Raw genomic sequence first — 57,671 nt, 5'->3', positions numbered from 1 at the left:
GCCACACGTTCTACACTCTCGAGAAGGGCATGAGCTACGTCGAGCAGATCGGCTTCCACGAGGTGATCGAGCGCGGCGTCCGGTCCGTCGGGGACCTGCCCGCGGATCTGTTCTACGCCGGCTTCTCCGTGGGCGTGCTCCCCGCACAGAAGCTGGCGCAGACCCGGACCGGCGCGCGGGGAGCGCTGCTGTACTACGCGTGCGTTCCGGTCTCGGAGTTCAGTCCCGCCTGGCCGCAGGGCGTACCGGTCCAGGTGCACGGCATGGATGCCGACCCGTTCTTCGCCGGCGAGGGCGACATCGACGCGGCACGGGCACTCGTCGCCTCGGCCGACCAGGCTGAACTGTTCCTCTACCCCGGCGACCAGCACTACTTCGCCGACGACACGCTCGCGTCCTACGTCCCCGAGGCAGCCGCCCTGCTGCTCGACCGCACACTGGCGTTTCTTGAGCGATGAGATCGCGGTCCTGGTGACAGTCCTGCGGACAAGACCCGAGGGTCCCCGGACGGACGGCTCCCGACACGAAATCCCGCCTGCCGCCTGAACACCGTCCGACCCCGCGACGTACTAAGGGCACTAGCAGTCAATGCCCACGCGGCGCCCCTGGGCGCTTCGCACGACGAGGTGGCCGCCGGAAGTGCGGGCCCGCCGTGCTCGGACGATCGGGAAGACGAACATGGGAACTCTGGCGCTCAGTTGGGCCGTGGCCGTGATCGCCGCCCTGGTGGCCGCCGTCAGCGCGGTCCGGGTGGCCACCACGAGCGGCGAGGCCCGGTACGCGGCGGGCGGCGACCTGCTGATGGGGCTGTGCATGGCGGCCATGGCCCTGCCGGCGACGGTCGGCTGGTACGCGGGTCACGGCATGTGGTGGGCCGCGGCGTTCGGCCTGCTCGGACTCGGGGGCGTGGTCATGGCGGTCAAGCACACCCGCACGGGCGGGTGGGGGCACGGCCGCCACTGGGTGCACCTCATCGTCGGCAGCGCCGGCATGGTGATCATGACTCTCGCCATGACGAGCACGTCGTCCGGACCGGTACTGGCCCTGGGCGGCTCCTCCATGGCGCACATGCCGGGCATGGCGAACATGGCGAGCCCGACCGGCACGCACGGGATGGCCGGCATGGAGTCCATGGCGGGGATGGACGGCATGGAGGGGATGGGCTCGATGCCGGGGATGAACATGCCGGGCATGGCGAACTCCGCTGCCGACGCGGGTTCGTCGGCCGGGTCCGGTTCCCTGTGGCGGTTCGTGATCTTGGCACTCGCCGTGTACTTCCTGCTGTCCGTCGGCGCGTCCCTGTGGGCCAGGGTCCGCGGCACCGGCGAGCGGGGACGGGCCGGCACGGGCTTCAGCTGGGGCCGCTGGCTGCTCGCCATGCCGGACACGGTGCTCGTCTTCCTTGCGTCGCTGACGATCTCGGTGTGGGACAGGAGCAGGGTGGCGCAGCGGTCGGGGCGCGGCCGGCGCCGCAAGCTCGGAGCCGCCCCGGACGCGGCGCTGGCCGCCCACATCGGCATGGGCGGGACCATGTCCGCGATGCTGCTGATGATGGCGGCGTGACAGCCGGCCTTCCCTGATCAGCGCACGTCACTTCCCGGTGTCCGACGCGGGCCGCGGGGCGTAGTAGGCCAGGAACATGTCCACGCCGCCGGTGATGAGGCGGTCGGCCAGGTCGTCGTCGATGTGGGTGCCGTACGAGCTGAAGACCATGTGGGGGAAGACCAACAGCGCGTAGAGCTGGATGATCGCGGCCTCCAGGTCAGGGATGACCAGTCGGCCCTGGTCGGCGAGCGTGCGCAGGGCGCCCGCGACGGCCGGATGGTGACCCTCCGGACCGCGCTCCTGCCACGCCCGCCCCAGCTCGGGGAAGCGGTGCTGTTCAGCGACGACGAGGTTGCGCAGGGCGGTGACGTCCTTGTTGGTCCTGACGGCGTGCGCCCAGGCGCGGGCGGCGTCGAGCAGGGCCGCGCGCAGGTCCTCCGCCTCGGGCAGCGCTTCGATCGCGGTCGAGGAGGCGTGGCCGAGTGGTTCGTCGAGCGCGCTCGTGATGACCGCGGTGAACAGCGCCTCCTTGCTCCCGAAGTGGTTGTAGACCGTCACCTTCGACACGCCCGCCTCGGCGGCGATGGAGTCCATGCCGACACCGAACCCGTCCCGCAGAAAGAGCTCGCGCGCCGCCCGGACGATGGCCTGCCGTTTCAGCTCGGCGCGAGGCCCGCTCGGGGGTTGCTTGACGCTGTCCACGTTCATGCGCCGATCCTAGCAATACCTGAACTGAACAGTTGAGTTCACATGTACTGGACCGTACAGTTCAGTCGCGGGCACGGAGCCGCCGTACCCGCCCCCTGCCGACAAGGACGCGTCATGACTCACTCCGCAAGCCACACGCACCCCGCGACGGAGCACCACCACCCTCCGGCCGATCCGCGCCGCTGGGCGGCCCTCGCCCTCATCTGCGTCGCCCAGTTCATGCTGATCCTCGACGTCACCGTGGTGAACGTCGCCCTGCCGGACATGGCCGCCGACCTCGCCCTGGACCGTGCGACGCTGACCTGGGCGGTCACCGCGTACACGCTGTGCTTCGGCGGGCTGATGCTGCTCGGCGGACGCCTCGCGGACGCCCTCGGCGCCCGCCGCACGCTCCTCGCCGGGCTCGCCGTCTTCACCGCCGCCTCCCTGGTCACCGGGCTCGCCGGAAGCGCGACGACGCTGCTGAGCGGGCGCGTCGCCCAGGGAGTGGGCGCCGCCCTGCTCTCCCCCGCGGCTCTGTCCATCGTCACCACCACCTTCCACGGCACCGAGCGCAACAAGGCACTGGGGGTATGGGCCGTGATCGGCGGCTCGGGGTCGGCTGCCGGAGTCCTGATCGGCGGCGCGCTGACCGACGGACCGGGCTGGCAGTGGGTTTTCTTCGTCAACGTCCCGATCGGCCTCGCCGTCCTCGCCGTCCTGCCGGCGTTCGTCCCCGCCCGCGCCCCGCGACCGGCCCGGCTCGACGTACCCGGCGCGCTGCTGGTCACCACGGCCACCGGCTCGCTCATCTACGGCCTGGTGGAGGCCGGTGACTCCGGCTGGGGCGACTGGGCCACAGTGCTGCCGCTGGCGGCTGCCGTGCTGTTGTACGGGTGCTTCGCCGCGGTCGAACGAGCGAGCCGGGCTCCGCTGATGGATCTGCGGATGTTCGCCCGGCGCCCGGTCCTCGCGGGCGCGTTCCTGATGCTGATCGCCACCGCGCTGCTGATCGCGTACTTCTTCCTCGGCTCGGTGTATCTCCAGCACGTCCGTGGCTTCAGCCCGCTGAAGACCGGGCTGCTGTTCCTGCCCGTCGCCGTGGCCACCGGCTTGGGCGCGCACCTCGGCTCCCGTCTCGTCGGCCGGATCGGGAGCCGCGCCGTGGCCGTGTCCGGCATGGCGATCGCCGCCGCGGGATCGCTGCCGCTGACCCGGCTGTCCGCGGAGGGCAGCGTGTTCACGGGCCTGCTGCCCGGCTTCGCCGTGGCCTCCGTCGGCCTCGGCACGGTCTTCGTCACCGCCACGACCACCGCCCTCGGCATGGTGGAACACCACGAGGCCGGCCTCGCCTCCGGGGTCGTCAACACCTTCCACGAAGTGGGTGGTTCGATCGGCGTGGCGGTCGTCTCCACGGTGGCCGCCGCCGGAATCGAGGCAGGCTCGGTCGGCGGCTTCACGGACGCCTTCACCGTCTGCGCCCTCGCGGCGGCGGTCAGCGCTGTCGCGGCCCTGGGACTCGTACCGCGCGGCAAGCCACAGCCGACCGGCGGCCCGCACGTGCACTGACGCGTCGGAAGAGCCGTACGGCAGCCGTGAAGGCGGCACCTGCGGGCACTTCCGGGCTGGGCGGGAGCTTTCCGTGGAGCCTGAGGCCAACCGGGTGTGCCATCGGCGTCCGGGAAGCCGACCAGAAGTCGGGGGTGAGGCAGGGACCCGTCGATGGGTTACGCAGGAGGTGGTGCGGCCTGTGGAGGGTCTGTGGCCGCGGGCTGTTCGCGTTGTCGAACCGCCGCTGCCGCCAAGGTCGTTCCACCGCGCCCCCTCGCACGTTACCGTTCGGTAGACGACGCGCTCCCGGAGGTTCCCCGCATGACGCTCGACCGTTCCCCAGGCCTGGCGGAGTCCGCCCGTGCGCTGGCCGCCCGGGAGGTGACCGCCCGGGAGCTCGTGGAGCAGGCCCTGGCGCGGATCGAGGCCTCGCAGGAGTCCCTGAACGCCTTCCGGATCGTACGGACCCGGGCGGCGCTCGCCGAGGCCGAGGCCGCGGACGGGGAGCTGGCCGCGGGGATCCGCAAGCCGTTGCTCGGGGTGCCGGTGGCCGTCAAGGACGACATGGACGTGGCGGGCGAGCCGACCGCGTTCGGCTGTCGGGGTGAGTTCCCGGCGGTCGCGCGGGACGGCGAGGCGGTACGGCGGTTGCGCGCGGCCGGGGCCGTGATCGTCGGCAAGACCAACACCTGCGAGTTCGGCCAGTGGCCGTTCACCGAGGGGCCCGCCTTCGGCGCGACCCGTAATCCGTGGAGCCCCGAGCACACGCCCGGCGGTTCGTCGGGCGGTTCGGCCGCGGCCGTCGCCGCGGGGCTGGTACCCGCCGCGCTCGGTTCGGACGGGGCCGGCTCGGTGCGGATTCCCGCCGCCTGGACCCACCTGATCGGCATCAAACCGCAGCGCGGCCGTGTCTCCACCTGGCCGCGCGGCGAGTCCTTCCAGGGCATCACCGTCAACGGCACGCTCGCCCGTACGGTCGCCGACGCGGCCCTGCTGCTGGACGCGGCGAGCGGCAACCACGACCTCGATCCGCACCGGCCGCCCGCCGTCAACGCCTTCGAGGCCGTCGGCCGCGACCCGGGCCGACTGCGCATCGCGCTCTCCCTGAAGCCGCCGTTCACCGCCGCGCCCGCCCGGCTCCTGCCGGAGGTGCGCGCACGGGTCGTCCAACTCGCCGAGCAGCTGAGCGGGTTGGGGCACCACGTGGAGGAGGCCGATCCGCCGTACGGTCAGATCGGGCTGACCTTCGTGCCCCGCGCCACCGCCGGCATCGCCGAACGCGTGCGCGAGGCGCCCTTCCCCACGCTCCTCGACCGGCGCACCCTGGGCGCCGCCCGGCTGGGCGGACTGCTCGGCGGGGTACCGCTGCGGGCGGCCCGGCGCGCGGAGGCGGTGCTGCACCGTCGTATCGGCGGGTTCTTCACGTCGTACGACGTGGTCCTCGCGCCGACCACGGCCGCTCCGCCACCGCGCATCGGCGCCCTGGCGAACCTGGGGGGCCTGGCCACCGACCGCGCGATGATCGCGGCCTGTCCCTACGCCTGGCCGTGGAACGTGCTGGGCTGGCCCGGCGTCAACGTGCCCGCCGGTTTCGTCACTGGCGGTCTGCCGGTGGGCGCCCAGTTGCTCGGACCGGCGAACAGCGAGCCGCTGCTGCTCTCGCTCGCCGCGCAACTGGAGACGGAACTGCGCTGGCACGAAACCTGGCCGCCGCAGCCGGTCGCCTCGGAATCGGCGGTGGCGCAGGGACATTAGGCCCGTACCCTGTGGCCATGGACGACGCGTCGATGGTCGGGCTCATGGGACGGGTCACCGGGACGGTCGGGCCCGGGCTCGTCGGCGAGGTGATCGTCCGCGTGCGCGGCGGCGCCGAGCACTTCCTCGCCTACCCCGCCGCCGGCTCGGACCGCATCGAGCGGGGCACGGTGGTGATGGTGGTGGAGTACCTGCCGCCCAGGACGGTCTACGTGACGGCGGCGTACGAGGCTTGAGCCCTCCGGTGTACGCCAGTTGAGCCGGCCGCGGCGCAGGTGAGAGCCGTCCGCGTCAAGGTTTCGACAAGGAAGTGCCGGCGTCTTCACCCGGGGCTCGCGCAGGCGCACACTCCCTTTCGTTCGGTGCCGAAAGGGCACCATGCAAAGGGGGCGTATGCCGATGGTTGTCGGCGTCGTTGCGGGGGCGGCCGTACTCGCCGTTCTCGTTCTGATCGGTCTGTTCAAGATGATGTGGCGAGTGGCCGAACCGAATGAGGCTCTGGTCATCTCCGGTTCCAAGCACCGGACGGAGGGCCTTGAGGAGGGGATGGGCTTCCGTATCGTCACCGGGCGGGGCACGTTGGTACTGCCCGGTGTGCAGGCGGTGCGCAAGATGTCGCTCGACCTGAACGAGACCGAACTGCATGTGGACTGCGTGACCCACCAGGGCATACCGCTCAAGGTGCGGGGCGTGGTCATCTTCAAGGTGGGCGACGACTTCGTGTCGATCGCCAACGCGGCCCGTCGTTTCCTCGACCAGCAGAAGCTGATGTCGGAGCGGGTGCACAACGTCTTCGCCGGTCATCTGCGGTCCATCGTGGGCGGGTTGACGGTCGAGGACATGATCCGTGACCGGGAGAAGCTCACCGGGCAGACCCGGGCGGCCTGCGGTACGGAGATGGAGAAGCTGGGTCTGATCGTGGACTCGCTGCAGATCCACGAGATCGAGGACCCGACCGGGTACATCCAGAACCTGGCGATGCCGCACGCGGCGGCCGTGCAGCGGGACGCGCGGATCGCGCAGGCGGAGGCGAACCGGCTGGCGACCGAGGCCGAACAGCAGTCGTACGCCCGGATGGCCGAGGCCACCCGGGACAGCGAGATCCTCCAGGCCGGCTACCAGGCCGAGCGCGACAAGGCGGGCGCCAAGTCCCGGCAGGCGGGTCCACTGGCGGATGCCGCCGCGCGCCAGGAGGTCGTCGTCCAGGAGACGCGGGTGGCGGAGCTGGAAGCCCAGCGCCGGGAGCAGCAGCTCCAGGCGGACGTCCGCAAGCCGGCGGACGCGCAGGCCTACGAGAAGCGGACGCTGGCCGAGGCGGAGCGCGACGCGCGGATCTCGGCGGCCCAGGCCAAGGCGAAGGAGACGGAACTGGCGTCCGCCGCCGAGGCGACCCGGGTCAAGGCGGCCGCGGCCGCCGAGGCCGAGGCGACGAAGGCACGCGGTACGGCGATGGCGGCGGCCACCCGGGCCACCGGTGAGGCCGAGGCGGCCGCGGCACAGGCCAGGGGTCTCGCGGAGGCCGAGGCGACCAAGGCGCAGGGGCTCGCCGAGGCGGAGGCCATCAAGGCCCGGGCCGCCGCGCTCGCCGAGAACCAGGAGGCGGTCGTCGCCCAGCAACTCGCCGAGAACTGGCCGGAGATCGTGAAGGCGGGCGCGTCCGCGTTCGCCAGCGTCGACAACATGGTGGTGCTCAACGGCGCCGACGGCATGGCGGACATGCTCGCCAAGGCGCTCACCATGGGCGGTACCGGGCTGGGTCTGGCCCGTCAGCTGCTGGCCTCGATGAACCAGAACGGGCAGCACACGAACGGGACGTCGGCTCTGAACGGATCCGCGCCGCCGCCCGCCCAACGGGTGCCGGTGGACACCGACAAGGGGTGAGACGGACGACCTCCGGCCGGGGGCGAGGCGAACGGTCCGGGGCACAGGCTCTAACGTGACCCCGTGACTGCCTTCACCGATGAGAACCTCCCCGGCCGGTCCGGCCCCTCCGCCACCACCGAGGCCGACCCCCGCGAGGTGGGCCGGGTGCGCACGGAGTACTCGCCCGCGCACGACGGGGACCCGGATCCCGGCGAGATCGTCTGGACCTGGGTCCCCTTCGAGGAGAACGACGGCCGGGGCAAGGACCGCCCGGTGCTGGTCGTCGCCCGCGAGGCCGGCGGCACCTTCCTCGCCGTCCAGCTGTCGAGCAAGCGCCACGACGCCGGGCGGGCGGGTGGGGGAAGGGGTGCCCGCGAGTGGGTGCCGATCGGCAGCGGCCCCTGGGACGTCTCGGGCCGGGACTCGTGGGTCGACGTGGACCGCGTCCTGCGCCTGCACGAGGCCGGCATGCGCCGCGAGGCCTGCGCCCTGGACCGCATGCGGTTCAACCTGGTCCGCCACCGCCTGCGGGAGCGCTACGGCTGGACCTGACCGCGCAGGTGCCCGGCGACCCGGCACCCCTCCGCGCGGCACCCCTCCACCCGGCACCCCTCCGCCCGGCACGCCTGTCCCGGCCGACCCGGGCGGAGGCCACTCTCCCCGCCCGGGCGGACGCCACGCTCCCCGCCCGGGCGGACGCCACGCTCCCCGCCCGAGCGGACGCCACGCTCCCCGCCCGAGCGGACGCCACGATCCCCGCCTGAGCGGACGCCACGCTCCCCGCCCGACGAGGGACCGCCCCGCTCCCCCGCCCCACCGCGCGGACCCCGCGACCGGCGGTGGCTGGCCCGAACCGACGGCCCACCGCAGGTGACAGGCTCCCGCTACCGCTGGAGCTGACGCCCCGGAAACGCCCGTGCGAAGGCCTCCCGGACGACGTTCCCCGCCGTGCGGTCGAGGATCCCGAAGACCACGTGCTCGAAGACGCCGGCGAAGCGGCCCTCCGGGCCGAGGAGGGTGCGGAAGGCGGCCGCGACCTGGGCGGGGTCGTTCCGGAACACTCCGCAGCCCCAGGCTCCCAGGACCAGGCGCCGGTAGCCGTGGGCGGCGGCGGTCTCCAGTACTCGCTCGGCCCGGGACGCCAGGGCCCGCGGCAGCTCGGTCGCTCGCTGCGGGGCCGTGCGCAGCACCACACCGGCGTTCGGTGCGGCCGAGGTGAGGAACCCGGCGGTGTACGGCTCGTCCAGGAGGCGGCCGCGGTCGTCGCGGAAGACGGGCACGGCCGGCGAGTGGATGACCCGGTCGGTGTAGAACGGGTCGCGGTGGGAGCGGTGGTGGTCGTAGAACTCCCGGACCCCGACCAGGCAGGCGTACAGCGCCGAGGAGCGGCACAGGGCCTCCTCCTGGGCCTGGGCGCCGTTGAGGAAGCCGCCGCCGGGATTGCGGGCCGAGGCGAAGTTCAGGACGGCCACCGGTCCGGTGACGCGGTGGGCCGCCTCCAGGCTGCTCTCGCCCGTGACCTCGAACAACGTGTCCGCCGACGGGAGCGCCGGTACGTCCACCGGCCCCGGCCCGTACATCCGCGTACCGGCCCGGGCCGCCTCGACGGACACGGCGACGGACACCTCGTGCCCGGCCGGGGCACGGTAGGTACCGGCCGCCACGATCGCTTGTGTCTCTCGCGCGATGCCGCGCAGGCGCGCGCTCATGGCGCCACCCCCGTGTGCGCCATGACCGCGTGCCGCGCGGCCTCCCCCGTCGTGCTCATGCACGCATCCTGAGCGATTCTGGTCAGGTGCCGCAATGAGTTTTCCTGGCCCTGGGACGCCCGGAAAACTCCCTGAAAACACGACGGAAACGGAGATCACCGGCCCCTGATCGCGACGATGTGCCCTCTTGTGCAGGTCGGCATGAGGGTCTTGGGTGGGACGGGTGCTGCCGGCCCGGCCCGTCAGAACCCGGGGCGGCAGCATGGTGGAATCTCAGGAGGATCCCGACATGTCCGATTCGACAAGTGACTGTACGGAGCCCTACACGGCAGTCACAGAAGCCGAGGTGGAGGCCCTCGTCCGGGGCATCTGCTTCAAGACCGGTCCGCCCCGCAGGCTCGGGGTGGAAGTGGAATGGATCGTCCAGGAACTGCACGCACCGCAGCTCCCGGTGACGACCCGACGACTCGAAGCGGCCTACGCCGCACTGCGGACCGTGTCCCTGAGCTCGGCGCTCACCGTCGAGCCCGGCGGCCAGCTGGAGTTGAGCTCGCCGCCCGCCGCCTCCCTGATGGAGTGCATCGGGACCGTCTCCGCCGACCTGGACGCCGTCCGCGCGGTGCTGGCCAGGGACGGTCTGGGGCTCGTCGGCGTCGGCCAGGATCCCTGGCATCCGCCGCGCAGGTTCCTGCGGGAACCGCGCTACGACGCCATGGAGACCTGTCTCGACCGCACCGGTCCGGCCGGCCGCGCCATGATGTGCACCTCGGCCTCCGTCCAAGTGTGTCTGGACGCCGGGCACGAGGAGCCCGGCCCGCTCGGGCTCGGGCGGCGCTGGTGGCTGGCGCACCAGCTGGGTCCGGTCCTGGTGGCCGCGTTCGCCAACTCCCCGCTGGCCGCGGCGGAGCCCACCGGCTGGCTCTCCACCCGACAGCTGCTGTGGATGGAGATCGGCCCCGACCGGGCGGGCGCACCTCCGCTGGGTATGGACCCGCGCGCCGCGTGGGCCGGGCACGTCCTGGACGCCCCGGTGATGTGCGTACGGCAGGACAGCGGCCCGTGGGACGTGCCCGAGGGGCTGACGTTCCGGGAGTGGACCCGTTCGCGGGCGCCCAGGCCGCCGACCCGGGAGGATCTCGACTACCACGTCACCACGCTGTTCCCGCCGGTCAGACCGCGCGGCCATCTGGAACTGCGCATGATCGACGCACAGCCGGGCGACGACGGGTGGATCGTGCCGCTCGCCGTCACGGCGGCCCTCTTCGACGATCCGGAGGCCGCCGAGACCGCCTACCGGATCGTGAAGCCGCTGGCCGAACGGGGCCTGTCGCTGCCCGCGCCGCACAATCCGCTGTGGCTCGACGCGGCCCGGCAGGGGTTGGGCGACTCCGAACTGCACGAGACGGCCGTGGCCTGCTTCGCGACGGCCCTGGACGCCCTGCCCCGGCTCGGTGCCACCACCGAGGTGACGGACGCCGTCCGCGGGTACCGGGACCGCTATGTCGTCCCGGGCCGCTGCCCCGCCGACGACCTGCTCGACCACCTGCGCGCCACGGACGGCCGCGCTCATGGGAAGGACATCCGCACATGACCGACCCCGCCCTCGACGACGCCGTCGATGCCGAGGAGTTCCGGGACCGGGCCCTCACCACCCTCGTCACCGCACGGGAGCGCACCACGCTTCTCACCAGCTGTGTCGAGGAGCCCGACCTGACCGCGCAGCACTCGCCGCTGATGTCGCCGCTGGTGTGGGACCTCGCCCACATAGGCAACCAGGAGGAGCAGTGGCTGCTGCGGACCGTCGCCGGGCAGGAGGCGATACGGCCCGAGATCGACAGCATCTACGACGCCTTCGAGCACCCGCGCTCCGAACGGCCCTCCCTGCCCTTGCTCGCGCCGCGCGAGGCCCGCTCGTACGCGGCGGACGTACGCGGCCGGGTGATGGACGTGCTGGAGCGGACGGCGTTCCACGGGACGCGGCTCACCGAGGCGGGTTTCGCCTTCGGGATGATCGCGCAGCACGAACAGCAGCATGACGAGACGATGCTGATCACCCATCAGCTTCGAAAAGGGCCGCAGGCACTGACCGCCCCCGACCCGGACCCGGCCCCGCTGTTCACCGGTCCGGCCGAAGTGCTCGTCCCTGGCGGCCCGTTCACCATGGGCACCTCCACCGAGCCGTGGGCGCTGGACAACGAACGCCCGGCGCACCGGCGGGAGGTGGCGCCGTTCTTCATCGACACGACGCCGGTGACGAACGCCGCGTACCAGGCGTTCATCGAGGACGGCGGCTACGAGGACGAACGCTGGTGGGAACCCGCGGGCTGGGCACACATCCGGCAGCACTCCATCCACGCGCCGCTGTTCTGGCGCCGGGACGGCAAGCAGTGGCTGCGGCGCCGCTTCGGCGTGACCGAGGTGGTGCCGCCGAACGAGCCGGTGCTGCACGTGTGCTGGTACGAGGCCGACGCGTACGCCCGCTGGGCCGGGCGCCGGCTGCCCACCGAGGCCGAGTGGGAGAAGGCGGCCCGCCACGACCCCGCCGGGGACCGCTCGACGCGCTACCCCTGGGGCGACGCGGACCCGGCGCCCGAGCACGCCAACCTGGGCCAGCGGCACCTGCGCCCGGCACCCGCGGGGAGCTACCCGAAGGGTGAATCGCCGCTCGGAGTGCGGCAGTTGATCGGCGACGTGTGGGAGTGGACGGCGAGCGACTTCCTGCCGTACCCGGGCTTCACGGCGTTCCCGTACAAGGAGTACTCGGAGGTCTTCTTCGGTCCCGACAGCAAGGTGCTGCGCGGCGGTTCGTTCGCGGTGGACGCGGTGGCCTGCCGGGGAACGTTCCGCAACTGGGACTACCCGATCCGGCGGCAGATCTTCTCCGGGTTCCGCACGGCCCGCTCGGCGGCCCTCTGATGTGCCGTCACCTGGCATACGTGGGCCCGCCGGAGCCGCTCGGCCGGATCCTGGTCGAGCCGCCGCACAGCCTCTACCGCCAGTCGTGGGCGCCGCGACGGCAACGGCACGGGACCGTCAACGCCGATGGTTTCGGGGTGGGCTGGTACGCCGACGGTGATCCCGTGCCGGCCCGGTACCGCCGGGCCGGGCCCATCTGGGCCGACCAGTCCCTCACCGACCTCGCCCGGGTCGTACGCTCGCGCGCCGTGCTCGCCGCCGTACGGGACGCCACCCTGGCGGGTGCGGACGCGGAGGCGGCGGCAGCGCCGTTCGCCGCGGACACCTGGCTGTTCAGCCACAACGGCGCGGTCCCGGGCTGGCCGGGATCGCTGGCCCACCTGGTGGCGGGCCTGCCCGCCACCGACGTGCTGTCGCTGGAGGCCCGCAACGACTCGGCGCTGGTGTGGGCCCTCGTCCTCGCCCGGCTCAGGGGTGGCGACGAGGAGGGCCAGGCGCTGGCCGACACGGTCCTGGAGGTCGCCGCCGCGGCCCCCGCCGCCCGCCTCAACCTGCTCCTCACCAACGGCGAGACCATCACCGCGACCGCCTGGGGCGACACCCTCTGGTACCTCTCGGAGCCCGGCCGCCGCACGGTCGTGGCCTCCGAGCCCTACGACGACGATCCGCGCTGGCAGGAGGTCCCCGACCGCACCCTGCTCGCGGCGAGCCGCACCGACGTACTGCTCACCCCGCTCAAGGAACCGAGCGACGCACTGGCACCCGCCCCCGCTCCCGACTCCGCCCGCGCGGGGGCATCCGTACCTCCGAAGGAGCCCAGCACGTGAGTCCGTTCCTTCTCACCCGCACCCTGCCCGAGGACGCCACGGAGCCCGCCCTGCGCGCCGACGTCCTCAAGGGCCTGGCCCACACCCCCAAGACCCTCCCGCCGAAGTGGTTCTACGACGCCCACAGCAGCGACCTGTTCGAGCAGATCACCGAGCTGCCCGAGTACTACCCGACGCGCGCCGAACGGGAGATCCTCATCGCCCGCAGCGGCGAGATCGCGGCGGCGACCGGTGCCCGCACCCTGGTGGAACTGGGCTCCGGCTCCTCGGAGAAGACCCGTCATCTCATCGAGGCGCTCACCGGCCTGCACACCTACGTCCCCGTCGACGTCAGCGACAGCGCGCTCACCCAGGCGGGACACGCGCTGATCGCCGACTTCACCGCACGGCTGACGCTGCCGGACACGCCCGGCCCGCGGCTGGTGGCCTTCCTCGGCGGCACGATCGGCAACCTGCTGCCGGTCGAGCGGGCCGCGTTCCTGGCCTCCGTCCGCGCCCTGCTCTCCCCGGGTGACGCCCTGCTGCTCGGCACGGACCTGGTCAAGGACGAGAACGTCCTGGTCCGGGCGTACGACGACGCGGCCGGGGTGACGGCCGCGCTATGTGGGTCGTTCATCCTGTCCGTTGTCCGCACCGCAAGGCCCACTCGCGTGCCCAAGCCCAGGCAGAGCAGCCGGATCAGCAAGGGAAGAACTCGGCCTGCTTCCCGGCCCCGTCGGTCATCCCGGGCGCCCAGCGGCCGGGTGATGGGGAGGGTGCCCGCTGCTGCCGGCGTTGCGCGCTCGACAAGGAAACTGCGATCCCGGCACTCCGCCGATGTGGCGTCGACCGAAGAGAGGCACGCATGAACGACAACCGGGCCTATGGCTACACCGACACTCTCGAGGCCGAGCACTACGCCAAGGCACTGCGCGCCGACATCAGCGACGGACTGACCCGCACCCCGAAGTCCACGGCGCCCACGTGGTTCTACGACGCCCGGGGCAGCGAGCTCTTCGAGGAGATCACCCAGCTCCCGGAATACCCCCTGTGGCGGGCGGAGCTGGGACTGCTCCAACTCCATGCCCAGGACATCGCCGTGCGGACCGGAGCCCGCAGCCTTGTCGAGCTCGGGTCCGGGAGCTCAACGAAGTCCAAGCTGATCATCGAGGCACTGGGGCCGAGCGGTCTGCACTACGTCCCTGTCGACGTCAGCGCGGACGCCCTCCATCAGGCCAGCGCCCAACTCGTCCAGGACTACCCGGGGATCCGTCTGCACGCCCTCCGCGCCGACTTCACGGCTTCCCTCGTCCTACCGACGCTGCCCGAGGACGGCCCACGCCTCATCGCCTTCCTCGGCAGCACGCTCGGGAATTTCCGACGCCCGGCCCGTGGACCGTTCCTCCGCGGGCTCCGAGACGCCCTCCGCCCCGAAGACTTCCTTCTCATCGGCGCTGACCTGGTCAAAACCGAGCAGGAAATGATCGTCGCCTATGATGACGCTCAAGGCGTCACGGCTGAGTTCGACAAACATCTGTTGCACGTCTTGAACCGCGAGTTGAACGCCGACTTTGACCCGGATGCCTTCGACCACGTATCGGTGTGGAACGGCACGGAAAGCCACATCGAAATGCGGCTGCGCAGCCGAGCCGAACAGCTCGTCAAGATTCGAGACCTTGACCTGGCAGTGCACTTCGCACACGGAGAAGAATGGATCACCGAGCGAAGCGCGAAATTCACCCAGGACGGACTCCAGGAAGAAATGACTGAAGCGGGCCTCCGTACGAATCAGCTCTGGGCCGACACCAACGCCGGCTTTGCACTCATTCTCGCCACCGCTTGCTGAACAAGCCGGTGCGCGATTCTCGATGAGTCCAGATCGCTGCTCTGCTGAGGGCACGGCAGAGCAGCGACGGCTGGTAAACGGCGCGTGCTCGCGACCCCGACTTCAACGGTCACACCCCGGCAGGATCCTGCCATTCGATGGCTGATGATCGACACATGGCGCAGTGTCACACCGCCAACTACGCACAAGTGCGGCAACCCGTTGTCGAAATCTTCTTCGAACACGTCACCAGAGGGTCACCCATACGGGGATTCCCGGGACAACGGAGCAGGCCTTCGGATGATCCTTAAATCGGATCCGATCCTTTCCCGGCCCCTGGTTTACGGCGGTGGCTCCTCTGTGCGTGATTGCCGCACGAAAGGTGTTGCCCATGCCTGCGCTCTTCTCTGACGGCAGCGAACCACCCCAGCCTCCCGCCTTGTCTCCGTCGGAAGTTGCTTTCCGGGCCGCTGACGGCCGCACGCACATCTTTCGCGTTGACGGTGCCGTTCGCCGGCGAGGACGGTCGCACAAAGGAGTACGACTTCACTCGGCTGCCGTTGCCGCGTTTGCACAGGAACCTCGCGGCCGCGTTCGCGGCCCGGACGTGGCCGACCGGCACCCTGCGGACCAAGTCCAGCGCCAACAGCGCCTACCAGGCCATCCGCCGTCTGCTCGCCTTCCTCGAGTCCCTCCACACACAGCCCACTACAGTCGGGGAACTGACGCCCCGACACCTGGAGCGCTACCGCCTCAACCGCTTGAAGACCGTGAAGGTCGGCCCCGTGGGCACTTGCATTGACCACGAGCGTTGTTAACAGTGGGCGGCGGAGACGTGATCAAGGCTGGAGGCGCGTTATGGGCAAGGGGGAGCCAGCCGGAGCCGTGTGGTCGCCCACTGTCTCATCCGGTGGACGCCGCTTCATCGCACAATCTCTCCTCGGAAGGTTCAACCTGCACGAGGGCGCCTGAGCGCGATCAGGCATGCGGCGCACCACCGTCCGCTGCCAGGCGCGTGAGCCACTCACGCAGCAGGCGCTGCTCGGCGTCGCTCAGGACATCGGCGTCGTCGGGGAGGGCGGCGCGCAGCGCGCGGGCCGCCGCGGCGGGGCCGCTCTCCGCCGCGGGCACCGTCGGTTCGGCGCGGGTGACGGCGGCGACCATGGCCTCGCGGAGGACGGTCAGCAGCGCCGGATTGCGGCGTTCTGCCGGGGTGGAGTGCCAGGTGACGACCGCGCCTTGGCCGGTGGCCTGGATGATCTGGGCGGCCAGCTCCTCGTCGACCCGCAGCCATCCCCCGGCCGCCAGCCGGCGCACCCGGCCGTGGAGGATCTCCAAGCCCGCGCGGTGTGCCATGTCCGCCCCCCGGCCGGTGGCCCCGACCATCACCGCGAACAGTTCGGGGCGGGAGACCCCGAACTCCACCACCATGTCCCAGCCGCGGCGCAGGTCCTCCACCGCGTCCTGCGGTTCGGGATCGAGCAGCGCGCGCTTGCTCTGCAGGAACTGCGCGTAGCCGTGCTCCGCGACGGCCTCAAGGAGCCCCTCCTTGTCGCCGAACAGGCGGTAGATCGCCGGCGGCTGCATGCCGGCCGCGGCGGCGACCGCGCGGGTGCTCACCGCGTCCGCACCGCCGCTCTCCAGTAGCTCGACGGCCGCCTCGACGATGCGGCGACGGGGGCTGTCGGTGGTGTCGCGGATAGCCATGAGACCGATGATATCGAGGATTTGCTTCCATCGATATTCCAGTGTTAGCGTCAAAGTGATTCCACTGGAAACAGCGTCGGGAGAACCCAATGATCATCGTGACCGGAGCCGCCGGGAAGCTCGGCCGTCGCACCGTCGAACACCTCCTGGAGCGTGTTCCCGCCGACCGCGTCGGCGTCAGCGTCCGCGATCCCCGCAAGGCCCAGGACTTCGCCGACCGCGGCGTACGCGTCCGGCAGGGCAGCTTCGACGATCCCGCCTCGCTCGTGCACTCCTTCGAGGGGGCCGAGCAGCTGCTCCTCGTCTCCCTCGACCGCGTGGGCGAGGAGTGCGTCACCGGCCATCGCACCGCCATCGACGCCGCCGTGAAGGCCCGTGTCGGCCGCATCCTCTACACCAGCCAGATGGGTGCCGCCCACGACTCCCGCTTCCAGGCCTGCCGCGACCACGCCCGGACCGAGGATCTGCTGCGCGCCACCGGCCTACCTTGGACCGCGCTGCGCAACGGCTTCTACGCGGCCAGCGCCTTGCAGTTCCTGGAGTCCGCCCGCCACACCGGCGACATCGCCCTGCCCGCCGACGGCCCCGTCGCCTGGACCGGACACGACGACCTCGCCGACGCCACCGCCGCGATCCTCGCCGAGGGGGGGGCGCTTCGACGGACCCACCCCGCCGCTCACCGGCCCGGCGGCACTCGACTTCGACACCGTCGCCGAGATCGCGTCCCAGGCCACCGGACGGCCCTTCACCCGCACCGTCGTCCCCGACGGCACCTTCCGCGAGCAGGCCCTGGCGCACGGCGCCCCGGCCCCGATCGCCGACCTGATGCTGAGCATCTTCGCCGCGGCACGGAATGGCGAGTTCACCGCCGTCGACTCGACGCTCGCCGAGCTGACCGGACGCGAGCCCGCCACCTTCCGCACCCAACTGGAGCGTGCCTGGGCCGAATAGATCCAGTGGGGCGCGCAGACGGCCCCGGCCTGACTCGCCGCCCACAAAAGGCTCGCCCTCTATCGCCCGAGGGCGTCGATCATCAGATCGGCGGCCCCGGGCACAAACTCAGACTTCCCATCAGATTCCGCACCGTCCCAGAGGTTCCCCGTGCCCCACCCCCATGCCCGGCTGACCCTCCACGGCAGGCGGCTCCTCGTCGACCGGGTCCGCGCCGGCAGGCCCATCGCCCACGTCGCCGAAGAAATGGGCATCTCCCGCACCACAGCCCACAAATGGGTCCGGCGCTGGCGAGCCGAAGGCGATCCGGGGTTGTATGACCGTTCCAGTCGCCCCCTGACGACACCGCACCGAACCCCTGCCGATGTCGAGAATCGCATCTGCGAGCTACGGCGCGACCGCAAGCTCGGTCCTGCACGGATCGGCCCGGTCCTGGGCGTACCCAGCTCGCCGGTCCACCGCGTCCTGACCCGCTACGGCCTGAACCGGCTGCGCCGGATGGACCGGCCCACCGGTCAGATCATCCGACGCTACGAACGATCACATCCCGGCGAACTGGTCCACGTCGACATCAAGAAGCTCGGCAACATTCCAGACGGCGGCGGACATCGGATCATGCCCCGCCGGCAGGCCGCGGGCAATCGGCAGGCCACAACCGACGTGCGTAGGGGCGGCAGCCCCGTGATCGGCTACAGCTTCGTTCACACAGCCGTCGACGATCACTCCCGGCTCGCGTACAGCGAGGTTCTGACCGACGAACGCAAAGAGACCGCGGCCTCCTTCTGGCAGCGCGCGAATACCTTCTTCGCCGAGCACGGCATCACCGTCAAGCGCGTCCTCACCGCCAACGGCTCCTGCTACAGATCCAGCCTGTTCGGCCAGACTCTCAGCGCCACCGGCATCGTCCATAAGCGCACGCGCCCCTATCGCCCGCAGACGAACGGCAAGGTGGAGCGCCTAAATCGCACCCTGCTCGACGAATGGGCATACGTGCGCCCGTACTCCAGCAACGCTGAACGCACCGAAGCCCGGACGGACTTCCTCCACACCTACAACTACCACCGGTGCCACACCGCACTCGACGGCCAACCACCCATCAGCCGCGTCAACAATCCTGCGGGTCAATACATCTAGAGGACCCCACGATGGCCCCGTACCTCCGATGCCGGCTCGCACAACGACGGGACGAGGTCGCACAGTTCCTCGCTGACAACGACATCCCCCAGGAGGCCCACGGTGGCGCGGCCAGCGATCACGGATGACGAAGTCCGTACTGCTATGCGCATCGTCCTGCGCGAGGCGTCCGACGCCGACCGGCATGCGACCATCACCGCCGTGGAAAGACGCCTGGGCATCGCCCACCCGACCTTTTACCGCAACTTCCCGCACTTGATCACCTGGTTCCGGCAACAACGCGCCGCTTCACAGCGAACCGAAGAAGAACGAGCCGTTCCTACCAGCAGGCCTCCGACAGATGAGATCGCGGACCTCCGTCGGGAGAACAGGAACCTTCGAGCCACAGTAAACGGTGTACGCAGAGGCGCTCCGACAACTCACTCTTGTTCATTCCGCTGTCGGTTGTGAGGAGTGGTTGCTGCCACGCGAGGCTCATGTGCTCGCCGGCCTCCGCCCGCGCCGTCGCGACGAGCGCCGCGTAGGGCCCTGCGACCTACGATTCCTCGATCTGGAGCCAAGCCTGGTGGAAAGCCATGTGGGCCAGGAGGCTGCTCACCTCGTCCGTGAGTTGCTGCCGCACGGCAGCTGATGATTCGGGACGGCGCCGCATGCGGTACGGCATCTCCAAGTACTCTTCAACTGCTGTCAGGGCTTCTGTGAGGTCTGCCCGGCGCTCCTCACATCCCGGCCATACCACCGCCGGTAAGACCCGGAGCCAGCGCCGGGACCCAGAAGACTGCGACGGCCAGGACGATCGAGGCGATCCCCACGGCACGGGCCACCAAGCGACCGACCGGAGCGAGTTTCTCGGCGGTGATCACGGCGGCCAGGACCACCATGGCCCACAGGTTCATCACACCGAACGCCGCCAGCAGCACCATCAGCGACCAGCAGCAGCCCAGGCAGAAGGCCCCGTGGTGGGTTCCGGCACGCAGATCGCGCGAGGCCCCCGGGTACGAGGCGTAGCGCAGCATCAGGCCGATCGGCGAACGGCACCTCGCCAGACAACGGTCTTTGAGAGGCGTGAGCTGGTAGACGCCGCTGACCGCGAACACGGCCGCGGCCACTGCTGTCCCCGCTGCGGGCGGGAGGCGCTCCGCCCGGCCAAGGCCGACAGCCAGCGCATACGCAGGCAACCCGGCCGCGGCCCAGACGAGCAGGTAGGCGACCGTGAAAACGACCATGCGCGATATCCGGTGCACGGTGATGGTGCGTGCGTACAAAGCGGCGACGGGTGCCGTGGCGGGCAGCATCATCGCAGTCATCATCAGCGTCCACACGGCCAGGAAGGCGGCTGGGCCCAGGCCCATGGTGCCGGGCATCGTCGGCATGCCGCCCCAGCGCGTGACCATCCAGACCCAGGCGGCGGCCGCCACGACCAGCAGCAGCCCGGTGGGGGCCGCCCGGACGCGGACGGTAACTCGCCCACCGGTCATCCGGACCATGTGAAGGGCGCCGAGTGACCGTTGCCGCCGGTGAAGTCCCAGGACCGACCGTACACGCCGTCGCCCGTCGCCCGGGTGGACCGGGCGATCGTCAGTGTGCTGTTCACCGGGTGGAACATGCCCGTCAGGCCCATCACCGGACCGTCCTCGCCGAACTGCGGGGCGACCTGATCCTCGATCTCGATGTCGATGGCATCGCCCACCCTTGCGGCGTGGTGGCGACCGTCGTCGCGGTAGTCGATGGGGACGCGCTCCATGCCGAGGACCTCGCCGATAAGCGGAGCGAGCCCCGCCATCGGCCCGCCCACCTGGCCCGAGAAGACCTTGCCCAGCGCATCCGCCTGGCCGTCGTCGGCTGAAGCGTCGACGTACAGCGCCACCTGCCAGCCGCCCTCGGCCATCACCCGCGGCCCGTCGATGAAGACGGCCACGCTGCGGTCCGAGACGTCGACGTCGTCCACGTTCCCGCTGTCCACGTGGAACGCGAAGGTCACCTGGCAGCGCTCGTGGTCGGCCGGTGCGGTGAGGCCCGAGGTGGTGCAGGGGCACACCACGTCACAGTTACAGCTCTCCAGGTACGTGCCGTTCAGATTCCAGGGCATGACATTTGCTCCCTGTTCTGGCGGCCCCCCAGGGTCAAGGGGGATGCATCGAGAGGGTCCGCTCCGCCCCGGTGCGCTCTTTTCCAGAGTATTTCCGACGACCTCATCGCGCAGATCCGCTGACAGCGCAGCTCACCGGCCTGTACCGAGTCCGCAGAGGCACCCGTGACCTCGGATGCGTCGTCGACGACGTTATCTTCATGGCCCGGCTGTGCGACGGCCTTGCGGGGGCCGGTCTGGCGGCGGAGCAGAGGAGCACGGGGGCGCGGTCCGGCGGAGGTGGGCAGCCGGGCACGTGCACGGCGATAACAGCCGACATCCTCCGGACAGCCCCTCCTGCCTTTGGGGAGCAGGACGAGGCCGCCCACATGGCCGCCGAGCGTCCTGCTCCACGGGCACAGAGTCCGTCCTGGACGGCGGCGCGACGACCGGCACTCCGGCTGTTTCGCCGTCCGCCAGTCGACGAGAACTCCGGCCTCCGCCAGCCCGGCCGCGCGGGGTGCCGGCGGGCGAGCCCGTCCGAGGAAGGAACGGGACGGGAAAGGACGCGTGCAGGACCTTCGGCCTGCGGACAGAGGCTTGCCGGTCCCGGCTCTCATGCGGGCCGTGATGACCGTGTGGACGGTGCGCCCCGTCCAAGCGGCATTGGATCGGGCATGGCCGAGGGCATTTACGGCGATGCTGAGCCCACTCGTTGCAGTGCGTTCCCCACGACGGCATGAGGCGGCAGAACGCAGTGCCGCCGCAGCGCACGGCCGCGGGCCTTCACTTCCTGCTGTCATCACGCCCGGACCGACAGGACATCGTGCTGCTCCCCGCCGAGAACGACCTTCAGCGCGCCGGTGTCGGCGGCCCGGGAGAAGACGTCGTATGCCTCCTCCATGCGGTCCTGCGGGAAAGTATGGGTGACCATGGACGCCGCGGACAGACGGCCGGCGGCCATCATGCGCAGCAGCGTGGGGGTGGAGTGTGTGTCGACCAGGCCGGTGGTGATCGTCACGTTCTTGATCCACAGGTCTTCGAGGTGCAGTGTCGCGGGCTTGCCGTGCACGCCGACGTTGGCCACATGACCGCCGGGCCGCACCATGCGCGTGCACGTCTCGAAACTCTCCGGCACCCCGACCGCTTCGATGACCACGTCGGCTCCGAGCCCTTCGGTGAGGTCGGCGACCAACTGCTCGGCTTCTTCACCCGCGGCGGCCACGGCATCGGCACCGAGGCGCTTCGCGGCCTCCAGTCGGGACGGCGCGAGGTCCACGGCAATGATCTTCTCGGGCGTGTACAGCCGAGCGGTGGCAATCGCTGCGAGCCCGATGGGTCCCGCTCCGACCACGGTGACGGTGTCTCCGGGCCGTACGCGTCCGTTCAGCACACCCACCTCGTAGGCGGTGGGGAAGATGTCGGCCAGCAGGACGGCGTCCTTGCTGTCCACCGCACCGGGAAGCGGGTACACGGACAGGTCCGCGTGCGGCACCCGGACGTACTCGGCCTGGGTGCCGTTGGTCAGATGGCCGAGGATCCAGCCTCCGCCGCCGCGACACTGTCCGTATGCCCCCTCCCGACAGAAACGGCAGCGGCCGCACACCGTGATGCACGAGACCAGGACGCGGTCGCCGGGGCGGACACTGCGCACGTCACTGCCCACCTCGACGACCTCGCCGACAGCTTCATGTCCGAGCACCGTGCCGGGGCGTACCTCCGGCACATCCCCCTTGAGGATGTGCAGGTCGGTCCCGCAGATGGTCACGACGTCGACCCGGACGATCGCGTCGGTTGCCTCCTGGAGGCCGGGATCCTCGGTCTCCTCCCAGGCGGACTCCCCGGAGCCGTGGAACACGAGTGCTTTCATGACGATCCCTTCCTGCACCTTCCGGGTGCTGGTCGCGGGGTGCGACAGCGACAGGTGCTTACGCGCGGACACCGTTTTGCCCCTCGGAACCACCGCCGTCGATGATGGTGAGACGCCACTTGGGCGGCCGCCTCGAACGAAGTGACGTCGTCTCTCCAGCCTGCCCCTGACGGCCGCCGTCCGCAGGGGCAGGCTGGTCAACATCGCCTGAGCGGCCGGGGCCCTTCGGCCCGAGCGACCCACCGCACCGTGCATCACGGCAGCTTTGTCCTGCTCCGTTATGGCGGCTCCGGCTACCGCTTGCGCACCGGGGCTGAACCGCCCAAGGCTGAACGTGAGGGGCGCACCGGACGGCCCGAGAATGCCGTCAGGTCGGCCCCACTCGCCGCTCGTTCCCGGTTGAGGTGCGGTCTTCCCTGTCCGATCCAGGTCCTGGGTGACTCCTTCACCAGTTCGCTCCCGATGCGCGCTGCCCACGCCTCGATCTGATCGGAAGTCGCAGAAGTCCCCGCCCTTACCGGAGGAGACGATCTTCCGGGCGATGAATCCCTTCGCTCCCTCTACGAGGCAACCGCCGAACGTGACCTGTTCCTGGACGTCGAGCCGGACCATGGCGCGGCGAACGCCGGGAACAGGTGGGATGTCGCGTTCCGAAGCCGAAGGATCGAGTGGACCGCTGCTGAAGAACCACAGCGGACGCCGGGACAGCTCGCGGGCGTGCCGCCGGACGAAGCGTCGCGCGTCCTTGTGCCAGCGCCCCGCGTACAGCCCACCGCCGACCACCACGGCGTCGTACGACTCCGGATTCGTCAGGGACCGGGCGGGCATCGCCTCGACCGTCAGTCCCTCCTTGCGCAGCACGTCGGCGATGGCCTCCGCGATCTGCGCGGTCGACCCGTTCGTCGTCCCATAGGCAACCAGCACCTTGCTCAGCATGACGGTCCGCCTCCTCTCACAGCCTTGGTAACCATTCCTCGTGCGAGCTTGTCGACCACCGCCTCATCTCCCCTCCTCCTCAGCGAAGTCGACGCGGATAAGGGTCCCGGGCCCGACGCGGCAGCAGGCGTGCGTGTGCGTCGAGCACGGTGATCTTGGCCCTGCTCCACAAGAGTGAACAGCGCGCCGTTCATCTCGATCTGCAGGGCGACGCCCAAGTGCGCGCAGCCTTCCGGGACTTCGAGACCCAGTTCGCCGGGCTCATGACGGGTTCAATGTGCCTTCAGGACCACCCGGCCATCGGCACCACGCAGCCGCTCGGCTGCCAGGACTGCGTCGCCCTCGATCTCGGTCCAAGCCCAGGGCAGTTGTGGGATGCCGTAGCAAGCGAGCAGTTCGGCGCAGGTGCGCGGGGCGAGCCAGCCGCCGTCCGCGTGCGCGGTCAGGTACGTCTCGGCGACCGCGTGCCCGCGCGCTGAATCGACCTGGACCAGTGCCGGGATCGTCCCCGCCAGGCGGCTCAGCCACGCCGAACGGCGGGCCGCGTGCGCCAACGCCCTCGCCGCCGCCCCTGGTTCGGCGTACGAGGGGATGGCGCCGCCGTCCGTGGCGGGCAGCAGCCTGACGGGAAGGTCCTGTTCGAGCCCTACGGCGGCGACCGGCTGTACCGTGAGTACAGGAGCGTCGGTGAGGGCCCGGATCAGATCGTCACCGGTCGCCTCGGCGACCGCGGTGGGAACAAGGGCCAGCAGTACGGCATCGAACCCCGGGCAGCGCGTGATCCGGTGCACGCAGTCCCTGAGCTGCTCCTCCGTAACGGCGGCGGTGGCATCCACGGCGGGCACCCGCGGCACGACGGCCGGCGTCCGTGCGGCCGGCGTCGACAGTCAGCACCGGCATGCGGCGGGTCACGCGCCGGGCGGTCCGGGAGAACGCCCGCGGGTTACCGCAATTGGGCCCCCACCAGCCGCATGCCGTACGTCCGGCACGCCACAAGCAGCGCCCGAGCTTGGTCTGCGTCGAGTCCGGCGGAGACGACGACCAGTGCCCGAACTCCAGCCTGGCCACACTCCTCCGCAGTGGCGGGGAGCGCCGCTGCGGGCACCGCGAGGACCGCGAGATCGGGGACCTTGGGCAGCGCGCTCACCGAGGGATGGCACGGCACACCCAGCACAGACGTGACATTCGGGTTCACGGCGAGCAGCCGCCTTGTGTGGCCGCCGACGTGCAGATGGTGCAGGAGAGCCCGACCCACCGACCCTGGCCGGCGACCGGCGCCGACCACCACGATCGCATCGGGCCGTAGCAGTGGCACCAGGCTGGCCACATCCGCGGCCCGGCCACGTGTCTCCACCGTCGACAGGTACGCCTCGTCCTCCGCGAGTTCGATGGTGCAGCGCACCTCCGGGCCCTCGAAGTGACGGGCAGTACGCAGTCCTACGGCCTGCCCGACCTGGGAAGCGGTCGCGGTGTTCAGCGACACCTCACCACCCATTTGCCGGACTCCGGCAACATGAGTGCCTCTGTGATGCCCGTTGGCGATCTGTCAAAGACGTATCACCGGCGGGTAATGTTCCCCCTGGTGTGCCGGGAAGCCTGGTCGGCGTAAGGGACAGTTCTCTCTTCCGATCGGGGGTGGCCGCCATGGTGCTCGTGGTGGTGTTCGGTGCCGCACTGTTGGTGGCGGTGCTGCTGTCGGGCCTGGCGGCCCGGACGGTCCTCTCCACGTCCTTCCTCTTCCTGGTCGGTGGGGCGCTCGTCAGCGACGGCTTCCTCGGCCTGATCCACATCACACCGGACAGCGAGATCGTGTCCGTCACAGCCGACCTGGCACTGTTCGCGGTGCTGTTCACCGACGGTATGCACGTCTCCCTGCCCAAGCTGCGCGCCAACTGGAGGAACCCGGCGCGTGCCCTGGGCCTGGGCATGCCGCTCGCGTTCGTCTTCATGGCGCTTGTCACGCACTTCCTGGTAGGCCTGGACTGGACGACGTCGTTCCTGGTCGGAGCCGTGCTGGCGCCGACCGACCCGGTGTTCGCGTCGGCCATCGTCGGACGTGCCGAAGTCCCGGCCAAGCTGCGGCAGCTGCTGAACGTGGAGAGCGGCATCAACGACGGGCTCGCCCTGCCCGTGGTGCTGCTGCTGATCGCCGCCGCCGGCCCGACCGCGGACAGCGCGGAAGCCTCCGGCTCCGCCATCGCGGTGGAACTGCTGCTCGGCCTCGTCTTCGGCGTCGCACTGCCCCTGCTTGTCAACGGTCTCGTACGTTTCCGGCTGCTGGGCGCTGAGCCGAAGCTGCAGCCGCTGCTGCCGCTGGCCACCGGGATCATCCTGTACGCGACCTGCCACCTCACCCACGCCAACCCCTACCTTGCTGCCTTCTCGGCCGGCGCGGCCCTGGCGCACGTCTCGCCGGAGGCCAAGACGTCCTTCGAGCCACTCGGCGAGGCGCTCGCGGAGCTGGCGAAGTTCGCCGCGCTGCTGGTGTTCGGCGCGCTGCTGACCCCGCAGCTGTTCGGCGACCTCTCCTTCGGCGGGTACGCGGCGGTGGTCCTCGCGATCGCGGTGATCCGCCCGGCCTCGCTGCTCATCTCACTGCTCGGCACGAACGTCATTTCACGCAAGGAGAAGCTGGTCGCGGCCTGGTTCGGGCCGAAGGGCTTCGCCTCGGTCGTCTACGGCCTGCTGGTGCTGCAGTCCGGCATCCCGCAGGCTGAGGAGGCGTTCACGCTCATCGCGGTGTGCATCGCCTTCTCGATCATCGCCCACAGTTCCACGGACGTCCCGATCGCGCGCGCCTTCGACGTCGACGACCTCGTCGGCATCCCCGACAAAGACCAGCTGACCACCACCGCGCCGGAGGAGGGCCGCCTTGACCTGCGCACGTGACTTGGCCCGCCCCTATCCTGCGGTGCGGGTCGACGACGACGCTCAGCAGGCGGCCCGGCTGATGGTGCGCGAACGGTTCCCCGCCTTGCTGGTTCTCGACCAGGTGGAGTGCCCCTACGCGATCGTCCCCGCCGCCCAGCTCCTCAGCGCCCTGGTGCCCGAAGACGGTCACCAGGACCCACTGCCGGCCCTGATCAGTGATCGTTTCGACGAGGCCCTCCCAGGAACACTGTCCGGACGGTCGGTCGCCGACTGGCTGCCCAGGCGTCGCGCCACGCCCGGCCTGGTAGGTCCGGAGGACTCGCCGTCGGCGGTCGCCGCCCTCATGACACGCAAGGACTGCCCCGTCGTCGGGGTGATCGAGCGCGACGACGGCGCTGTCACGTTGCTCCGCGCGATCACCGACGCCGTCTTGTTGGAGCACTTCATCGGAGGACCGTGAACGACTGGCAGAGCTGGGCGGCGGTCGTCGTCTTCGTCGGCGCGTACGCCCTGATCATCAGCGAGAAGATCCACCGCGTCGCCGTCGCTCTTGGCGGCGCCGGCCTGATGCTGGCGATCGGGGCGACCGACGACAAGTCGGCGTTCTACTCCGAGCACAGCGGTGTGGACTGGAACGTCATCTTCCTGCTCATGGGCATGATGATGATCGTCGGGGTGCTGAAGCAGACCGGAGTGTTCGAGTTCCTGGCGATCTGGTCGGTGAAGAAGGCCAGGGCCAAGCCCTTCCGGGTGATGGCCATGCTGGTCGTGATCACGGCGGTGGCCTCCGCTCTGCTGGACAACGTCACCACGGTGCTGCTGATCGCGCCGGTGACGCTGCTCGTCTGCGAGCGCCTCGCCCTGCCGGCTGCCCCGTTCCTGATCGCCGAGGTCATGGCGTCGAACATCGGCGGGACCTCGACCCTGGTCGGTGATCCACCCAACATCATCATCGCCAGCCGGGCCGGACTGACCTTCAACGACTTCCTGGTCCATCTGGCACCGATCGTGGTTGTCCTGGTGATCGCACTCCTCGTGGTGTGCCGGGTGATGTTCCGCAAGGCGTTCCGCTACGACGGGGACCGGGCCGCCGAGATCATGGCGCTGGAGGAGCGTGAGGCCATCAAGGACCCGCGGTTGCTGGTGCAGGGCCTCGGGGTCCTGGCGCTCGTGGTCGCGGGTTTCGTCCTGCACCCGGTGCTGCACTACGAGCCCAGTGTCGTCGCCCTGCTCGGCGCCGGGCTGCTCATCGCCATCTCCACGGCGGAGACCCGAGAGGTCCTCAAGGAAGTGGAGTGGCCCACTCTGGCCTTCTTCGCCGGGCTGTTCATCATGATCGGCGGCCTGATCGAGACCGGGGTGATCGGCGAGATCTCCAAGGCCCTGGCCGACGCGATCGGTGACAACGAACTCGGCGGCTCCATGACCCTGCTGAGCGCCTCCGCCGTCCTGTCCGGCATCGTCGACAACATCCCCTACGTCGCCACCATGGCCCCCATCACCAGCGACCTCGTCCAGAACATGGGCGGGGGCGGCGACCACGTCATGTGGTGGGCCCTCGCGCTCGGCGCCGACCTGGGAGGCAATGCCACCGCGATCGGCGCCAGCGCCAATGTCGTCGTCCTCGGCATCGCCGAACGCAACCGCCAGCCCATCTCCTTCTGGCAGTTCACCAAGTACGGCCTGGTCGTCACCGGCGTGACGGTGTCCCTGGCGCTGGGCTACGTGTGGCTGCGCTACTTCGCGCTCGGCTGACGCCGCTCGAAGCGGGCCGAACCCTGTCCCGCACACCGGATCGGAAGAAGGGCGCCGAGCAGGAGCGGCAGCGGCTGTCCTTCTCTCCGTCTGGGACCGTGGGCCGTCAGACGTCGTCCTCGGGCCACCCCAGGAGCCGGGCCCCGATCACGGCGGTCTGCAGGGTGTAGCGATGGACGGGGTCACCCGGGTCCGCGCCGGTGAGCTTGTGGATACGCTCCAGACGGTAGGTGAAGGCCCGGACGCTCAGGTTCAGACGCCGGGCCGCCTCGGCGGCGACGCAGCCGGAGTCGAAGTACGCCGTCAGTGTCTCCACGAGGAGCCCGGCTCCGCCGCGTGCGCTGTGCAGCGGGCCGAGGGTGTTGCGCACGAGGTCGGCCATGGCCTGCCGGTCGCGGGTCAGGACCGGGTAGACGAGGAGGTCGGCGGCGCGCAGCACCGGCTCGTGGATCTGCAGCCGAGCCGCCAGGTCGAGGGCGTTGAGAGCCTCTTCGTAGGAGTGGACCACTCCACCGGCGCCCGGGTGCGCCCGTCCGATGGCGACCTGGCCGCCATCGGTGGCCGCGTACGCCTGCTTGGCGAAGAACGCCAGCACGTCTTCCTGGTCGCCGGGCGCGATGCAGACCAGTCGGCCGTCCTTGGTGGTGAGCAGAATGCGTCGTTCGCCGAACCGGCCCACCACGGCACTCTCCACCTGCCGGGTGGCCGGGGCGGTCTCCTCGACGGGCTTGCCCCCCTGAGCGACGGCGACGGCGTGGGCGCGGGAGAGGAGCAGCCCGAAGCGTTCGGCCCGTTCGGACAGGCGGCCAAGGTCACTGCGGCCGTACAGCAGGTCGTCGATGAACTCCCTGCGCACCGCCTCTTCCTGCCGTACGGCGAGCTGCTGCGCACGTTCATGCCCCTCGGCGAAGGCGTCGACCGACTGCTCGATGGCGGCGAGCGCGCGATCACCCGCCGCGGCGGAGAGGTCCGGCCAGATGTCCCGGGCAACGGCCAGGTGCCGGCGAACGACGGCCCGCAGCCCGAAGCCGGCCTCGGCGGCTTGCTCCCCCCGCGTCCGCAGGAACTCCAACTCGTCCCGGGTGAGGCGGCGACCCGTTGCACACACCTCGGTCAGTATCTGGGCATACCCTTCCAGATACTCGTCGGGGACCTCCCGCCCTGTCACGCGTCCTCCCGTGTTCTTGGCGCTCTGCCAGCAGCGCGTTTCTGGTGCAGGCTGAACAAGACTGGCAGATCCGGGGGTGGACGCACGGGGCTCGGCCCACTTCTGTCCCGTCCCGATGCTGCTGTCGACCAGGCGGGACGACGACGGCAAAGTCAGACAACGGCCCGGCGCTCGCCGCAGGTGTCATTGCCCGGCATCAACAAGGCATCAAGACTGCCGGAACACGGCAATGCGCCACACGACATGGGCAGTTCAAGATGAGTGCAGCGGAAACAAGGGGAGCAGTCCCGGCACCCGCCTTGGCAACGGGGCAGGTGCCGGGACTCGGGAACTCGGCTCGGGGGTGAGGACATGGGGCAGGTCGTGGACGCCGCCGTGCGGTTCCCCACCGTCACTCTCACCTCGGCCCTGGTCGTCGCTCTCGGTTTCTGGCTGCTTGTTCTGCTGGGCCGGGCCGACGTGCGCGCCTTCGACGTCGACGCCCCGTCACTGACCAGGTCTCTCGGCGGGATGCCGGTCGCCGTAGCGGCCTCCGCCGTGATCGTGAGTGCCTGGCTCGTCAGCGTCACCGGAACGGTCCTGATGGACCTGGCACACCTGACCGGTCCCGGTGGCGCCGCGGCCCGGGTCGCACTGCTCGCCCTGTCCACGCTCGTCGCCTGGCCGGTGACACGAAGGTGCGCGGCCTCTCCCGCCGGGCGTTTCCCGGGCCGGGCCGGGCTGCACCGGCGGGCTGCGGCGAGCGGCACTCCGTACGACCCCGGCAGTCGCCGCGCCGGCGGCTGAACCGCCCACAAGCCCTGCGGCCCACCGTCTCTCACGCCTGACGCGCCTGCTCGGGGCCGAGCGGGCCACCCCGCCTCGTCGAGGCGCCAACTCCTCGCAGACTTCAAGGATTTCCTATGAATGCCATCACCGTGGGCGTCGGCGTGCTCATCGCCGCCTGCCTACTCGTCGCGATCGCCGCGCTGTTCGTCCTCTCCCGGCTGTTCCGCAAGGTGGAGCAGGGCAAGGCGCTGATCGTCTCCAAGGTGCGCAAGGTCGATGTGACCTTCACCGGGCAGGTGGTGCTGCCGGTGCTGCACAAGGCCGAGGTGATGGACATCTCGGTGAAGGCCATCGAGATCACCCGGGCCGGCAAGGACGGGCTGATCTGCCGGGACAACATCCGTGCCGACATCCGGATCTCGTTCTTCGTGAAGGTGAACAAGACCGTCGAGGACGTCATCAAGGTCGCCCAGGCCGTCGGCACCGCGCGGGCGAGCGACCAGAAGACGCTGCAGGAGTTGTTCCACGCGAAGTTCTCCGAGGCGCTGAAGACCGTCGGCAAGCAACTGGACTTCACCGACCTGTACACCAAGCGTGAGGAACTGCGCTACCAGATCATCGAGTTGATCGGCATCGACCTCAACGGCTACCACCTGGAGGACGCGGCGATCGACTACCTGGAGCAGACGCCGCTGACCCAGCTGGACCCGGCCAACGTCCTGGACGCCCAGGGCATCCGGAAGATCACCGAGTTGACGGCCATCGAGCACGTGCGCACCAACGAGTTCCAGCGCACCGAGGAGAAGGAGATCACCCGGCAGAACGTCGACGCCCGGGAGGCCATCCTGGAGTTGGAGCGCCGCCAGGCCGACGCCGAGATCAAGCAGCGCCGGGAGATCGAGACCGTACGGGCCCGGGAGGAGGCCGAGACCGCTCGGGTCGTGGAGGAGGAGCGGCTGCGCGCGCAGGGCGCGTTCCTGAAGACCGAGGAGCAGCTCGGCATCCAGCGCGAGAACCAGGCCCGCGAGGTAGCCGTCGCGCAGAAGAACCGCGAGCGGGTCATCGCCATCGAGAACGAGCGCATCGAGAAGGACCGGCTCCTCGAAGTCATCGCGAGGGAGCGGGAGACCCAGCTGACGCAGATCGCCGCGTCGAAGGAGGTCGAGGGCGAGAAGCGGGAGATCGCCGAGGTCATCCGGGAGCGGGTCGCCGTGGACCGCACGGTGGCCGAACAGGAAGAGGCCATCAAGAAGCTCCGCGCCGTCGAGGAGGCCGAGCGGCAGCGGCAGGCCGTGATCATCGCCGCCGAGGCCGAGGCGCAGGAGCAGCTGGTCAAGGACATCAAGGCCGCCGAAGCCGCCGAGCAGGCCGCCGTGCACCGCGCCGCCGAGGAAGTGACCCTGGCCGAGGCGCGGTTGAAGAGCGCCGACCTCGACGCGCAGGCCAAACTACGGCTCGCCGAAGGTGTCCAGGCCGAATCCGCGGCCGAGGGACTCGCGGCCGTCCAGGTCCGCGACAAGGAGGCCGAGGTCATCGAGAAGGCCGGCCGCGCCGAGGCCGGAGCCGCCGAGGCGCGCATGCGCGCGGAGGCGGAAGGCGCCCGGGCGCAGGCTCTCGCCGAGGCGGAGGGCATCGGCGAGAAGCTGAAGGCCGAGGCGGCCGGTCTGACCGAGAAGGCCGCCGCGATGGCCGCGCTCGACGAGGCGTCCCGCGGCCACGAGGAGTACCGGCTGCGGCTGCAGGCCGAGAAGGACATCCGGCTCGCCGGCCTCGACATGCAGAAGCACGTCGCCGAGGCACAGGCCACGATCCTCGCCACCGGTCTGGAGAACGCCGACATCAACATCGTCGGCGGGGAGTCCGTCTTCTTCGACCGCCTCGTCTCCTCGATCGCGCTCGGCAAGAGCGTCGACGGGTTCATGCAGCACTCCGAGACCGCGCAGGCCCTCGCGCGGCCCTGGCTGGACGGCTCGTCGAGCTTCACCGACGACCTCAGCCGCGCCCTCGGCTCGGTCTCGACGGCGGACGTGCAGAACCTGACCGTCTCCGCGCTGCTGATGAAGCTGATGAACACCGGTGGCGCCGACGCCGGGCAGCTCAGGCAACTGCTGGACAAGGCGGGCGAGCTGGGCCTGGCCGACACCTCACTTGCCGCGCTCAACGGCAGCGCGAAGGCATGACAGACCCGCGGTCCGCAGCCGCCGCACAGGGGACGGCGGCTGCGGACCGCGACTCTTCTCCCGACTTCCTGTTCCTGAGAGGGACCCCATGACCACCGGCCTGGACACCGGCACATACGAGGTGCTGCGCGACCGCCTCACCGCGCAGGCCGCCGAGCTCGCCCGCCGCGCCGAGGCGCTCAACGTCCGCCGCACGGAGGAGTTCGGCTCCACGCGGCTCGAACTCGCCGGTACCGAGCGGCTGCGCACCGAGCACACCTGCGTGGCCCGGGACATCGTCTCCGTCGGCGGCGTCTTGCTCTTCGGCCACAACGTCTTCCTCGACCGGGGGCCGGAGACGTCCGTCGGTGACGTCTTCACGATGCACGACCGCGACCTGAACCGGCTGCCGGACGACGCCGTGCCAGGGCTGCTCGACGACCCCGCCTTCGTCCGCGAGTTCGCCGCCCTCTACCGCTACTACCGGCAGGCCCACCTCCTCCAGCTCCGGCGCGTCGACGGCAGGCTGCTGGCCGTCTTCCAGACCGGCGAGAAGGCCGGGGACATCCGCGTCCTGCGCTGGGCCGTGACCGATGACGGACAGGTGTCCTTCCTGGACGCTCGGGGAGACCGGGACCACGTCCTTCCGCCCAGCCACGACTTCGAGTGGACGCGGACCTCCCGCGAGCACCACGTCCTCGGCCGTCACCCGCATGTCTCCATCGAGGGCGAGGTCTTCGTCGAGACCGTCGGCGGCACCCTCACGGTCAAGGTCGAGGACAACACCGAGACAGCTGACGGCATTTACTCGGAGCCCGTCGACGAACCCCTGCAGTCCCTCGCCGACGCGGACATCGCGTACGCGCGCGTGGGCGCCCTCATCCTGCTGCGCATCCGTCCCTACAAGGAGGAGACCGATCGCTACCTGGTGTTCAACACGCTCACCAGGTCGGTGGCCCGGATGGACGGCATCGGGCAGGCGTGCCGCCGGCTGCCCGATGACCAGGGCATCGTCTTCCCCGGTGGCTACTGCCTGGCGACCGGCTCGTACAAGACGTTCGACAGTGTGGACACCGAGGGTCTGGAATTCGAGCGCGTGGTCCGTTCGCCCAACGGCGAGGACACGCTGTTCGCCTTCCATGCGCGGGTGGAAGGCCGCAGCCTGCTGCTGCCGTACAACCAGATCCGGAAGGAGGTCGCCACCCCGCTGCCCTGCCACGGCTGGGCGCTCTTCGACGACGGCGCCCTCGTCGTCCTGCGTGCCGGCAGTGCCGAGCCACAGCGCGTGCACTCCGTCCAGCTGTGGAACTCGCCCTTCGTCTCCGACACCCACGCCGCCGGCCGGCCCGTCGGCACCGGCCCGCTCGCCCGCGTCGGCAACGCCGACCTCGTGCGCGGCATCTCCGACTGCCTGTCCATCACCCGCGCCGTCACCGAGACCGCTCCGACGAGCGAGCTGTACGAGGCGCTGGTCGCCGCCTGTGTCCGGGCGGCGGACTCCCACCACTGGCTGGGCGAGCCCGGACTCGGCGCTCTGCACGAGCCGCTCACGCAGGTGCGGGCGACGGCCGGGCAGGTGCTGGCCGAGTTCGTGACCGTCCAGGCCCTCACCCGCCAGGGGGCCGACACGCTCGCCGAGGCCACAGCGCGAGTCGCAGCGGTCGTACGGCGCCTGCGCGGCGAAGCCCCGCGAACGGCCGCCGCCTGGGTCACCGGCCTCACCGAACTCCGGCACGCCCAGGGGCACCTGCTCACCCTGAAGGACATGCGGTACGTCGACACCGCCCGCATCGACGAGCTCGCCGCCGACGTCGAGGCCGACCTCGACACCTTCGGCCGGCGGGCCGTCGCCCACCTCGCCCGCCAGGACGCCTTCGCCGGCCACCGGGCCGACGTCGAACGGCTCGTCGCCGACGCCGGGGAGATCGCCACCGTCGCCGAGGCCGCGCCCGTCGCGGCCCGCCTCGACGAACTCGCCGACGGCCTGCGCACGGTCACTGAGGTCGTCGCCGGCCTCGACATCGGCGACGTCACCATCCGTACGTCCGTCCTGGAGCGGATCGCGGAGGTCCTCGGTGGCGTCAACCGGGCCCGCGCCCTCCTCGACGGCCGCCGCCGCGCACTCCTCGACCGTGAGGGCCGTGCCGGGTTCGCCGCCGAGTTCGCGCTGCTCGGCCAGGCGGTCACCGGCGCGCTCGCGTCCGCGGACAGCCCCGAGGCGTGCGACGAGCAACTCGCCCGCATGCTGGTGCAGGTGGAGAACCTGGAGTCCCGGTTCGCGGAGTTCGACGACTTCCTGGGCGACCTCGCGGACAAGCGGGACGAGGTCCACGAGACCTTCTCCGCCCGCAAGCAGACCCTCGCCGACGCCCGCGCCCGGCGCGCCGAACGCCTGGCGGACTCTGCGGCGCGTGTCCTGAGGACAGTGGCCCGTCGCGGCGCCACGCTCGCCGACGCGGACGCGGTCACCACGTACTTCACCACCGATCCCATGGTCGCCAAGGTCCGCCGCATCGCCGACGAACTGCGCGAACTCGGCGACCAGGTCAGGGCGGAGGAACTCGACGGCCGTCTCAAGGCCGCCCGCCAGGACGCCCTCCGCTCCCTGCGCGACCGCACCGACCTCTACGCAGACGACGGCCGCACCCTCCGCCTGGGCACCCACCGCTTCGCCGTCAACACCCAGCCCCTCGACCTCACCCTCGTCCCGCACGGCGACGGCCTCGCCTTCGCCCTCACCGGCACCGACTACCGCTCACCGGTCACGGACCCCGACTTCGCCGCCACCCACCCGTACTGGGACCGGACCCTGTCGTCGGAGTCGCCGGACGTCTACCGCGCGGAGCACCTCGCCGCCCGTCTGCTGGACGAACACGGCCCGGCGGCGCTCGCGGACGCCGACCTCGCCGTCCTCGTACGACAGGCCGCGCAGGCCGCCTACGACGAGGGATACGCGCGCGGCGTCCACGACCACGACGCGACCCTGATCCTCACCGCCGTCCTGCGCTTGTACACGGACGCGGGCCCCCTGCGCCACGAGCCCGCGGCACGCGCCACCGCCCAGCTGTTCTGGGTCCACGGAACGACGGACGAGGCCCGGCGGGACTGGCAGCGGCGCGCTCTCTCGCTGGTCCGCGCGCGGGAGACGTTCGGCCTGGCACCCGCGATCGACGACCTGCAGCGGGAGCTGGCGCAGGAGGTCACCGCATGGAGCGGGGCCGCGGGCACGGCTGCTTCCGCCTACCTCTTCGAGGAGCTGACCACCGGCCCCGCCGGGTTCGTCCTCAGCGCGACCGCCCGCACCCTGCTCGACAAATTCCGCCATACGGTCGGCTCGTCGGCCTACGACGACGACCTCGCCGCCCTCGGTGACCTGGCCGCACGCAAGCAGCTCATCGAGGCGTGGCTGTCCTCCTACACCGCTTCCACCGGTGCCGACACCGCTCCCGGAGACCTGGCCGAGGCGGTGGCCGCCGAACTCTGCCCCGACCTGGCCCGCTACGACTGCGACGCGCCGCTGACCGAGACCGTTGACGGGCTGCTCGGCGCCCACCAACGGATCACCGATCGGTCCCTGTCCGTCCGCCTCGACGAGTTCCTCGCCCGTACCCGCGCCTTCCGCACGCACGACGTGCCCGGCCACCGCGAATACCAGCGCCGCCGTACGGCCCTGGTGGCCGCCGAACGGGCCCGGCTCCACCTGGACGAGTACCGGCCGCGGATCATGTCCGCGTTCGTCCGCAGCAGGCTCATCGACGAGGTGTACCTCCCGCTGATCGGCGACAGCCTCGCCAAACAGCTCGGCACCACCGGCGCGTCCAAGCGGACCGACACCGGTGGCCTGCTGCTGCTCGTCTCCCCGCCGGGCTACGGCAAGACGACCCTCATGGAGTACGTCGCCGACCGCCTCGGCCTGATGTTGGTGAAGGTCAACGGCCCGGCCCTCGGCCACGCCGTCACCTCCCTCGACCCGGCCGAGGCCCCGAACGCCACGGCCCGCCAGGAGGTCGAGAAGATCAACTTCGCGCTGGAGGCGGGCAACAACACCCTCCTGTACCTCGACGACATCCAGCACACCTCGCCCGAGCTGCTGCAGAAGTTCATCCCGCTGTGCGACGCCACGCGCCGCATGGAGGGCGTGCGGAACGGGGAGCCACGCACCTACGACCTGAGGGGCAAGCGGTTCGCCGTGTGCATGGCCGGCAACCCCTACACCGAGTCCGGCGCCCGCTTCCGGGTGCCCGACATGCTCGCCAACCGCGCCGACGTGTGGAACCTCGGCGAGGTCCTGACCGGCAAACAGGACGTCTTCGCGCTCAGTTTCGTCGAGAACGCCCTCACCGCGAACCCGGTTCTGGCCCCGCTCGCCGGCTACGATCGGGCCGACCTGGACCTGCTGGTCAGGCTCGCCCAGAACGACAGCACGGCCCGCGCCGACCGGCTCACCCACCGTGCTGGGACCGCCGAACTGGAGCGGATCCTGGCCGTGCTGCGCCACCTGCTCAGCGCCCGCGACACGGTCATGGCAGTCAACAGCGCCTACATCGCCTCGGCGGCCCAGTCCGACACCACACGCACAGAGCCGCCCTTCCAGCTCCAGGGCTCCTACCGCAACATGAACAAGATCGCTCAGCGCATCCAGCCGGTCATGAACGACGCCGAAATGTCGGCGCTGATCGACGACCACTACACCGCCGAGGCCCAGACCCTCACCACCGGCGCCGAGGCCAACCTGCTGAAACTGGCCGAGCTGCGCGGCTCACTCACCCGTGAGCAGGCCGCCCGCTGGACCGAGATCAAGATCGCCTACGTCCGCACTCGGACACTCGGTGGACCTGAGGACGACCAGCTCACCCGCGCGATCGCCGCCCTCGGCCTCCTCGCGGACCGGATCGCGGCTGTGGAGTCGGCCATCGACCGCGCCGCTGACCCGCGCCACCTCATGTCCAACCCGACGGCGCGACACGCGGTCCGGCCGCACGAGGAGTAGTTCCACACGTTCCACAGGGCTGGCCGAAGCGCCGCGCCGGCCAGCTACGACGGGAGGCTTCATGCTCTACATGGCGATGACCGCCGCAACTCTGGGCCTGGTGCTGGCCAACTCGGTCGCCGTCCTGCTCCGTCGCCTGCTCAGACGGAGGGACGCCGGCCTCGACGCCCTGACGAACGGGGCGGTCACCGCGCAGGGGATCCGGGACGTACGACGCCAAGCTCGTGCCCGTCGGCACTTCGGGACGCCGGCTCGCTGCGGGATCGTGACTGGGGCTGAGGACTTTCCGGCGGTCGGGTGACCGGCCGGGACAGGGTCCTGAGCCAACTGCCGTCACGGGGAACCCGATGCTCCCGCGGCCCCGAGGAGCTCGTGCAGAAGATGCGAAGCGGTGATCACACCCAGCAGACGCGTGCCCCCTTTCTGGTGCCTGCCCTTCGCCGTTTCCGCCACGGCCACCAGCGGGCTGCGCACCCGCGCCATCAGCGCGGCCACCTCCAGCGCGGTGTCGTCCGGGTCGGCGATCGGCGGCGGTGCCGCCTCGTGGGGCAGACAGTCGCCGACACGTCGGCCTTGCAGGGCCTGGCAGAGTCGGTCGGCGTGCTTCTCGTCGACGACGGCGGCGAGCGTCGGGTCCTCGACGACGTAGGCGGGCACCAGAATCTTGATCATCTGCGAGGCGGGAAGGATCGCCTTCGGCTCGCCCTGTTCGTCCACCACAAGCAGGGCAGGCAGTCTGTGCTCGGCCATCAGCCGGGCCGCCTCCATCGCGTCGCTGTCGACGCTCACCGTCTCGTACTCGACCGCCAGGTCACGCGCACGCATAGCGGCATCCCCATCTGCTGGAAAGGTTCCTGTACTCACCGTCTTACGCCGTCGGCGAGCAGGCCAGGTCATTGACGCGAAACATACGCGGCGGCACCGGTAGAACCACCGCGCGAGGGAGAACCGGCCACGGCCCGGCCCGGGCGACGCCCTCCGGCTTCTGCCGCGGTGGGGCTTGCTACGGGCGCCGGGATCCCACAGGGCTGTCCGGCCGCTTGGACGGGTTCGGGGGTTCGCCGCGGCGGACGGAACCGGGGGCGCGGCCGGCCGGGCGGTCGGCGTGGGCCGAGGAGGTCAGCTGCCAGGGGACGCTGGTGACCATGACGCCTGGGGTGAACAGCAGGCGGCTCTTGAGCCAGAGGGCGGACTGGTTGTGGAGGAGGTTCTCCCACCAGTGGCCGACGACGTATTCGGGGATGAAGACGGCGACGACGTCGCGTGGGCTCTCGCGGCGGATGGAGCGCACGTACTCGATGACGGGCTTGGTCACCTCGCGGTACGGGGAGTCGATGATCTTCAGCGGGACCTCGATGCCGTACTCCTCCCAGCGCCCGCGCAGGGCTGCCGCCTCGTCGCGGTCGACCGAGACTGTCAGGGCCTCCAGATGGTCGGGGCGGAAGGCGCGGGCGTAGGAGAGGGCGCGCAGGGTCGGCTTGTGGATGGTGGAGACCAGGACGATCGCGAACACCCTGCTGGGCGGGACGAGTTCCTCGCGCGGGTCGGTGACGGCGAGCTCCGTCGCGGTGGCGTCGTAGTGGCGGCGGATGCCGCGCATCATCACATAGAGCACGCTCGCGGCCAGCACCGCGAGCCACGCGCCCTGCGTGAACTTGGTGGCCAGCACGACCAGCAGAACCAGGCCGGTGAAGACGGCGCCGGTGCCGTTGATGGCGCGGGCCGTCTTGTGGCGGCGGCGCAGCGCCGGGTCGTGCTCGGCGCGCAGTTCACGGTTCCAGTGCCGCACCATGCCCGTCTGGGAGAGCGTGAAGGAGGTGAAGACGCCCAGGATGTAGAGGTGGATGAGCTGGGTGACGTTGGCCTTGAAGCCCCACAGCAGCAGTCCGGCGACGATCGCGAGGGCGAGGATGCCGTTGGAGAAGGCGAGTCGGTCGCCACGGTTGTGCAACTGGCGTGGCAGATAGCGGTGTTGGGCGAGGATCGAGGTGAGCAGCGGGAAGCCGTTGAACGCCGTGTTGGCGGCCAGGATCAGGATGAGGGCGGTCGCGGCCTGGATGAAGTAGAAGCCGATGCTGTGCTCGCCGCCGAAGACGGACGCGGCGATCTGGGCGATGACGGTGCGCTGGGTGTAGCTCTCGCAGCTGCCGTCCAGGCCGGTCAGGCGGCAGGAGTCCTCGGTGATGCGCACCTTGGAGATGAGTGCCAGCGCGGTGACGCCGATGAACATGGTGATGGAGATGGCGCCCATGACGGCCATGGTGGTCGCCGCGTTCTTCGGTTTGGGCTTGCGGAAGGCCGGCACGCCGTTGGAGATCGACTCCACGCCGGTGAGCGCGGTACAGCCCTGGGAGAAGGCACGCAGCACCAGCATCACCAGGGCGAGACCGGCCAGGTGTGTGTCCCCGGGTTCCGCCGCGATGCCGTACTTGGCGGACTCGGCGACCGGCGCGTCCCCGACCAGATACCGGAAGAGGCCCGTCGCGATCATGATCAGTACGCCGCCGACGAAGAGATACGTGGGCGTGGCGAAGGCGCGGCCCGATTCGCGCACGCCTCGCAGGTTCATCGCGGTGAGCACGACGACGAAGCCCACGGCCATCAGCACGCGTTGGTCGGCGAGTTCGGGCACGGCCGAGATGATGTTGTCGACGCCGGAGGCGACCGACACGGCCACTGTCATGACGTAGTCGACGAGCAGTGAGGCGGCGACCACGAGCCCGGCGGACGGCCCCAGGTTCGTCGAGGCGACCTCGTACGAGCCGCCGCCGCTCGGGTACGCGCTGACCACCTGCCGGTAGGAGAGCACCACCACTGCCAGCAGCAGCACGACCGTTGCCGCGATCCACGGGGTGAAGTGCAAATAGGCCATCCCGCCGAGCGAGAGGACCAGAAGGATCTCCTGCGTCGCGTAGGCCACGGACGACAGCGGGTCGGAGGCGAAGATCGGCAGGGCCAGCCGCTTGGGCAGCAGCGTCTCGTGCAGCTCTTCGCTGCGCATGGCCCGCCCGATCACCAGGCGCTTGAGCAGACCGGTCATGTTGAACACGTGCGCGAGCGTAAGCCGCGAGGGGGGTCATGGAGGGAGGGCTGACCCGCCATTTGGGCGTTAAGGGACCGTTAGGATTTCGCGAGATACGTACAAATGGAGCAAAAGAAGCAGGTGAGGAAGGGGTAAGCCGGTGGAGAGAGCATCCGTGGGGGTGGCTATGACGTCGTCAGCTGAAGCTGTCCCTCGCCGGCAGAGCCCCGCTCAAACCGCCCGAGCCACGGCCGGCAGTCCACAGCGATGGAGTCAATCGCCTGCGGGCAGGGACATGGGCTTGCGCAGCAGCCACTGTCCGAAGGTCCGCCGTGCGGGCCGTACCACGACGCGGCCGTGGGCCGTCGTGCCGACCAGCTCCACGCGCAGCGTGATCGGCGTCTCGTGGTCCGGAGCCTGACGAATCTTGATCTTACTGTGTACGAGGCTCAGGGCACCGGCATCGACCACGATGCCCGGCTTGGTGATCAGCGTCAGCTTCTTGCCTGCCGTGTTCATGTCGATCCGCAAGGTGTCCTGCGTGATCACTGCCTGAGTGAAGTCGAGCGTCACCTCACACCACGCAGTGGACAGCTCCAGCCTCCGCGGCACAACCCAGCGCCCCACGCGTTTGATCGCACCACTGTGAATCCCTTCGATCCGGAGTACGTCCTTGACCTCCGCTACGGCCGTGCCGGTCGAAGTGGACACGGCCGGCAGGTCAGCGGTCAGCGCGGTCAGCTCGCTGACGGTACGCGCCGACAGGGCAGCTTCCAGGCGCTCGTCCAACTCGTCCGCGGCCAGCAGGCCGTCCCCCGCCGCGATACGCAGCACGTCCACCACCCGGTCCCGGTCCGCGTGAGAGGCCCTCAGCTCCGGCGACGATTCGAGGCTGGAGTCCTTCCCGGTGGGTGAAATCTCTCCCGACATACTTCCGTCCTGGTCCTCTCGAACGTCTCCGCGCGACGCAGGCAGCGGCGCGAGAAGAAGGCTAACGCTATATCGCGACATGGGTCACGGCTGGGCCGCATCAGAGAGGCGATGGCCGGCGTCGATTCACGGCATGCGGCATCCATCATGCCGAGGCCCGGTCGAGAAATGCATGAGGGAGCGTCACATCTGGCCATATCCGGTACGGCGCGCCCCGGCGCAGACGCGGGAATTGAACACCACTCTCACCGACCGTGACGGCTCTCCGTGATCGCCGGCAGAGCCCGATTGACGACGTCATAGCCAGCGGGGGGCGGGCTGACGAGCCGCCCGGCTACTCCTCCAGGCCGGACACCTTGAAGATCGCCAACGCCGTTTCGCGGTCAACGCGTTCCGACAGCCCGCCCAGTGCATCCCACCCCTGGCGCAGGGACCCCCGGCTCGCCGAGATGCGCATGTCGGTGTGGAGGCGATGCCACAGGAGAGGGTTGGCGGTCAGGACGCGCGGATCGAACTCGACCCGGCCGCCCAGCGCGTCCCGCAGGACCAGGCGCTGGCCTGCGCTCCCCGTCGTGCGTACGGACACCAGGCGATCCGTCCGCACCAGCCACGTGCGCCAAGGGCCGCGTACGCCCAGCCATCCCTCGCCGGCGGTCACCCGCGGCGGCACCAGGACCAGGAACAGCAACAGCGCGATTCCGCTCCACAAGGCGACACGCGCCGGGGAGAACGTTCCGGCAGCCGCGTCCAACAGCAGCAGGAGACCCAGGAACGATCCGGCGCACGCGATCGCGCTGCGCAGCTCGGCAGCCCAGTGGCGGTCGTGGACCAGCCCCTCGGACGGGAGGGCACGCTCGCCGGAACCTCCATCGATCCCGTCGATCCCGTGTCCGTCGGTACGGCGACCCATAACGCCGACGGTAGGCCCGCAGCCGCGCCCTTCCGTTTTTCTTGACGCATTGCTAACGGGTCGGCGATACGTCCTTAACGCCTTGCTCGTCACTCAGGCGCGTGGGCCCGGCTGAGGCTGTCTGCCGGCCCGGGCGTTGCCCCGTCGTCGGCATCGCCCGGACGTCGCAGGTGATGCCGCGACCGGGTTGGCGGGGCTGGGCGTATGAGATGCGTCAAGGGTGCACGGGCCGGCGTAAGGGAGCCGTTAAGCACCCTCGAATCCGGCCCGGGAGGCAGGTTTCCTGTAGCGGTCCGATCCTCTTACGGATTTCCGAACCTCATCCAGGAGCTTGCGATGGCCGACGTGGCCTTCGTCGTCGTCACGATCGCGGTGTTCGCGCTGGTGGCTCTCGTCGCCAAGGGGGTGACGAAGCTGTGACCGCCGAGAACATCGTCGGCCTGGTCGTGGCCGTCGCTCTGCTGGGCTATCTCGTCCTCGCCCTGATCTTCCCGGAGAGGTTCTGAGTCCCCGACATGAGCTCCGTTCTTGCTGATGTGCTCATGGTGATCGCGCTGGTCGGCGCGCTCGCTCTGGTGCACCGTCCCTTCGGCGACTACATGGCCGCCGTCTTCCAGTCCAAGAAGCACCTGCGCGTCGAGCAGTGGATCTACCGCTCTGTGGGCGCCGACCCGGACGCGGAGATGCGCTGGCCGGCGTACCTGCGCGGCATGCTCGTCTTCTCCGCGGTGAGCGTGCTGTTCCTGTACCTGCTGATGCGGGTCCAGGACAAGCTGCCGCTGTCCCTCGGCTTCAAGCCGATCAGTCCGGACCAGGCGTTCAACACGGCCGCCTCGTTCGTGTCGAACACCAACTGGCAGTCGTACTCCGGTGAGGCGGCGATGAGCCACGTCACCCAGACCGCCGGGCTGGCTGTGCAGAACTTCGTCTCCGCGGCCGTCGGCATCGCCGTCGCGGTGGCCTTGGTGCGCGGCTTCGCCCTCCCCCACTCTCGGCTTCGCTCGAGCGGGGGGACCCCCATCCGCACGGGGGACCTGGGCAACTTCTGGGCGGACCTGGTGCGCTGCATCGTCCGCATCCTGATCCCGATCTCCGTGGTCGCGGCTGTCGTGCTGATCGCGGCCGGTGCCATCCAGAACTTCGGCGACATCCACACCATCACCACGCTGACCGGTGACAAGCAGGCCATCAGCCCCGGTGCGGTCGGCTCCCAGGAGGCCATCAAGGATCTGGGCACCAACGGCGGCGGCTTCTTCAACGCCAACAGCGCCCACCCGTTCGAGAACCCGAACGGCTTCACCAACCTGCTGGAGATCTTCCTGCTGCTGGTGATCCCGTTCTCGCTGCCGCGCACCTTCGGCAAGATGATCGGCAACGTCAAGCAGGGCTACGCGATCGTGGCCGCGATGGGGATCATCTGGTTCGCCGGCGTGGTCGCGGTGACCTGGCTGGAGTACGCCCACCCGGGCACCGCCTCGCAGCTCGCGGGCGGCGCGATGGAGGGCAAGGAACAGCGCTTCGGCGAGGGACCGTCCTCGGTGTTCGCGGTCTCCACCACGATGACCTCGACCGGCTCGGTCAACTCCTTCCACGACTCCTTCAGCGGCCTGTCCGGAGGCGTGCTGCTGCTGGGCATGATGCTCGGCGAGATCGCGCCCGGCGGTACCGGTTCCGGCCTCTACGGCATGCTGATCATGGCGATCATCGCGGTGTTCCTCGCCGGTCTGATGGTCGGCCGCACGCCCGAGTACCTGGGCAAGAAGATCGGCACCCGCGAGATCAAGCTGGCGGCCTGCTACATCCTCGTCACGCCGGCGCTGGTGCTGATCGGCACCGGGGCGGCCATGGCCCTGCCGGACGGCAAGGAGGCCATGACCAACATCGGGGCGCACGGCTTCTCCGAGGTGCTGTACGCCTTTACCTCGGCCTCGAACAACAACGGTTCTGCCTTCGCGGGCTTCGGCGCGAACACGGACTTCTTCAACACGACGCTGGGCCTGTGCATGGTCCTGGGCCGGTTCCTGCCCATGGTGTTCGTGCTGGCGCTGGCCGGCTCGCTCGCCGAGCAGAAGCCGGTCCCGGCGACCGCGGGAACGCTGCGCACCGAGAAGCCCCTGTTCACCGGACTTCTCGTGGGAGCGATCATGATCATCACCGGTCTGACGTTCTTCCCCGCCCTCGCGCTGGGCCCGCTCGCTGAGGGGCTGGCGTCATGACCACCGACATCAAGAAGCAAGAGGACTCCATGTCCACGGTTACCCCGACCCGGGCGCCGCACAGCGACGTGCCCACCGGCCACAAGGAAGAGGGACGTGTCGGCGCGGGTCTGTTCGACCCGAAGCAGCTGCTGAAGTCACTGCCGGACGCCTTCCGCAAGCTCGACCCACGGGTGATGGTCAAGTCCCCTGTGATGTTCGTGGTGTTGGTCGGCTCGGTACTGACGACGGTCTTCTCCTTCAAGGACCCGGGCGACTGGTTCGGCTGGGCGATCAGCGCCTGGCTGTGGCTGACGGTGGTCTTCGCGAACCTGGCAGAGGCGGTGGCAGAGGGCCGCGGCAAGGCGCAGGCGGACACCCTGCGCAAGGCCAAGACCGACACCGTGGCGCGCCGGCTGACCAAGGACGGCACGAGCGAGGAGCAGGTACCCGGCACCGAGCTGACCATCGGCGACCTGGTCGTCTGCGAGGCGGGCGACATCATCCCCGGCGACGGTGACGTCGTCGAGGGCGTCGCCTCCGTCGACGAATCCGCGATCACCGGCGAATCGGCCCCGGTCATCCGCGAGTCCGGCGGCGACCGCTCGGCCGTCACCGGCGGTACGAAGGTGCTCTCCGACCGCATCGTCATCAAGATCACGACAAAGCCCGGCGAGACCTTCATCGACCGCATGATCTCCCTGGTGGAGGGCGCCGCCCGGCAGAAGACGCCCAACGAGATCGCGCTGAACATCCTGCTCGCGTCCCTCACGATCGTCTTCCTGCTCGCGGTGGCCACCCTGCCGCCGTTCGCGGACTACGCGGGCACGCACCTCACGATGGTCGTGCTGGTGGCCCTGCTCGTCTGCCTGATCCCGACCACGATCGGCGCGCTGCTGTCCGCGATCGGCATCGCGGGCATGGACCGGCTGGTGCAGCGCAACGTACTCGCCATGTCCGGCAGGGCGGTCGAGGCGGCGGGCGACGTATCCACCCTGCTGCTCGACAAGACGGGCACCATCACGCTCGGCAACCGCCAGGCCGCCGAGTTCGTGCCGGTGAGCGGCACCACCGAGGCCGAGGTCGCGGACGCCGCCCAGCTCTCCTCGCTGGCCGACGAGACACCCGAGGGCCGCTCCATCGTCGTACTGGCGAAGGAGAAGTACGGGTTGCGCGAGCGTCACCAGGGCGAGCTGGCGCACGCCGAGTGGATCGCCTTCACGGCCCAGACCCGGATGTCGGGCGTGGACGTCGACGGGCGCAGGGTCCGCAAGGGCGCGGCCGGTTCGGTCATCGCCTGGGTGCGGGAACAGGACGGTGAGGTGTCCGGCGACGCCGACACCCTCTCCAACCGGATTTCCGAAGCCGGCGGCACACCGCTGCTCGTCGCCGTTGAGGACACGGCCGGTGCGCGCATCCTCGGGGTGATCCACCTCAAGGACGTCGTCAAGGAGGGCATGCGGGAGCGGTTCGACGAGCTGCGGCGCATGGGCATCAAGACCGTCATGATCACGGGTGACAACCCGCTGACGGCCAAGGCGATCGCGGACGAGGCGGGCGTCGACGACTTCCTCGCGGAGGCCACCCCCGAGGACAAGATGGCGCTGATCAAGCGCGAGCAGGCGGGCGGCAAGCTCGTCGCGATGACCGGCGACGGCACCAACGACGCGCCGGCCCTCGCGCAGGCGGACGTGGGCGTGGCGATGAACACGGGCACGTCGGCCGCCAAGGAGGCCGGCAACATGGTCGACCTCGACTCCAACCCGACCAAGCTGATCGAGATCGTGGAGATCGGCAAGCAACTCCTCATCACCCGGGGCGCGTTGACGACGTTCTCCATCGCCAACGACGTCGCGAAGTACTTCGCGATCATCCCGGCGCTGTTCGCGGTGGTCTACCCGGGCCTGAACAAGCTGAACATCATGCACCTGTCCTCGCCGGACTCCGCCATCCTGTCCGCTGTCATCTTCAACGCGCTGATCATCATCGCCCTGGTGCCCCTCGCCCTGCGGGGTGTTCAGTACCGGCCGATGAGCGCCGACAAGATGCTCCGCCGCAACCTCGGGATCTACGGCATCGGCGGACTGGTCGCCCCCTTCATCGGCATCAAGATCATCGACCTGCTCATCTCCCTCATCCCTGGGATCGGCTGAAGGCCATGAACAACTCCGTTACGAACACCGCGCGGATGCTGTGTGCCTCCCTGCGCATGCTGCTGGTCCTCACCGTCGTCACCGGCGTCCTCTACCCGCTGGCGGTCACCGGCATCGGGCAGTTGGCCTTCCACCACAAGGCCAACGGCTCGATGGTCAAGGTCGACGGCCAAGAGGTCGGCTCCACGCTGATCGGCCAGAGCTGGAACATCAAGGGCACCAGCAAGCCGGACCCGAAGTGGTTCCAGGGCCGTCCCTCCAACAGCGGCTACGACCCGCTGTCCACCGGCTCCAGCCAGCTCGGCGCCAGTGACCCGACGCTCGTCAAGAACGTCAAGGCGGCCAAGAAGCAGGTCGCCGGGTTCAACGGCGTGCCGCAGTCCGAGGTCCCCAAGGACGCGGTCACCGGCTCCGCCTCGGCAATCGACCCGGACATCTCCAAGGCGTACGCGGCCATCCAGGTCAGGCGGGTGGCCGAGCACAACGGTCTGACGGTCGCGCAGGTCCGAAAGCTGGTGAAGGACCACACAGAGGGCCGCACGGCCGGGTTCCTCGGGGAGCCGACGGTCAACGTCCTCGAACTCAACATCGCGCTCAAGCAACTGGCCAGGAACTGATGGCCTGGGCAGCAGAGACGGCCGGGAGCCGGCGGGGCGGAGAATCACCGCTCCGCCGGCTCCCGCCGCCGTCTCGAAGGCCCTGACCCCACCGATGACAGGAAGGCCGCACGCCGATGACCCGGGTGCTGGTGGTGGAGGACGATCCACAGCTCGTACGGGCCCTTGTGATCAACATGCGGGCCCGGCATTACGGAGTGGACGCGGCGCCGGACGGCGCCACCGCGCTCCGGCTGGCCGCCGCGCGCCAGCCCGACGTGGTGGTGCTCGACCTCGGTCTGCCCGACATGGACGGCGTCGAGGTGATCAAAGCGCTGCGCGGCTGGACCCGGGTGCCCGTCCTGGTCCTGTCCGCACGTCGCGCGTCCGAGGAGAAGGTCGCAGCCCTCGACGCGGGCGCCGACGACTACATCACCAAGCCGTTCAGCATGGACGAACTCCTGGCCCGGCTGCGCGCCGCCGTACGTCGCACCGAGGCCCTGCCGCTGGCCCCCGAGACGACCATGGTCGCCACGGACGGTTTCACGGTCGACCTGCTGGCCAAGAAGGCGACCCGCGGCGGACGCGACGTACGCCTCACCCCGACGGAGTGGCATCTGCTGGAAATCCTGGTCTGCAGCCCCGGGCGCCTCATCACACAGAAGCAGCTGCTCCAGGAGGTCTGGGGCCCTTCGTACGGAAGCAAGACCAACTATCTTCGGGTCTACATGGCGCAGCTGCGCCGCAAACTCGAAGCTGACCCCGCCCACCCGCGCTATCTGATCACCGAGCCGGGGATGGGCTACCGCTTCGAGTCATGACGCGCTCTCCACGCTCCTGACCGCACACGACCGCAGAGGCGAGAAGATGGCACGCGGCAAGCTACGGATATACCTCGGCGCGGCACCGGGCGTCGGCAAGACGTACGCGATGCTGTCCGAGGCGCACCGCCGTATCGAGCGGGGCACCGACTGCGTCGTGGCCTTCGTGGAGCACCACGACCGGCCGCGCACCGAGGTGATGCTGCACGGCCTGGAGGAGGTGCCGCGCAAGGAGCTTGAATACCGCGGCGGCGTCTTCACCGAGATGGACGTGGACGCCGTGCTCGCCCGGCACCCCGCGGTGGCCATCGTCGACGAGCTGCCCCACACGAACATCCCCGGCTCGCGCAACGTCAAGCGGTGGCAGGACGTCGAAGAGCTGCTCGCGGCCGGGATCGATGTCGTCTCGACGGTCAATATCCAGCACCTGGAGTCCCTCGGTGACGTCGTCGAGTCGATAACCGGCGTCCGGCAGAAGGAGACCGTCCCGGACGAGGTGGTGCGCCGCGCGGACCAGATCGAACTGGTCGACATGTCACCGCAGGCGCTGCGCCGCCGCATGGCGCACGGCAACATCTACAAGCCGGACAAGGTGGACGCGGCCCTGTCCAACTACTTCCGGCCCGGCAACCTGACCGCGCTGCGCGAGCTGGCGCTGCTGTGGGTCGCCGACCGGGTCGACGAGTATCTGCAGGAGTACCGCAGCGAGCACCGGGTGTCGAAGATCTGGGGCTCGCGCGAGCGGATCGTGGTCGGGCTGACCGGCGGCCCCGAGGGCCGCACCCTGATCCGCCGGGCCGCGCGCCTGGCGGAGAAGGGCGCCGGCGGGGAGGTGATGGCCCTCTACATCGCCCGCAGCGACGGCCTCACCTCCGCCTCGCCCAAGGAACTGGCCGTCCAGCGCACCCTGGTGGAGGACCTCGGCGGCACCTTCCACCACGTCGTCGGCGACGACATCCCCGCTGCTCTGCTGGACTTCGCGCGCGGCGTGAACGCCACCCAGATCGTCCTCGGTGTGTCCCGCCGCAAGAGCTGGCAGTACGTCTTCGGTCCCGGCGTCGGTGCGACGGTGGCCCGCGATTCGGGGCCCGACCTGGACGTCCACCTGATCACGCACGACGAGGCGGGCAAGGGACGCGGCCTGCCGGTGGCCCGGGGTGCACGCCTTGGCCGCTCCCGCGTCATCTGGGGCTGGCTCACCGGCATCGGCGGTCCCGCACTGCTCACATTGCTGCTCACCCACGTCGACGCGGACCTCGGCCTCACGAACGACATGCTGCTGTTCCTGACGCTGACGGTGGCGGCTGCCCTGCTCGGCGGGCTCTTCCCGGCGCTCGCCTCGGCGGCGGTCGGCACGATGCTGCTGAACTGGTACTTCACTCCCCCGGTCCACCGCATCACGATCGCCGATCCCAAGAACATCCTGGCTCTGGTGATCTTCGTGGGGGTGGCGGTCTCCGTGGCCTCCGTCGTGGACCTGGCGGCCCGCCGCACCCACCAGGCGGCCCGGCTGCGCGCCGAGTCGGAGATCCTCTCCTTCCTCGCGGGCAACGTGCTGCGCGGCGAGACCGGCCTGGAGGAGCTGCTGGAGCGGGTCCGCGAGACCTTCATCATGGAGTCGGCGGCCCTGCTGGAGCGCACGAGCGACGTCGAGCCGTGGACCTGCGCGGGCCGGGTCGGCCACGGACGGCCGGTGGAGCGGCCGGAGGACGCCGACGTGGACATGCCGGTCGGCGACCACATGTCGCTCGCCTTGTCCGGCCGCGTGCTGCCCGCCGAGGACCGCCGCGTACTGGCCGCCTTCGCCGCCCAGGCCGCCGTCGTCCTGGACCGCCAGCGCCTGCAGTCCGAAGCGGACCAGGCCAAGGAACTGGCCGAGGGCAACCGCATCCGCACCGCCTTGCTCGCCGCGGTCAGCCACGACCTGCGCACCCCGCTCGCCGGGATCAAAGCCTCCGTCACCTCCCTGCGCTCCGACGACGTGGAGTGGTCCGAGGAGGACCAGGCCGAACTCCTCGCGGCGATCGAGGAGGGCGCCGACCGCCTCGACCACCTGGTCGGGAACCTGCTGGACATGTCCCGCCTCCAGACCGGCACTGTCGAGCCGCTGATCCGCGAGGTGGACCTGGACGAGGTCGTCCCCCTGGCACTCGTCGGCCTCCCCGACCCCGAGTCGGCCGTGACCCTGGACATCCCCGAGACGCTGCCGATGGTCGCCGTCGACAAGGGACTGCTGGAGCGCTCCGTCGCCAACGTCGTCGAGAACGCGGTCAAGTACAGCCCGGACGGTAAGCCGGTCGTCGTATCGGCCAGCGCGCTCGCCGACCGCGTGGAGGTGCGCGTCGTAGACCGGGGCCCGGGCGTCCCGGACGAGGCCAAGGACCGCATCTTCGCGCCCTTCCAGCGCTACGGCGACGCCCCCCGCGGCAACGGTGTGGGCCTCGGCCTCGCGGTCGCGCGCGGCTTCGCCGAGGCCATGGGCGGCACCCTCACCGCCGAGGACACCCCCGGCGGCGGCCTCACCATGGTCCTCACCCTCCCGGCCGCCCCCAGCCATGCCCCCACCCCCACCGCCGTGCCGGCGACGGCCCCGTCGTAGCTCCGTAGACGGTGTTCGTTGCCGGAAACCGGCAAGCCGTGCGCCCAGGCGGTGCGCATCAGCGATCTGTCAAAGGTGCACCCGAACGGGTCGGCCGCCGCAGAGCCCGAGGTCGGCGGACCGCGATCAGCCGGGCGGCTGCCGGTGATGGCGAGCGTTCTCCACCATCGTCCGCGCGCATCACCCCACCGCCGGCTGCCCCGTCTCAATCCCTTCCAGGCTCCATCAGGCCACGACGCCCCGCGTCAAGTGGCCGCACATTGCGCAGCCGACCACCTCGTCCACGCGGCCGGTTGCCGCACAGCCGGTGCACCGACAGATCCAGCGCTCGCGGAGCCGTGACGTGGCGGCTCCCGACGGCTGGGGTCACGCTGGAAGGACGGCGCACGGGCGGCGACGACGGGAATCTCCTGGAGGTGTCATGAGCAGTGCGGACGGGCGTGGGGCGATCGTCGTGGGCGTCGACCCCGATCCCTCGAAGCGGTTGGCGCTCGCCTGGGCCGTCGATGAGGCGGATCGCCGTGGCCTGCCGGTCCGGCTCGTTCACGCCCAGGGTGTGCCGACAGGTGGATACCGCACGGGCGAGGCACGGCCGTCCTGGGAGGAGTGGAACCGAACGCTGCACGAAGCGGGTGCCGAGACCCTCAAGGAGGCGGTCGCCTTCGTCGAGTCCCGACGGCCGACGGTGGAGGTGTCGACGGTGCTGGCGGAAGGAGAGCCGGCGTGGGTCCTGCGCGAGGAGGCACGAAACGCCTCCCTGGTGGTGGTGGGCTCCTGGCATCTGAGCACCCGGCGCGAAATGTTCACCTCCGCCTCCGTGGCGCTCCCGCTCTCCGCCCACGCTCCCTGCCCGGTCGTCGTCGTTCCGGATCCGGAGCACGTCACCCAGGATCCCGCTTACTTCGTCGTCGGCGTCGACGGCAGTCCGCATGCCGCCGCGGCGGTGGACATGGCATTCGAGGAAGCGGCCCTACGCGGAGCAGTCCTCAGGGCCCTGTATGTGTGGCATCCACCGCTCCTCGGTGTCCCCGACGAAGACGCCGCGGTGCGGGAGTGCCGCCGCGTGCTGTCCGAGACGGTCGCGGGTCGCACCGCGACGCACCCGGGAGTGGAGCTGCACCACGAAGTCGTCCTCGGCCACCCCGTGCGGGTCCTGACGGAAGCCTCGGAACACGCCTTGGGGCTGGTCGTGGGAACGCGCGGGCACGGGGGGTTCACGGGCATGCTGCTGGGCTCGGTGAGCCAAGGAGTACTGCACCACGCCCACTGCCCCGTCATCGCGGTGCCGGTGTGAGAAGGCGCCGAACGGCCCCCTCCCCTCCCAAAGGCACCCCGCTCGACCGGAGAGGTTCCGCCGGAACCGAGAACTAGGCACCGTACGGGCTCGGGTGATGCGCACCGTGCCTGATCCGGCGCTCCTGCTCCGCGCCGGTGAGCGAGATCCTGCTCGTCTCGCACAAGGCGACCGAGCAGGAGATCCACGCGGCGTTCCAGTGACCGCCGGACACGGAACTCTCCGCAGCGTGCAGCCACCGCTCGGCGGTCCGAGCCGCCCAGCGCGGCCGGACCCCGTCCTCATGTTCGGTCTGCTTCAGTCGAGTCCGCCCCCGGGCCGGCAAGGTCAGCCCGGTGTGCGATCAGCGTTGTGGACCTGTCCGAGGCCCGGTTGGAAGCCGCCGCCCGCGTGGGGGCCGACGCCGCCGAGGTGCCGGGGAAGATGATCGCCGAGCTGTCCGAGGGACCCGGCGCCGATGTAGCCATCGAGGCATCGGGCGAACCGGACGGCTTCGCCCTGTGCAGTCAGGCCGCCCGGAGCGGAGGGCACATCGCCAACATCGGGACGCACGGCAGACCGGCCACGTTGCACCTTGAGTCCCTGTGGCGGAAGAACAACCTCCACGGTCACCCCAGCGGACACACGGACCGCCGTCTGCCGTCAGTCCGGCTCCATGTAGGGGCGGCGGAAGACCGGAGCCTGACCTGTGCCCCAGGGGCGTACGGTTGCCAGCGCACGGGCGACCGCGGACTCCAACGGGCCACTGGTGTCGACGGGGACGGCCTCGGGCCACGCGGGCTCCCGGGCCGCCATGGCGGTGGCGATGCCAAGGTCGGCGTCGGACGGCCCTGAGGCGCGCGCCCTCAGACGGACCGCTGACACGTCGTCCGGTACGTGGCAGTGCAGGGCGACCAGGTCCGCGCTGGTGCGTGCGGCCACGAGCTGTGCCGCTTCCCGCTGCGCCTGGTCGGACCAGGTGGCGTCCAGCACGACGGACTCGCCGACGGACAACAGGGCGGCTGCCCGGTCGAGGAGGGTTGCGTAGGTTCTGGCGGTCCACTCGGGTGTGTACAGCCCTTCGCCGTAGCCGGCCGCCGCGGACTGCTCCGCGGGAATGCCCGCCAGTTCCTTCCGGACGCGGTCGCTGCTGAGCAGGGTGACCCCCAGCCGGTCGGCCAGCGCACCGGAGAGGGTGGACTTCCCACTGCCCGGCAGCCCGCCGACAACGGTCAGGCCGACGGCGGAGGTACGCAGGTGGCGCAGCGTCGTCGAGACCAGCCTGCGTGACGCCGCCTGCGCGCCCGGTGCGCCCTGACCGGCCTGGATCAGTGAGACCTTGGCACGGACGAACGCGCGGTAGGCGACGTAGTGATGCCACAGCGACGCGGGGGCTGGATCGCCGGAGTACTCGCCGTACTGCGCGAGGAAGTAGGCGGCGGCCTCCGGGGCGCCAAGCTGCTCCAGGTCCATCGCGAGGAAGGCGGCGTCGTCCAGGCCGTCGACGTAGCGCAGCCGGTCGTCGAACTCGAGGCAGTCCAGCACGCGGGGGCCGTCGTCGAGGCAGAAGATGTCCTCGGCGAGCAGGTCGCCGTGGCCGTCGACCACCCGTCCTTGCTCGATACGGGATGCGAACAACGGCTCGCGGCCGGCGAGATAGCGGCGCACCAGTTGTTCCGTCTCCGCCACCCCGTCGGGCACGGAGCGGTCGTCGGCCAACGCGTGCACCTGAGCGAAGCTGGCCTCCCACCGGGACGACAGGGCGTCCCGCGTGCCCTGCTCGTCTGCCTCCGGGCTCCGGGGGGCGTCCGCGTGCCACCCGGCGAGGTGCCGGGCGACGGCCCGAAGGACGTCGTCCAGTGCGGCTCTCTCGCGTACCAGACGGGAGAGGCGCCGGTCCGCCGGCATGCGCCGCATCACCACAAGCGGTTCGGACGTCTCCGCCCCGGGGCTGCGGAACTCGCCCAGGCCCAGGTAGACGTCGGGGGCGAAGCGTCGGTTGAGAGCGACTTCGCGTTCGCACGCGGTCAGCCGCGCGGCCCGCGTGGTGTAGTCCAGGAAACCCAGGTTCACCGGCTTCTTGACCTTGTAGGCGCGGTCACCGGCGAAGAACACGATCGCGGTATGCGTCTCGCACACCTCCGCGCGCGGCGGCGGCTCGCCGTCATGCCGTGCCCCGGACCCGTCCGCCCCGGGTACCGACCGAACCGTCCTCCCCCTGCTGCCGCGCTCAGTCATGGGGGACGACGGCGACGGGACAGCGCCCGTGATGGATGGCGGCGTGGGTCACGTGGCCCAGGTGGGGTGCCACGTCGTGCCGGTGTGCGTGCCGGCCGACGACCAGCAGCGCGGCTCCTTCGGAAGCATTGATGACGGCCTTGGCGGGGGTCTCGTGACGAATGGTGTCGGCGGTGTCCACCTGCGGGTACTTCTCGCGCCAGGGGCGGAGGGCCTGGGTCAGCTCCCGTTGCGCCTCCCGCGTCGTCCCTTCCGTGACGACGTGGTCCACGCCCCAGGGCACGCGCGCGTGGAGCGGCACGCTTCGGCCGTGCACGGCCAGGAGCGGAATCTCCCTGACCGCGGCGGCGTGGAAGGCGAAGTCGAGCAGGTCGTCGCTGGATCCGTGGAGTTTCAAAGCCACGACCACACGGCTCGCCGGCGCCGGCTGCGCCGTCTCGTATCCGATGCGGACCAGGACCACCGGCCGTTCCGTCCGGGCCACGACCGGCATGCTGACGTCGCCCAGGAAGTAGCTTCCGGCGGAGTCCAGCCCCCGTGAGCCGAGCACGATCAGCTCGGATTCCGACGCCGCCTGGAGCAGAGCCTTCCGGGCGTCGTCGGCCACCAGGCTCCCGATGACGGTCAGACCCGGGTGGCGGGTTTCCAGTTCCGCGCGCGCGGTGTGGACGAAGCGCTTCGCCCAGTAGTTCTGATCGACTTCCGAGGGGACGCGGGCCGGTTCCGGCGCCAGCAGTGGCCACGCGTGCAGCAGGCGCAGCGTGAGTTTGCGCTTGTCGGCCTCGTCGGCGGCCCAGCGGGCAGCGGCGAGGCTCTCGGGTGAGCCGTCGAGGCCCACGGTGATGACTGGCTGCATGGCGGCGGCCTCCGTCTCGTACGAAGCTGGATACGACGGTGTGTGACGGTGAGCGAGTCCGATGGCGTGCATGCTCCGGACGTCGCCGACATGCCGAGCGCGGTGCTTCTCTCCTTCGAGGAGTACCCCCATCTCCTCCCCGGCGCATGTGGAACCGAAGAGGAGACGGGGCCCGTGGCACCCGCCACGAAAGGAGACAGGTGCGGTGGCGATTCCCTTGGTGGTCGGCATCGACGGTTCCGAATCGAGCCTGGAGGCGGTGGACTGGGCCGCCGACGAGGCAGCCCGGCACGGTCTGTCGCTCCACCTCGTGCATGCGGCTGCCGGTGACCGTGAGCCTTCCGACGTGATCAGTGCCGCATCGGAGCGCGCCAGGGAAAGAGATCCCACGGTGCGGCTGTCGAGCGAGGTGCTGCACGAGGACGCCGCCGTTGCCCTCGTCGACAGGGGACGTAACGCCTTCGCGCTGGTTCTCGGGTCCAGAGGGCTCGGAGACCTCGCCGACATGCTCCTGGGCACGGTCAGCCTGGCCGTGGCCGCCCGAGCGGACTGTCCGGTCGTCGTGGTGCGAGGTGCCACAGAGCACAGGAACGGCCGGTTCGGGCACATCGTCGTCGGTGTCGAGGAAGGGGAAGGCAGCGGCACAGCCTTGCAGTTCGCGCTCCGTGAGGCTCAGGTGCGGAGCTGCCGTCTGACGGCGGTGCACGCCTGGAACCCGTCGTCCAGGGTTCTCACCCCTCGGCCGGCTCCGTCGTGGTACGCCCTGGAGGCCCATCGGCGCCCGCCGTCCCAGGTACTCGACGACGCCCTGCGCGGCATGACCCATCGGTATCGCGACGCCCGGGTGAATCCCGAGGTGATCGAGGGCCCGGCGCGCCGAGCATTGCTGGACGCGGCGTCGGCGGCGGACCTGCTGGTCGTCGGCGCACGCAGAAGACAGGGGCACCCGGGGCTGCAGCTGGGTCTGATCAATCACGCGCTACTGCATCACGCGCCGTGCCCCGTCGCGGTCGTCCCCCAGATATGACTCGCGGTCTGGGCGTGCATGCGCTTTGTCGGACCGGAGAAGGTTCGCGCAATGGGACGCCGAGTGGGGCCTGGTGGAACCCCGGTGGTCCGCGCGTTTCCGTCTGTGACGAACTCAGGGCCGACCAGACGGCGAGGAGGCGACAGGCGATGTCCGAAGCGACAACCGTCGATCTGTACGAAGTCACGATGGCCATGTCCTACCTGCGAGAGGGGATGACCGGCCCAGCCACCTTCAGCCTTTTCGTCCGCGACCTTCCTCCGGAGCGGGGATTCCTGGTGGCGGCGGGGCTCGAGTCGGCACTCGACTACCTGGGCGACTTTCATGTGGACCAGGAGGACGTCGACGCCTTCGCCGCAGCCCTGCACCGGCCTCAAAAGGATCTTGAGCCTCTACTGGGCCTGACGTTCAGCGGCCGGGTGCGGGCGGTGCCGGAGGGGCGGATCGTGCTCGCGGGTGAGCCGCTGCTGGAGGTGACCGCACCGCTTCCGCAGGCGCAGTTGGTCGAGACGTATGTGCTCAACCAACTCAGCCATCAGACGACGATCGCTTCGAAGGCCGCGCGCTGTGTGCTCGCGGCGGCCGGTCACCCGGTCGTCGACTTCTCCTTGCGGCGCTGCCACGGTCCGCAGGCGGGCTTCCAGGCCGCTCGCCTGGGCGCCATGGTCGGCTTCGCCGGGACCAGTAACGTAGCCGCGGCCACCGCTGAGAGCATCCCCGCCGTCGGCACGATGGCCCACTCCTTCGTGGAGGCGTTCGCCTCGGAGGAGGACGCGTTCCGCGCCTTCGCCCGGTCCCACCCCGGCCCGGTGACCCTGCTGGTGGACACATACGACACCGAAGAAGGAGTCCGCGTCGCGGCACGCGTGCTGCGGGACCTCGACCGCGGACCCGGCTCAGCCATACGTCTGGACAGTGGCGACCTCGGAAGCCTTGCGGCCCGGGCCCGTTCCCTCCTCGACGACGCGGGCCTGACGGACGTGCGGATCATCGCCAGTGGCGGTCTCGACGAGTACGCCGTGGACGACCTGGTCCGCTCCGGGGTGCCCATCGACGCCTACGCCGTCGGCACTCGCGTCGGGGTCTCCTCGGACGCCCCGTACCTGGACTCCGCGTACAAAATGGTGGAATACGACGGTCGGCCGGTAATGAAGTTGTCGTCGGCGAAAGTGACCGCACCCGGCCCCAAGCAGGTGTTCCGGCGCGCGGCATACGCCGACGTCATCCGTCTCGCCGACGAGCAGTCGACCGACGATGGCAGCCCCATGCTGGAGACCGTGATGCGCGGCGGGCGCCGTATCGGCAGCCGGCCCACGCTCGGCGACTGCCGGGAGAGATTCATCGCGGACCTGGCCGGACTACCGCCGGCCGCCCGCCGCACTCGGGCCCCGGTCGCACCCCGCGCGACGAACTCCGAACGGTTGGGCGCTCTCGCCCGCGACGTCCGTCGCCGCATCGACGCGCGGACGTCGGCTGCCTACGTACCCCCGGGCCCGGAGCAGGCCGCGTCCGGATCGCATCGGTCCGTACCGAGGTGAGGAGAGAAGTGATGCCGCATACGTTGGAATGGAAGGTTCGTCTTCATCTGTTCGAGGACGACGAGGGAACGACCAAGGCACATCTGATCCTGGACACCGGCACCGCTGAGCTCACCGGTCACGGCACTGCCCACTGCCATCCGGCGGACGCGAACGTGCCGGAGATCGGCGACGAACTGGCCGCGGGCCGGGCCATGAACGACCTGGCCCGGCAGCTGCAGAAGACCGCCGAGCGCGACATCGAAGGCATGGGCGCACCCTCGCGACAGACGCACGGGCGGGAGACCGCCGGGTGGCCCACGTGACCGATGGCGACACAGCACCCCCAGGCAGAGGTGAAGGAGGGATCAGCCGCGGTGAGAACCGGCTGAGCCGGTCGGCGGCTGACCGGGAGCCAGGAGGCAGGTCCCCCCGACCCACCCCGCTACCGGCCCTGCCCTTCACCCCGCGATCCCCGGCTGGTCGGCCCTGTGCAGCCG

At 70.3% G+C, this 57,671-nt stretch carries 44 protein-coding genes and 5 pseudogenes (1 of these 49 cut by a window edge); 34 read left to right on the top strand and 15 right to left on the bottom strand.

Features of this window, described 5'->3' with window-relative positions:
- Positions 1-458: the 3' portion of a dienelactone hydrolase family protein gene (locus ACIBK3_RS37330; RefSeq protein ID WP_399372362.1), read on the top strand. The gene continues 115 nt to the left of window position 1, outside the view; 458 of the gene's 573 nt are visible here — the last part of the coding sequence; its start codon lies beyond the left edge, outside the window; it ends in the stop codon at positions 456-458.
- A 220-nt stretch (positions 459-678) separates the two neighbouring features.
- The gene (locus ACIBK3_RS37325) at positions 679-1,563 is read left to right on the top strand and encodes a DUF5134 domain-containing protein (protein WP_399372227.1); all 885 of its coding nucleotides are present in this window, start codon (positions 679-681) and stop codon (positions 1,561-1,563) included.
- Positions 1,564-1,590: 27 nt separating this feature from the next.
- On the opposite strand, the gene ACIBK3_RS37320 is transcribed toward ACIBK3_RS37325, so the two are convergent.
- On the bottom strand, positions 1,591-2,253 hold the full coding sequence (locus ACIBK3_RS37320) for a TetR/AcrR family transcriptional regulator (RefSeq protein ID WP_399372225.1): 663 nt from the start codon (positions 2,251-2,253) through the stop codon (positions 1,591-1,593).
- 114 nt (positions 2,254-2,367) lie between these two features.
- Between ACIBK3_RS37320 and ACIBK3_RS37315 the strand changes: the two genes are divergently transcribed.
- The 5 genes from ACIBK3_RS37315 to ACIBK3_RS37295 all read left to right on the top strand — a co-directional run bounded on the left by ACIBK3_RS37315 (position 2,368) and on the right by ACIBK3_RS37295 (position 7,953).
- Entirely contained in the window at positions 2,368-3,801 is a 1,434-nt protein-coding gene (locus ACIBK3_RS37315) for an MFS transporter (RefSeq protein ID WP_399372223.1), read from the top strand.
- A 303-nt stretch (positions 3,802-4,104) separates the two neighbouring features.
- Positions 4,105-5,538 carry an amidase gene (locus tag ACIBK3_RS37310; protein ID WP_399372222.1) on the top strand — a complete coding sequence of 478 codons (1,434 nt, stop codon included), beginning with the start codon at positions 4,105-4,107 and terminating at the stop codon, positions 5,536-5,538.
- Positions 5,539-5,555: 17 nt separating this feature from the next.
- A complete protein-coding gene (locus ACIBK3_RS37305; protein WP_399372221.1) occupies positions 5,556-5,774 on the top strand; it encodes a hypothetical protein in 219 nt (72 codons plus the stop codon).
- A gap of 157 nt (positions 5,775-5,931) precedes the next feature.
- Positions 5,932-7,419 (top strand): flotillin family protein, encoded by a 1,488-nt coding sequence (locus tag ACIBK3_RS37300; RefSeq protein WP_399372220.1) that lies wholly within the window; start codon positions 5,932-5,934, stop codon positions 7,417-7,419.
- 63 nt (positions 7,420-7,482) lie between these two features.
- A complete protein-coding gene (locus ACIBK3_RS37295; RefSeq protein WP_399372219.1) occupies positions 7,483-7,953 on the top strand; it encodes a type II toxin-antitoxin system PemK/MazF family toxin in 471 nt (156 codons plus the stop codon).
- Positions 7,954-8,285: 332 nt separating this feature from the next.
- On the opposite strand, the gene ACIBK3_RS37290 is transcribed toward ACIBK3_RS37295, so the two are convergent.
- The gene (locus tag ACIBK3_RS37290) at positions 8,286-9,110 is read right to left on the bottom strand and encodes a TIGR02452 family protein (protein WP_399372218.1); all 825 of its coding nucleotides are present in this window, start codon (positions 9,108-9,110) and stop codon (positions 8,286-8,288) included.
- Between the two features lie 289 nt (positions 9,111-9,399).
- Between ACIBK3_RS37290 and egtA the strand changes: the two genes are divergently transcribed.
- The 6 genes and pseudogenes from egtA (at position 9,400) to ACIBK3_RS37260 (ending at position 15,475) form a co-directional block, all read left to right on the top strand.
- Entirely contained in the window at positions 9,400-10,701 is a 1,302-nt protein-coding gene (egtA, locus tag ACIBK3_RS37285) for an ergothioneine biosynthesis glutamate--cysteine ligase EgtA (RefSeq protein WP_399372217.1), read from the top strand.
- Positions 10,698-12,026: an ergothioneine biosynthesis protein EgtB gene (gene egtB, locus ACIBK3_RS37280; protein ID WP_399372216.1), complete on the top strand. Its 1,329-nt coding sequence runs from the start codon at positions 10,698-10,700 to the stop codon at positions 12,024-12,026. Before egtA ends, egtB begins: the two co-directional genes overlap by 4 nt.
- Positions 12,026-12,853 carry an ergothioneine biosynthesis protein EgtC gene (egtC, locus tag ACIBK3_RS37275; RefSeq protein ID WP_399372215.1) on the top strand — a complete coding sequence of 276 codons (828 nt, stop codon included), beginning with the start codon at positions 12,026-12,028 and terminating at the stop codon, positions 12,851-12,853. The genes egtB and egtC overlap by 1 nt, the downstream gene beginning before the upstream one ends.
- Positions 12,850-13,452 (top strand): annotated as a pseudogene (locus ACIBK3_RS37270) (L-histidine N(alpha)-methyltransferase); the annotation flags it as partial. The gene egtC and the pseudogene ACIBK3_RS37270, both read left to right, overlap by 4 nt.
- Positions 13,453-13,697: 245 nt before the next feature.
- A complete protein-coding gene (gene egtD / locus ACIBK3_RS37265; RefSeq protein WP_399372214.1) occupies positions 13,698-14,678 on the top strand; it encodes an L-histidine N(alpha)-methyltransferase in 981 nt (326 codons plus the stop codon).
- Positions 14,679-15,226: 548 nt separating this feature from the next.
- The gene (locus ACIBK3_RS37260) at positions 15,227-15,475 is read left to right on the top strand and encodes a hypothetical protein (protein WP_399372212.1); all 249 of its coding nucleotides are present in this window, start codon (positions 15,227-15,229) and stop codon (positions 15,473-15,475) included.
- 160 nt (positions 15,476-15,635) lie between these two features.
- Here ACIBK3_RS37260 and ACIBK3_RS37255 read toward each other — a convergent pair whose 3' ends face one another.
- The gene (locus ACIBK3_RS37255; protein ID WP_399372211.1) at positions 15,636-16,364 is read right to left on the bottom strand and encodes a TetR/AcrR family transcriptional regulator; all 729 of its coding nucleotides are present in this window, start codon (positions 16,362-16,364) and stop codon (positions 15,636-15,638) included.
- Positions 16,365-16,453: 89 nt separating this feature from the next.
- Between ACIBK3_RS37255 and ACIBK3_RS37250 the strand changes: the two are divergent.
- A pseudogene (locus ACIBK3_RS37250) lies at positions 16,454-17,315 on the top strand (SDR family oxidoreductase).
- Between the two features lie 150 nt (positions 17,316-17,465).
- Positions 17,466-18,449: an IS481 family transposase gene (locus ACIBK3_RS37245; protein ID WP_399372210.1), complete on the top strand. Its 984-nt coding sequence runs from the start codon at positions 17,466-17,468 to the stop codon at positions 18,447-18,449.
- A 719-nt stretch (positions 18,450-19,168) separates the two neighbouring features.
- Here ACIBK3_RS37245 and ACIBK3_RS37240 read toward each other — a convergent pair.
- The 5 genes and pseudogenes from ACIBK3_RS37240 to ACIBK3_RS37220 form a co-directional block, all read right to left on the bottom strand.
- Positions 19,169-19,927: a DUF2182 domain-containing protein gene (locus ACIBK3_RS37240; RefSeq protein WP_399372209.1), complete on the bottom strand. Its 759-nt coding sequence runs from the start codon at positions 19,925-19,927 to the stop codon at positions 19,169-19,171.
- Complete coding sequence (locus ACIBK3_RS37235; RefSeq protein ID WP_399372208.1) at positions 19,924-20,538, bottom strand: DUF1326 domain-containing protein; 615 nt, start codon at positions 20,536-20,538, stop codon at positions 19,924-19,926. The genes ACIBK3_RS37240 and ACIBK3_RS37235 overlap by 4 nt, the downstream gene beginning before the upstream one ends.
- Before the next feature lie 781 nt (positions 20,539-21,319).
- On the bottom strand, positions 21,320-22,387 hold the full coding sequence (locus ACIBK3_RS37230; RefSeq protein WP_399372361.1) for a zinc-dependent alcohol dehydrogenase family protein: 1,068 nt from the start codon (positions 22,385-22,387) through the stop codon (positions 21,320-21,322).
- A gap of 705 nt (positions 22,388-23,092) precedes the next feature.
- Positions 23,093-23,323: pseudogene (locus tag ACIBK3_RS37225) on the bottom strand (flavodoxin domain-containing protein); the annotation flags it as partial.
- A 275-nt stretch (positions 23,324-23,598) separates the two neighbouring features.
- A pseudogene (locus ACIBK3_RS37220) lies at positions 23,599-24,866 on the bottom strand (CoA-binding protein); the annotation flags it as partial.
- 101 nt (positions 24,867-24,967) lie between these two features.
- Between ACIBK3_RS37220 and ACIBK3_RS37215 the strand changes: the two are divergent.
- The 3 genes from ACIBK3_RS37215 to ACIBK3_RS37205 are packed head-to-tail and all read left to right on the top strand — an operon-like array spanning position 24,968 to position 27,949.
- Positions 24,968-26,212, top strand: coding sequence for a cation:proton antiporter (locus tag ACIBK3_RS37215; RefSeq protein WP_399372206.1), 1,245 nt, complete (start codon positions 24,968-24,970; stop codon positions 26,210-26,212).
- Positions 26,196-26,654, top strand: coding sequence for a CBS domain-containing protein (locus ACIBK3_RS37210; protein ID WP_399372205.1), 459 nt, complete (start codon positions 26,196-26,198; stop codon positions 26,652-26,654). The genes ACIBK3_RS37215 and ACIBK3_RS37210 overlap by 17 nt, the downstream gene beginning before the upstream one ends.
- On the top strand, positions 26,651-27,949 hold the full coding sequence (locus tag ACIBK3_RS37205) for an SLC13 family permease (RefSeq protein WP_399372203.1): 1,299 nt from the start codon (positions 26,651-26,653) through the stop codon (positions 27,947-27,949). The genes ACIBK3_RS37210 and ACIBK3_RS37205 overlap by 4 nt, the downstream gene beginning before the upstream one ends.
- A gap of 106 nt (positions 27,950-28,055) precedes the next feature.
- Here the strand turns inward: ACIBK3_RS37205 and ACIBK3_RS37200 are convergent, their stop codons facing one another.
- On the bottom strand, positions 28,056-29,117 hold the full coding sequence (locus tag ACIBK3_RS37200; protein ID WP_399372202.1) for a PucR family transcriptional regulator: 1,062 nt from the start codon (positions 29,115-29,117) through the stop codon (positions 28,056-28,058).
- Between the two features lie 351 nt (positions 29,118-29,468).
- Here ACIBK3_RS37200 and ACIBK3_RS37195 point away from each other — a divergent pair, with 351 nt between their 5' ends.
- The 4 genes from ACIBK3_RS37195 (at position 29,469) to ACIBK3_RS37180 (ending at position 37,335) form a co-directional block, all read left to right on the top strand.
- Positions 29,469-29,903, top strand: coding sequence for a hypothetical protein (locus ACIBK3_RS37195; RefSeq protein WP_399372200.1), 435 nt, complete (start codon positions 29,469-29,471; stop codon positions 29,901-29,903).
- Between the two features lie 116 nt (positions 29,904-30,019).
- Positions 30,020-32,065: a flotillin family protein gene (locus ACIBK3_RS37190; protein ID WP_399372199.1), complete on the top strand. Its 2,046-nt coding sequence runs from the start codon at positions 30,020-30,022 to the stop codon at positions 32,063-32,065.
- 88 nt (positions 32,066-32,153) lie between these two features.
- Positions 32,154-37,034 carry a DNA repair ATPase gene (locus ACIBK3_RS37185; RefSeq protein WP_399372198.1) on the top strand — a complete coding sequence of 1,627 codons (4,881 nt, stop codon included), beginning with the start codon at positions 32,154-32,156 and terminating at the stop codon, positions 37,032-37,034.
- Positions 37,035-37,095: 61 nt separating this feature from the next.
- A complete protein-coding gene (locus tag ACIBK3_RS37180; protein WP_399372196.1) occupies positions 37,096-37,335 on the top strand; it encodes a hypothetical protein in 240 nt (79 codons plus the stop codon).
- A 32-nt stretch (positions 37,336-37,367) separates the two neighbouring features.
- Here the strand turns inward: ACIBK3_RS37180 and ACIBK3_RS37175 are convergent, their stop codons facing one another.
- The 4 genes from ACIBK3_RS37175 to ACIBK3_RS37160 form a co-directional block, all read right to left on the bottom strand.
- The gene (locus ACIBK3_RS37175) at positions 37,368-37,859 is read right to left on the bottom strand and encodes a CBS domain-containing protein (RefSeq protein ID WP_399372194.1); all 492 of its coding nucleotides are present in this window, start codon (positions 37,857-37,859) and stop codon (positions 37,368-37,370) included.
- A gap of 178 nt (positions 37,860-38,037) precedes the next feature.
- A complete protein-coding gene (locus ACIBK3_RS37170; protein WP_399372360.1) occupies positions 38,038-40,074 on the bottom strand; it encodes an amino acid permease in 2,037 nt (678 codons plus the stop codon).
- A gap of 255 nt (positions 40,075-40,329) precedes the next feature.
- Entirely contained in the window at positions 40,330-40,986 is a 657-nt protein-coding gene (locus tag ACIBK3_RS37165) for a DUF1707 domain-containing protein (protein ID WP_399372358.1), read from the bottom strand.
- Between the two features lie 334 nt (positions 40,987-41,320).
- Positions 41,321-41,896, bottom strand: a complete 576-nt coding sequence (locus ACIBK3_RS37160; RefSeq protein ID WP_399372192.1) for a hypothetical protein — start codon at positions 41,894-41,896, stop codon at positions 41,321-41,323.
- 204 nt (positions 41,897-42,100) lie between these two features.
- On the opposite strand from ACIBK3_RS37160, the gene ACIBK3_RS37155 reads away from it, so the two are divergent.
- From ACIBK3_RS37155 to ACIBK3_RS37115, 9 genes and pseudogenes are all read left to right on the top strand, one after another.
- Positions 42,101-42,316, top strand: coding sequence for a hypothetical protein (locus ACIBK3_RS37155; RefSeq protein ID WP_399372191.1), 216 nt, complete (start codon positions 42,101-42,103; stop codon positions 42,314-42,316).
- The gene (gene kdpF, locus ACIBK3_RS37150; protein ID WP_016434100.1) at positions 42,313-42,402 is read left to right on the top strand and encodes a K(+)-transporting ATPase subunit F; all 90 of its coding nucleotides are present in this window, start codon (positions 42,313-42,315) and stop codon (positions 42,400-42,402) included. Before ACIBK3_RS37155 ends, kdpF begins: the two co-directional genes overlap by 4 nt.
- A 9-nt stretch (positions 42,403-42,411) precedes the next feature.
- Positions 42,412-44,112 (top strand): potassium-transporting ATPase subunit KdpA, encoded by a 1,701-nt coding sequence (kdpA, locus tag ACIBK3_RS37145; protein ID WP_399372190.1) that lies wholly within the window; start codon positions 42,412-42,414, stop codon positions 44,110-44,112.
- On the top strand, positions 44,109-46,244 hold the full coding sequence (gene kdpB, locus ACIBK3_RS37140) for a potassium-transporting ATPase subunit KdpB (protein WP_399372189.1): 2,136 nt from the start codon (positions 44,109-44,111) through the stop codon (positions 46,242-46,244). Before kdpA ends, kdpB begins: the two co-directional genes overlap by 4 nt.
- Positions 46,245-46,249: 5 nt before the next feature.
- Positions 46,250-46,861 (top strand): potassium-transporting ATPase subunit KdpC, encoded by a 612-nt coding sequence (kdpC, locus tag ACIBK3_RS37135; protein WP_399372188.1) that lies wholly within the window; start codon positions 46,250-46,252, stop codon positions 46,859-46,861.
- Positions 46,862-46,977: 116 nt separating this feature from the next.
- The gene (locus ACIBK3_RS37130) at positions 46,978-47,661 is read left to right on the top strand and encodes a response regulator (RefSeq protein ID WP_399372187.1); all 684 of its coding nucleotides are present in this window, start codon (positions 46,978-46,980) and stop codon (positions 47,659-47,661) included.
- 46 nt (positions 47,662-47,707) lie between these two features.
- On the top strand, positions 47,708-50,260 hold the full coding sequence (locus tag ACIBK3_RS37125; RefSeq protein WP_399372186.1) for an ATP-binding protein: 2,553 nt from the start codon (positions 47,708-47,710) through the stop codon (positions 50,258-50,260).
- A 421-nt stretch (positions 50,261-50,681) separates the two neighbouring features.
- The gene (locus ACIBK3_RS37120; protein WP_399372185.1) at positions 50,682-51,554 is read left to right on the top strand and encodes a universal stress protein; all 873 of its coding nucleotides are present in this window, start codon (positions 50,682-50,684) and stop codon (positions 51,552-51,554) included.
- Between the two features lie 333 nt (positions 51,555-51,887).
- Positions 51,888-52,151: pseudogene (locus tag ACIBK3_RS37115) on the top strand (zinc-binding dehydrogenase); the annotation flags it as partial.
- A gap of 45 nt (positions 52,152-52,196) precedes the next feature.
- Here ACIBK3_RS37115 and ACIBK3_RS37110 read toward each other — a convergent pair.
- Positions 52,197-53,672 (bottom strand): AAA family ATPase, encoded by a 1,476-nt coding sequence (locus ACIBK3_RS37110; RefSeq protein WP_399372183.1) that lies wholly within the window; start codon positions 53,670-53,672, stop codon positions 52,197-52,199.
- 91 nt (positions 53,673-53,763) lie between these two features.
- On the bottom strand, positions 53,764-54,627 hold the full coding sequence (locus ACIBK3_RS37105) for a universal stress protein (protein ID WP_399372181.1): 864 nt from the start codon (positions 54,625-54,627) through the stop codon (positions 53,764-53,766).
- A gap of 205 nt (positions 54,628-54,832) precedes the next feature.
- Between ACIBK3_RS37105 and ACIBK3_RS37100 the strand changes: the two genes are divergently transcribed.
- The 3 genes from ACIBK3_RS37100 to ACIBK3_RS37090 all read left to right on the top strand — a co-directional run bounded on the left by ACIBK3_RS37100 (position 54,833) and on the right by ACIBK3_RS37090 (position 57,497).
- Entirely contained in the window at positions 54,833-55,654 is an 822-nt protein-coding gene (locus ACIBK3_RS37100) for a universal stress protein (RefSeq protein ID WP_399372179.1), read from the top strand.
- A 149-nt stretch (positions 55,655-55,803) separates the two neighbouring features.
- A complete protein-coding gene (locus ACIBK3_RS37095) occupies positions 55,804-57,192 on the top strand; it encodes a nicotinate phosphoribosyltransferase (protein ID WP_399372177.1) in 1,389 nt (462 codons plus the stop codon).
- Positions 57,193-57,203: 11 nt separating this feature from the next.
- The gene (locus ACIBK3_RS37090) at positions 57,204-57,497 is read left to right on the top strand and encodes a DUF1876 domain-containing protein (protein ID WP_399372176.1); all 294 of its coding nucleotides are present in this window, start codon (positions 57,204-57,206) and stop codon (positions 57,495-57,497) included.
- The last annotated feature ends 174 nt before the right edge of the window (positions 57,498-57,671 follow it).

It is taken from the genome of Streptomyces sp. NPDC050287 (assembly GCF_044459385.1).
Classification (GTDB): domain Bacteria; phylum Actinomycetota; class Actinomycetes; order Streptomycetales; family Streptomycetaceae; genus Streptomyces.
This window is presented reverse-complemented; position numbering and strand designations above follow the sequence as displayed.

What these genes read in the sequence shown, in the direction of transcription:
- ACIBK3_RS37090 (WP_399372176.1), top strand. Translation starts at nt 57,204, where the DNA reads ATGCCGCATACGTTGGAATGGAAGGTTCGTCTTCATCTGTTCGAGGAC.
- ACIBK3_RS37095 (WP_399372177.1), top strand. Translation starts at nt 55,804, where the DNA reads ATGTCCGAAGCGACAACCGTCGATCTGTACGAAGTCACGATGGCCATG.
- ACIBK3_RS37325 (WP_399372227.1), top strand. Translation starts at nt 679, where the DNA reads ATGGGAACTCTGGCGCTCAGTTGGGCCGTGGCCGTGATCGCCGCCCTG.
- ACIBK3_RS37125 (WP_399372186.1), top strand. Translation starts at nt 47,708, where the DNA reads ATGGCACGCGGCAAGCTACGGATATACCTCGGCGCGGCACCGGGCGTC.
- ACIBK3_RS37130 (WP_399372187.1), top strand. Translation starts at nt 46,978, where the DNA reads ATGACCCGGGTGCTGGTGGTGGAGGACGATCCACAGCTCGTACGGGCC.
- ACIBK3_RS37240 (WP_399372209.1), bottom strand. Translation starts at nt 19,927, where the DNA reads ATGACCGGTGGGCGAGTTACCGTCCGCGTCCGGGCGGCCCCCACCGGG.
- kdpA (WP_399372190.1), top strand. Translation starts at nt 42,412, where the DNA reads ATGAGCTCCGTTCTTGCTGATGTGCTCATGGTGATCGCGCTGGTCGGC.
- ACIBK3_RS37215 (WP_399372206.1), top strand. Translation starts at nt 24,968, where the DNA reads ATGGTGCTCGTGGTGGTGTTCGGTGCCGCACTGTTGGTGGCGGTGCTG.
- ACIBK3_RS37290 (WP_399372218.1), bottom strand. Translation starts at nt 9,110, where the DNA reads ATGAGCGCGCGCCTGCGCGGCATCGCGCGAGAGACACAAGCGATCGTG.
- egtA (WP_399372217.1), top strand. Translation starts at nt 9,400, where the DNA reads ATGTCCGATTCGACAAGTGACTGTACGGAGCCCTACACGGCAGTCACA.
- ACIBK3_RS37180 (WP_399372196.1), top strand. Translation starts at nt 37,096, where the DNA reads ATGCTCTACATGGCGATGACCGCCGCAACTCTGGGCCTGGTGCTGGCC.
- ACIBK3_RS37315 (WP_399372223.1), top strand. Translation starts at nt 2,368, where the DNA reads ATGACTCACTCCGCAAGCCACACGCACCCCGCGACGGAGCACCACCAC.
- ACIBK3_RS37120 (WP_399372185.1), top strand. Translation starts at nt 50,682, where the DNA reads ATGAGCAGTGCGGACGGGCGTGGGGCGATCGTCGTGGGCGTCGACCCC.
- ACIBK3_RS37320 (WP_399372225.1), bottom strand. Translation starts at nt 2,253, where the DNA reads ATGAACGTGGACAGCGTCAAGCAACCCCCGAGCGGGCCTCGCGCCGAG.
- ACIBK3_RS37185 (WP_399372198.1), top strand. Translation starts at nt 32,154, where the DNA reads ATGACCACCGGCCTGGACACCGGCACATACGAGGTGCTGCGCGACCGC.
- kdpB (WP_399372189.1), top strand. Translation starts at nt 44,109, where the DNA reads ATGACCACCGACATCAAGAAGCAAGAGGACTCCATGTCCACGGTTACC.
- ACIBK3_RS37195 (WP_399372200.1), top strand. Translation starts at nt 29,469, where the DNA reads ATGGGGCAGGTCGTGGACGCCGCCGTGCGGTTCCCCACCGTCACTCTC.
- ACIBK3_RS37105 (WP_399372181.1), bottom strand. Translation starts at nt 54,627, where the DNA reads ATGCAGCCAGTCATCACCGTGGGCCTCGACGGCTCACCCGAGAGCCTC.
- ACIBK3_RS37175 (WP_399372194.1), bottom strand. Translation starts at nt 37,859, where the DNA reads ATGCGTGCGCGTGACCTGGCGGTCGAGTACGAGACGGTGAGCGTCGAC.
- ACIBK3_RS37235 (WP_399372208.1), bottom strand. Translation starts at nt 20,538, where the DNA reads ATGCCCTGGAATCTGAACGGCACGTACCTGGAGAGCTGTAACTGTGAC.
- egtB (WP_399372216.1), top strand. Translation starts at nt 10,698, where the DNA reads ATGACCGACCCCGCCCTCGACGACGCCGTCGATGCCGAGGAGTTCCGG.
- ACIBK3_RS37165 (WP_399372358.1), bottom strand. Translation starts at nt 40,986, where the DNA reads ATGTCGGGAGAGATTTCACCCACCGGGAAGGACTCCAGCCTCGAATCG.
- ACIBK3_RS37170 (WP_399372360.1), bottom strand. Translation starts at nt 40,074, where the DNA reads ATGACCGGTCTGCTCAAGCGCCTGGTGATCGGGCGGGCCATGCGCAGC.
- ACIBK3_RS37190 (WP_399372199.1), top strand. Translation starts at nt 30,020, where the DNA reads ATGAATGCCATCACCGTGGGCGTCGGCGTGCTCATCGCCGCCTGCCTA.
- kdpC (WP_399372188.1), top strand. Translation starts at nt 46,250, where the DNA reads ATGAACAACTCCGTTACGAACACCGCGCGGATGCTGTGTGCCTCCCTG.
- egtC (WP_399372215.1), top strand. Translation starts at nt 12,026, where the DNA reads ATGTGCCGTCACCTGGCATACGTGGGCCCGCCGGAGCCGCTCGGCCGG.
- ACIBK3_RS37310 (WP_399372222.1), top strand. Translation starts at nt 4,105, where the DNA reads ATGACGCTCGACCGTTCCCCAGGCCTGGCGGAGTCCGCCCGTGCGCTG.
- ACIBK3_RS37230 (WP_399372361.1), bottom strand. Translation starts at nt 22,387, where the DNA reads ATGAAAGCACTCGTGTTCCACGGCTCCGGGGAGTCCGCCTGGGAGGAG.
- egtD (WP_399372214.1), top strand. Translation starts at nt 13,698, where the DNA reads ATGAACGACAACCGGGCCTATGGCTACACCGACACTCTCGAGGCCGAG.
- ACIBK3_RS37160 (WP_399372192.1), bottom strand. Translation starts at nt 41,896, where the DNA reads ATGGGTCGCCGTACCGACGGACACGGGATCGACGGGATCGATGGAGGT.
- ACIBK3_RS37155 (WP_399372191.1), top strand. Translation starts at nt 42,101, where the DNA reads ATGAGATGCGTCAAGGGTGCACGGGCCGGCGTAAGGGAGCCGTTAAGC.
- ACIBK3_RS37305 (WP_399372221.1), top strand. Translation starts at nt 5,556, where the DNA reads ATGGACGACGCGTCGATGGTCGGGCTCATGGGACGGGTCACCGGGACG.
- ACIBK3_RS37300 (WP_399372220.1), top strand. Translation starts at nt 5,932, where the DNA reads ATGCCGATGGTTGTCGGCGTCGTTGCGGGGGCGGCCGTACTCGCCGTT.
- ACIBK3_RS37255 (WP_399372211.1), bottom strand. Translation starts at nt 16,364, where the DNA reads ATGGCTATCCGCGACACCACCGACAGCCCCCGTCGCCGCATCGTCGAG.